Raw genomic sequence first — 52,217 nt, forward strand, 5'->3', positions numbered from 1 at the left:
GCACCGATGCCACGCGTGTCGCCTCCTACAACCCCTGGGTTTCGCTTGCCTGGATGGTTACCGGCAAGACAGTTGGCGGCATGCAGCTTTATCCGCGTGCAAACTGCCTGGACCGCGAAACGGCCCTCAGGATGTGGACAGAAAAGGTGACCTGGTTCTCCAACGAGGAAGGCAAGAAGGGCCGCATAGAAAAGGGCCAATTCGCCGATCTCGTCGTGCCGGACAAGGACTTCTTCTCCTGCGCCGAGGACGAGATCTCCTTCCTGACATCCGATCTCACCATGGTCGGCGGTAAGGTCGTCTATGGCGCCGGCGACTTCAGGACACTCGACGAAAGCGATGTGCCGCCAGCCATGCCCGACTGGTCGCCGGTCCGAAAGTTTGGCGGTTATGCCGCCTGGGGTGAACCTGATGGCGCTGGCCGCCATTCGCTGCGCCGCACCGCGATCGCTTCGTGCGGCTGCGCCAGCGACTGCAGTGTCCACGGCCATGACCATGCGGGCGCTTGGACGTCGAAACTGCCGATATCAGATCTCAAGGGCTTCTTTGGCGCGCTTGGATGCTCTTGCTGGGCCGTCTGAGCCCGACCACGACCATTTTGCCGCTAGCGTGGGCAGCGCATCACCGCTGCCCCTTCCCCATCTTCTACTTAATTGCAGATTTCGCAATTAATTCGAAATTATTGATGCAATTGTTGGCGGCAATCATTCCAGCCAATATCGCTCCATCAGCCGCGCAGAGCGGCCGTTTCTTATGACCGGCCACATTAAAAGGAGCAGAGATGACTGACCATGCATCATTCAAAAAAGAGCGGAGCGCACTCGCAGCAGTCGTCACCGCTCCCACCACACGCACGGTTGCGCTACTTGCGCTTTGCGCGGCCTATATTCAGGGGCCGTTTTTCAAGATCGCAGATTTCAATGGCGCAATCGCCGAGATGGAACATTTCGGCCTGCAACCCGCACCTTTCTTTGCATTGGCCGTGATCGCGATCGAGCTCATTGCTTCCGCAATGGTCGTCTCAGGCTTTCTCCGTTGGGCAGGCGCGTTGGCGTTGTCCGGCTTTACACTTCTCGCAACCCTTGTGGCGCTGCGCTTCTGGGAATTCGCCCCCGGCATGGAGCGAATGATGGCAACGAATGCCTTCTTCGAACATCTGGGCCTGGCTGGCGCCTTCGTTCTCGTCGCTGCCGTCGATCTCACCAAAGGAGCAGACAAATGAGCACCGCAAAGTCCGCGAGGGGCAGCTTTGCCCCCCTCGCCCAACCTGTCTTCGCAGTACTTTGGGCCGCCACCGTGCTTGGCAACACCGGAAGTTTCATGCGCGACGTCGCAAGTTCCTGGCTGATGACCGACCTCTCGGCCTCGCCTGCCGCGGTGGCGCTGGTCCAGGCGGCCGGCACGCTGCCAATCTTCCTTCTGGCCATTCCGGCCGGCGTTTTGACCGACATTCTCGATCGCCGCAAATTCCTGATCGCCGTGCAATTCCTGCTCGCCTCCGTCAGCATAACGCTGATGGTCCTGGCACACACCGGAATGCTCTCGGTCAGCGCCCTGATCGGGCTGACCTTCCTCGGCGGTATTGGTGCTGCGCTGATGGGGCCCACCTGGCAGGCGATCGTGCCGGAACTGGTGAAGCGGGAGGATGTGAAGAGCGCCGTCGCCCTCAATTCGCTCGGCATCAACATTGCCCGTTCGATCGGGCCAGCTGCCGGTGGCCTGCTTCTGGCAGCCTTTGGGGCCGGCGTTACCTATGGCGCCGACGTCGCGAGCTATTTCGTCGTCATCGCCGCCCTCCTCTGGTGGCCACGAGCGAAGAATGCTGATGACGCGCTCGCAGAAGGTTTCCTTGGCGCCTTCCGTGCCGGTCTTCGTTATACCCGCGCCAGCCGTCCGTTGCATGTCGTGCTTCTGCGCGCGGCGATCTTCTTCGCCTTCGCCAGCGCGGTCTGGGCACTGCTGCCGCTCGTCGCTCGGCAATTGCTTGGCGGAGACGCCGGCTTCTACGGAATTTTGCTTGGAGCGGTCGGCGCCGGTGCCATCGGCGGCGCGCTCGTCATGCCGAAGTTGCGTGAACGCTTCGACGCGGATGGACTGCTTCTCGGCGCCGCCGTCATCACGGCTCTCGTCATGGCAGCGCTATCGCTTGCCCCGCCGCAATGGCTCGCCATCATCATCCTGCTCTTCCTCGGCGGCGCATGGATCACCGCGCTGACGACCCTCAACGGCGCCGCCCAGGCAATCCTTCCCAACTGGGTGCGAGGCCGTGGTCTTGCCGTCTATCTTACCGTCTTCAACGGCGCGATGACGGCAGGCAGCATCGGCTGGGGCGCAGTCGGTGAGGCTGCCGGCGTACCCGGTACGCTGCTGATCGGTGCTGCAGGCCTGTTGGTCGCCGGTCTCATCATGCACCGCATCAAACTGCCGGCCGGCGATGCTGATCTCGTGGCTTCAAACCATTGGCCCGAACCGCTGGTCGCAGAACCGGTCGCCCATGACCGTGGCCCAGTTCTGATCCTCATCGAGTACCAGGTGGAAAAACATCACCGCGCTGCGTTCATGCGTGCAATCGATGAACTGTCCCAGGAACGTCGCCGCGATGGCGCCTACGGCTGGGGCATCACGGAGGATTCGGCCGATCCTCAAAAGATCGTCGAATGGTTCATGGTGGAATCCTGGGCCGAGCATCTGCGCCAGCACAAGCGTGTGTCCCAAGCTGACGCTGACCTGCAAGGCAAGGTTATGACCTATCACTCAGGCCCGGAAAGGCCAGTCGTCCGCCATTTCCTGACGATCAATCGTCCGGGGGCTGCCTGACTAGTCCTTATGGGCGGCGTGAGTAGTCGCCGCCCATAATTTCATTTTTCGCAATTAAATCTGAATTATTGATGCAATTGTTGGTAGCGATGTTTTCCGACAATAACTGTCCAGCAGACACCCCTCGCGCACCAAAACCGATGGGAACCCAGGAGCCGACATGACCGATAACTTCCTCCCGCTCACCCGCCGTGCTGCCCTCATCACTGGAGCTGGCGTCGCTGCATCCCTTGCAATTCCCACCTCTTTCACCCTTGCAGCCAACGCTGCATCCACCAGGCACCCCACTGAAGGAATCAAAAACATGAGCTCTGTAACCACCAAGGACGGCGTCGAGATCTTCTACAAGGACTGGGGTCCGAAGGACGCACAGCCGATCATGTTCCACCACGGCTGGCCGCTGTCGTCCGACGATTGGGATGCACAGATGCTGTACTTCCTCGCCAACGGGTATCGCGTCGTCGCACATGACCGCCGCGGTCACGGCCGTTCGGCCCAGGTTTCCGAGGGCCACGACATGGACCATTACGCCGCCGATGCGTTTGCAGTCGTCGAGCACCTGAACCTGAAGAATGTCGTGCATATCGGTCATTCGACAGGCGGCGGTGAAGTCGCTCGTTATGTCGCCAAGCATGGTCAAAAGGCAGGTAGGGTCGCCAAGGCGGTTCTCGTCTCCGCCGTTCCACCGCTCATGGTCAAGACCGCCTCAAACCCCGAAGGCCTTCCAATTGAGGTGTTCGACGGCTTCCGTTCGGCACTCGCCGCCAACCGCGCGCAGTTCTTCCGCGATGTTCCGGCCGGCCCATTTTATGGCTTCAACCGAGAAGGTACGAAAGTCCAGGAAGGCGTGATTCAAAATTGGTGGCGTCAGGGCATGATGGGCGGCGCCAAGGCTCACTATGACGGCATCAAAGCCTTCTCCGAAACCGATCAGACAGAAGATCTGATGGAAATCACTGTGCCGACTCTCGTCCTGCACGGTGAGGACGATCAGATTGTTCCGATCGCCAATTCGGCACTCAAGTCCGCCAAGCTTTTGAAGAACGCTTCGCTCAAGACTTACCCAGGTTTTTCGCACGGGATGCTGACGGTTAACGCTGATGTCTTGAACGCAGATCTCCTCGCCTTCATCAAGGCGTGAAGCAGATGCATGGGGTGCGGCGCAAAATCGCCGCATCCGTCTTCTGCAATCGATAGATGCCAAAATGATCATGCCCTGCGACAGACCTTGTACACTTGTCGGGGCAACATACCCGCTGTCCAGCGCCTACGAGCGATCTCGTTCATCAGCACTCCTTGGGCGAAGGCGTCTACGCGTCAAACAGAGACGAGGGTAACTGAACAGTGAACCGGCTTGGTCTTGCTAGTCGGATTGCGACGGCTTCTCGCAAAAGCGCGAAACGCAGTTCCAAAGCCGTCGTCTCCGGCGATCTTGGCAACTGGCTAAGTTCAACAGCGAAGAGGTCAAACTCCCTGCCCAACGCGGTTTCGTCAAAAGATACGTTCACGTGCTCATAACCATCGTTTGTTTGAAGACTCACTCGTCCTCCGGCTTACCGCCAGCAACAAGACCGTGCCTAAGCCTCGTGCTAGCATGGTAAATATCCAATAAACCGGCTCGCCGAGCGGGATCATAAATTGGGACAATCGAGCCGTAAACGCAAAGAATCAGGGGCCGAGATTGGCAAGGCCAGATCTCTGCATATGTCTGTCGAGGCAATGGAGAGCGGCGTCCAGCGCACTCGCGCTCACTTCACGCCCCAATTGAAAACTAAAACGCCAACGATAGCGGGGTCCACGGAACAACCGTGGCTAAAACAGGAACTCGCCAACAGAGAGCTTTCTGAGAGCTATGGCAACCTTGGCGACGAGCATCTCCTTGTTTGGGCCGTGATCCGGATAGCGGGTCATGTTGTCGCCGCTATGCATGAAGACGTACCCACCTCGTCCTGTCGCTGTCGGGTACTGCCACATCCAGTCCGCGGGCTTTGGATCTTCCTGCGAGCCAATATCTGTCATCCAAATTGCTCCGGGTGGCGGATCGCTCCATCCGCGCACGTACTGTCCAAAGACACCCTGCCACCCATCGAAGCCATCGCCAAGATCGGAGAAAATTCCGAACCTATCGTCGCGCACCCGAACCTTGATGTTGGTAAACGGCCTTGGCGGAACAGCCCTGAACGGCGCCATAAATGGCAACCATGGCTGACACGGTTCGGCGCAAATGATCAGATTTCCGCCTTGCGATAGAAATGCCAGAAAGTCCTCAGCCCGGCTTTTCAGGAACAACTCATCGTGGCTGCTTGGAATGTAAAGTATGTCCGTCTTTTCCAGCAATTCGGGGCTGAGCTGATCATAAGGCGCAAAGAGGGTATCGAAGCCGGACAATTTGAGGCTTTCTTCGAGACCTTGCGGGTGCCACTCCGACGGATAATGCGAACATTGCAAATAGGTAAAGCGGCTTATCGCGGGCCGCTTGATTCCGAGTTCCTCGTTCAGCCAGGGATAAAAAGACCTCAGGAAGCGTGTGGTTGCTGGCATAAACCGCTGGCCATTGTGCGAATGCGGGTCGAGTGTTGCAAGCAACAACCTCCCCCTGCCCGGGCGCGAAGGAAAGTCGAGAAACAGGCTGCCGCTTCCATCGTCGATCTCGACGATGGAGCGGGCGCCTTCAGGAACATTGTATGAGCCACCCCAGTGCCAACTCATATGTGACAGTGGCATTCGCGCTGTAATCGGATGGTGCGGCTCGGATAGCCTGATCTCGAGCTTTTCGCCTTTCGTCCACCATAGCCAGTCGCGGCAGTTTCCGGGTGTCCACTCGAGACCCGCAATGTCTAGCCAATCTGCATTTCCCTGCAGGCAAACGACAAGAAAGCCGCCGTCTTGGAGATACGCGTTCAACTGCTGGGCATAGGGCCGCAGTGCGGCAGTGTCCATCGCATCCGGCACAACAACGGCTGCATAGGCCGAAAGCTCCGTCAGAGGCAGGTCGTGAATATAAATGAGATCATCGATATAGTGACGGAAATCCTGGAAACTTCGCAGTTGCCAGCTGTTGCCCCAGTGGAGATAGGCGATACCTTTGCCCGGCGCTGTTGCTTCAACCATCGAGGCGGGCTCCGTCGTGACGGAAAAGAGGTGCAAAAGTGTGTTTGCCAAGCCCGCCAAAATCCGCGCGAGCGATTGGAAGATCATACAGGCGCGTAAGGTTTTCGGGACTGAGTGCATCCTCGGTCGGACCTGAGACATAGCTCGTGCCGCTGGTCATCAAAAGGACGTCGCTGGCGATCTCCACTGCATGCTGAGGCGTGTGTGTGGAGAAGATGATTGTCATGCCATGTGCATCGCTCAAATAGCCGAGCAATCCGAGCACCTTGTCCTGGTTTTTATAATCAAGTGCCGCGCAGGGTTCGTCGAGCACCAGCAGCTCGCATTCTGAAGTCAGCGCCTGCGCAATCATCACCAGTTGGCGCTGGCCGCCGCTCAGCGTATTGAAGGTCTGCTGTTCCAGATGCTCGATACCAAGCATCTGGAAATAGTGCCGCACGACCTCATAGTCCCGCCTCCCAGGCGCCCTAAACAGGCCGAGATGACGCGCCCTGCCCATCAAGGCGATATCGAGAGCTGAATAGGAGAATGGCACATCGAATAGCTGAGGTACGAAGCCGACCCGCCCGTCGATTGAGAGCCGTCCCGATTTCGGCATTATGACGCCAATCAGCGTATTAATCAGGGTTGTCTTGCCGACGCCGTTGGCGCCGAGTATCGCCAGGATCCGCCCCCGTTCCAGACGCAGGCCATAGTGCCTCAGAACGGTCTTGCCGCCACGCTCAACGGTGAGGTCGTTTGCCTCAATCACTCGCCCAGCCCCCTTTTGCGTGTAGTCGGCGCAGGATCACCGCAAAAACCGGGACGCCGATCAGAGCAGTAATGATGCCGAGTGGGATCTCAGCCGTGGTCACCGTTCGGGCCAAGTTGTCGACCATCAGAACATAGATCGCACCAATAGTGCCGGACACGGGCAACAGCCTCTGGTGGTCGGCGCCGACCAGAGCGCGAGCAACATGTGGGATGACGAGACCGACCCACCCGATGATGCCCGAGGTTGCTACCACCCCTGCCGAAATAAGGGCGGACGCGACGAGGATGATCCATTGCACCAGCACAACCTTCGTGCCCAGAGCCCTGGCCTTTTCCTCGCCGAGCGACATGATGTTGATCTGGAAGCGCAGCAGATAGATTGCAACGGCGGACGGCACCACTGCCACGGATACCAGCAGGACATCAAAATAGTTGCTGGACGCAATACTGCCCATCAGCCAGTAGGTAATGGCAGGCAGCTTTTGAAAGGGATCCGCAAGCAGTTTGGCAATGGAAATTGCAGCCGAAAAAAAAGCCGATATGACAACTCCCGCCAGAACCAGCGTCAGCATGCTTGTGCGCCCGCGCACCGTCGACAACAGCTTGACGAGAAGAACACTTCCTATCCCGAACAGGAAGGCCATGATCAGCAAAAGGTGGCCCTGAAGGCCCAGGAGAATCGCCAGGGTTCCGCCGAAGCCCGCGCCCGATGTAACGCCAATGATGCCCGGATCCACAAGCGGATTGCGAAAAAGCCCTTGCAGAGCTGCACCCGAAACTGACAGACCAAAACCGATAATGACCGCCGCCATGATCCGCGGCAGGCGGACCTGCTCGACCACGACCTCCTGCACCGGCTCCCAATAAGGCGCAATCAACGGGTGCACATTATCGACCAGGATATAGGTTACGTCCCGAACAGACAGGTCGTAGCGACCGATGGTTACAGAATAAAGTATCGCAAGGACGAGCAGGCAGATCAGTGCCGGAAGGACGCAAGCTGAGACAACACTCCGTCCGACAGGGCGAGTAGTCGGGGCCTTAGCCAAAGAGTTCGACATACCTTGAAGCCGGTCCATTGCTTTCTGACTCAAGTATTGCCTTCATCTGAGCGTCAGTCAGTTCGGCGCCGTAGATCAGCCTGTAGGTAGCCGCGATCTGCTTCTTGAATTCCGGCGCGAATTCGGCACCGTGGGCGATGGCAGCCAACCATTCTGACGTGAGGAAGATTTCCGGTGCATCCGGCGTGCGGGCAAAGACGGGCTGTTTGTAGACCCGCTTTTGCTTGACCGCCTTGAGGCTAGCAAGCACCGGGTTGTCGAAGATATCCTGAGGCTTGAGGTCCGCATAAGCCGGAATAATGATGATCTCGGGGTTCCACACCAGCAACTGCTCGAAATCGACCGTGCGCCACCATTCGCCGGTCTTGTCAGCCGCCGGATTGGTCACGCCGCTCAGCGAAAGATCCTGCGAGCCGTTGGCGATGACCTGGATCTGATCAGCCACCTTGTCGATATGGAGAACTGAGGGAAGTGCTGCCGTGTTCAGCTTTGCGACCTTGTCGCTAAGCGCCTTCAAGGTGTCGGACTGGGCCTTCAGTATTGCCTGGGCGCGGTCATTGCGACCGGTCATGTAGCCGGTGATCGTGAGGTAATCGAGCCGGTCCTGCTCCGTGCAGCACTGCCAGCCGACGACGGTAAGGCCGACCCTTTCGAGAGGTTCAATGATCTTCGCGTCATGCGTCCACTGGATCACCACGTCCGGCTTCTCAGCGAGGATCGCCTCGACATTAGGTACAAAGCCGTCTTTGGCGGCACTTGCATTGATCTTTGCCATTTCCGGCAGCATCTCAGCGTAGATGCCACTGGTGAAATAGCGCACCAGCGAGTCCTTGTTCATGCCAACGATGTTATCCGCCTTCTCATCGATCGCGCGATAGATGATGGGTGCAGAGCGAACGATCGTGACAACGCGTTCCGGTGGCGCCTTAAAGGTGATCACCTTTCCGCGGTGGTCTAGAAATGAGGTTTCTGCATAAAGCGTTGTCGGCAAAAAAAGTGACAGTACGAGCGCGGAAATGGTTTTTAGGCGGCCGACCATTGATCCCTCCCTGGCGGCGCCTTTACGCGTTGATGGCGTCGCCGACCTGTGAACAGCAATTCATGACTCTGTAAATCAAGTTAATGGTTCGTGTCCAGAACAAGTTCGGAACAAATTGCATGGCTGACCGACGGCCGTTGGGCAGAGGCTGTGCTCAGGTCCGAGTAAATGGCTCCAGGGCTCAACCGTGCCTGGAAAACACCATGAGAAGAGACCGGTCGACCTCAATTTTCGGCGATTAGCAGACGCAAATCTCAGGGATTTACGACTTCACTCTGGCTCGGAATGCGGTAGGTGTTCAAAAATAGCATTTTCACAATGAGTAGCATTTTCAAGCCATCGCAACCTGTATGCTATTCAGGCATATTGATTCGCGCGCGACGTTGCGACAATGTGCTCGCGTAGCGGGAAGATTGCGTTTTGAAAGGACAGAATGGCGTTTGTTCTGAAGACCTTTGGCCGATTGCAACTTATCGATGAAGACGGGAACACGGTCGCGTTTCCCGAAAAAGGTCTATTGCTTTTCGCATATTTGCTGACGTCCGATCAGGGATCGGCGGATCGGGCGACCATCGCACGATTTCTATGGGGTGATGCTGACGAGGAGGTTGCGCGCTCTGCTTTGCGAAAGGCCATCTCGCGGATCATGGCTCGCCAGAATGAACTCGGTCTCGCCGCTCTTTCGTCCAGGGACGGGTTCATTTCTATAGACCAGGACGCGTTGCCTTCAGATCTTCTGTTGAACGAGTCTGAGGGAGAAGCCGAGCCATTCGTCCATCTTAATCATCTCGTGAGGCTCTTGGCCCGCCCGTTCCTCGGAACTGCAACATGCCAAAGTCGCGAGTTTCGAAGATGGTCCTCCGAACGCGAGGCTCATCACGCCGAACTTCTCAAAGAGGCACTCAGAAAGGCGTCTATCTCGTCGGAAGCGCCCATTCACTCGGAACTCCTGAGGCGCGCAGCTACTTCCCTGTCACGGCTGGATCCGCAAAACCCCGATACGACCCGGTTTGTATTGAAACTCCTGAATGCTGAAGAAGAGGTTGCATCGCTTAGAACGCATGAAGAGCAGCGCCGCAGTTCAATCGCAACTGGAGGAGCGCGCCTAACCCAGGAGCACGGAGCCGAGAGGCTCCAGCCACAGCCAGCTGCGCCCCGTCAGCCAGTGTCGGCCTTTCCTTCCACTATCGAGGAGCTCGCGATTGCTGTTCCTCGCCTTGCGCTGCTTCCCCCAAGCAATCACTCAACGCGCCCGGACGCCGGGCTCCTCGCAGCATCGCTGGTTGAAGATATCACGATTGGCTTTTGTGCGTTCGATAGTGTGCAGGTTGTCGCTCCATACTCGGCGGCTCAGGTTGGCCACGACCCGAAGGCACAGACAGCCTTTTTTGAACGCCATCGCGTCAACTATGTCCTCGACACTCGGATCAGCGGAGACGGGGATGACGTGTCACTCTTTGCCCAGTTGATCTACTTCGACCAGAACCAGGTTATTTGGGCGGAGCGATTCAGTCTCGACCATTTGTCTCTTGCAAAAGACAGACGGGTTGTTTCGCGGCAACTCGCTCTCTCCATATCCGGCGAAATCGAACGTTATGAAGCCCTGCGGGAGGATCTCAATCCGGTTGCCTACCATCGATACCTGATTGGCAGGCGCCATCTCGTTAGATTGACGCTTCCTAACCTGCGGCGAGCCCGTGCGGAGATGAAGGCTGCACTAAACGCGAGCCCGCACTTTGCGCCGGCGCTCAGTTCAATGGCCCGCACCTACTCCAAGGAGTGGTTGTTGACCGCGCGAGGCGATGTCGAGCTTTTGAAGATGGCTGAAGGCCTGGCGGTCCAAGCCAGCAAGGCGCGACCCGAATTTGCCGATGGCTTCCGAGAGTTGGGTGTCGCGAAACTTCTGCAGGGTGAGTTCGATGCAAGCGCCGAAGCCATGGAGGTCGCGGAAAACTGCGCTCCCCATTATGCCGACGTCATCGCCGATTATGCGGACACGCTCGTCCATTGCTCGCTTCCGGCCATGGCGCTGCAGAAGATCGAGCGGGCGATCGAGCTCAACCCACTCAGCCCAGACACCTATCTCTGGACAGCCGCGGGTGCGAATTATGCGCTCGGCGAGTTTGAAGCATGTCTCGACTACATCGGACAGATGGTCGATTCCAGTTTGGCCGACAGGCTTTCCGCCGCGAGCTGGGCCATGTTGGACCGTCCGGAAAGGGCGCGAGCCTTCGTGCGAAGGTTTCGGGAAGCCAATCCGGATTTCAACGTCGACAGGTGGCTGTCTGCGGTTCCAAGTAAGGAGCAATGGCATAAGGACCTTTATCGAGAGGGTCTGAAGAAGGCAGGATTCTAACCACAACCACGGAAGGGGTAGAAGCATGGCAAGAGTTGTTGTTATTGGCATCGAGGGCGAGGATGAACTCTGGGTTGCCGATCTGGATGCAAAGACTGTGCACTCACTTCCGGCCCCCAAGACGGGTTCGCTGAAGGTGGTAACCGATCTTCGGGCAACAGGCTCGACCGTGACGAAGGGCGTAGACCTGGCCGTCACGGTCAAGTCCACGGAGGCCGCATTCTCCGGTCACTACGACGGCTAACCGAGGCCGATTGCAAAAAATTGGTTGATGCCGAAAGCGCTTGAAAGAATAGAGCGCCATCACAGTTGATTGAACGCCGATGGGCCTTTTGGGGCTCGATGCGATCGCTGGATGTTGCGTCATCAATAGCTGCAAAGGTCCCGCCGAGCTCTCGTTCATCGAGCGTCGTGATCTGCGACCAAACGCTTTTCACATCCGTTTCGCTCGGCATAGCCGGGCGGAGCGCGTTGCTATTGACAGAAGCACGACAAACCAAGAGCCATTGTCCTGGAGACCAAGCCCCCTCGGCTGCGGCCGGCTTCATGCTACAAGCGGCTCGTTGGCCACAACGCAACCGGATTTACGCCGGCCTTTGCGCGTAGTTGCGAACCAGATCGATAAACAGGCGGAGCTTGGTCGGAACGTGACGTCTGCCGGAATAATAGAGGCATAGTGCCGGCTCGTTCGGCATCCAGTCTTGAAGCACCCTGATCAGACGGCTTGCTTCAACGTGGCGCGCGACCGTCTGCTCCGCGAGATAGGCGAGGCCCATTCCATCCAGCGCAGCATCAAGCATCAATCCGCTGTCGTCGAGGACAAGGCGACCAGGCACATCCAGCGCACAACGCTCGTGATCGCGAACAAATTCCCAGTGATAGATGCGTCCACTGCCCATGCGGGCACGGATACATTCATGAGCCAACAGATCAGTTGGAACAATCGGCACATCGCGCCCCTTGAAATAGGCAGGCGATCCGACAACGATCTGACGCACATTCGGGATGATCGGGATCGCGATCATGTCAGCTGGCACCAGATCGAAGAGACGTATCCCGGCATCGAACCCCTGTCCAACGACATCGACCAACGCCGACTCGGTGACGACTTCTACCTGTATCCGCGGATAGCGCTGCAGGTACTCTCGTATCGGCTCCATGACGAAGCGTGCCGCGCCCAGCGCCATGTTAAGCCTCAGAACCCCTGAAGGTTCTCCGACGTGTTCGCCGGCATTTTCGATCGCACCGTCAATCGCTGCCAGCGCCGGGGCGATTTCCTCCAGAAATTTCTCGCCTGCCGCGGTGAGTACGACGCTTCGCGTCGTTCGATTGAAGAGACGGACATTCAGCCGTTCTTCAAGTGCTGCGATCGCATGGCTAAGCCCCGAGGAGGACACGCCGAGCTCGCGTGCAGCGGCACGAAAGCCGCCCCGCCTGGCAACCTTAACCACCGCCTCCAGTTCGATGAGAGTGGCCTTGGTCATTGCGCAATATCCCAGATCAGCTTCGCCATTATTCGCCGTCATATCAGATCAGCGGCTCTAGTCCATCGCAATGGAGGGGCAAGGGATGTCTGACTGGACGCTGCTTCCTGGGGCTCAGCCCGACGCAGCATGCAAAATCTGCCCAATCGCTCGTGATTGCGCGACATAGCTCATCAGCCCGTGCACGATTACGAGACTTATCAGATCAGGGAAGACGTCGCATATCTCGCTAAACGAAAGGAGATAAAATGCGAGATATTGACAAGATTTACGTCGATGGAGCGTTCGTCACACCACACGGAACGGAGCAATTCGACCTTTTCAATCCGGCAACCGAAGAAAAGATCGGAACCGTCCGTCTGGGCAACGCCGAAGATGTTCGGGTGGCTGTGGCCGCAGCAAAACGCGCATTTCCCGTCATGGCTTCCACTTCGAAAGCAGAGCGGATCGCCATGCTGCATCGTCTTAGCGACGCTGTCAGATTGAAGGCCGGCGATCTCATTGCAGCCATGACCGAGGAGTACGGCGCGCCGGCCTATTTCACGGGATTCTCGGCGCAGAACACGGCATCGATTTTCGATGTCATGGCAGCAACCGTCGAGACCTACGAGTTCGACAGGACGGCCGGTTCCAGCGTAGTGAGAATGCTGCCGCTCGGCGTCGTGGGCGCAATAACGCCCTGGAACAGCAATTTCGGCTTCATTGCTACGAAGCTCGCCCATGCGATCGGCTCTGGATCGAGCATCGTGATCAAGCCCGCAGAGCAAAGTGCTATCCAGACCCAGCTTCTTGTGGAGTGCATTCATGATGCGGGCCTCCCAAGCGGTCTTCTGAATGTCGTGAACGGCACCGGTCCCGTAGTCGGCGCAGAACTCACCACGAATCCGGATGTCGCGATGATCACGTTCACCGGCTCGACGCCGGCGGCAAAGATCATCCAGCGGGCGGCCCTAGACACGATGAAGCGCCTGGTCCTGGAACTCGGAGGAAAGAGCCCAACGATCATTCTGGACGATGCCGATCTCGACACCGCAATCCCGACGGCACTGATGACCGGCTTTGCAAATAGCGGCCAGGCCTGTGTGGCCGGGACACGCATCCTGGTTCCCAATTCCCGTCGTGACGAGATTTTCCAGCGACTGAAGTCCGAGGCCGAACGCCTGAAGGTCGGCGTCCCTACGGACCCGCAGGTGCGGATTGGTCCGCTTGCGAACGCGAAACATTGGGAGCGGGTCCAGTCCTATATCCAGCTAGGTCAGCAGGAAGGTGCAACACTCCTGACCGGCGGCGAGGGGCGCCCCGGCGGGCTCGATAAGGGCTGGTTTACGCGACCGACGATCTTCACGGGCGTGTCAAACGATATGCGCATTGCCCGCGAGGAGATTTTCGGGCCAGTGCTGGGTGTCATCACCTATGATGATGATGATGATGCCGTCAAAATTGCCAATGACTCCGAGTTCGGGCTTCAGGCCTATGTCCTTTCGTCGGATGTTGCTCGAGCGACACGGATCGCCGAGCAGCTGATTGCCGGGCGTGTTGTGATCAACGGTGCGCCCCATGATCCCTACGCACCATTCGGGGGCTTCAAGCAATCCGGCATCGGACGCGAGATCGGTGCCTACGGCCTGGACGCGTATCTCGAACCGCGGGCCATTCTAAAGCCAACCGCGTAACGACTGTATCGCCTCCAAAATGAAAGTAGAGAACATGCCGAAGACCTGGATCATCACCGGCAGCGCGCGCGGCCTTGGCCGCTCGGTCCTCACCGCCGCCCTGGAGAACGGGGACAATGTGCTTGCAACCGCACGCGACGTGACGCGCCTCGAAGATCTGAAAGATCAATATGGGAAACGTCTTGCGCTTTTTGCACTCGATGTCACGGATGTAGACAACGCGGGCGAAGCTGCCGCCGCTGCGATCGACAGTTTCGGATGCATAGATGCACTTGTGAACAACGCAGGGTACGGTCATTTCGAAGCGTTCGAACAGAAGTCGGCTGGAAACTTTCGTGCCGAAGTGGAAACCAATCTGTTCGGTGTCGTCAACATGACGCGTGCTGTCTTGCCTTTCATGCGCAGACAGAAATCGGGACACATCTTCAACATCTCGTCTGTCGGAGGGCGGATCGGAACTCCGGGTCTGTCGGCTTATCAAACCGCAAAATGGGCAGTCGGCGGGTTCACCGAGGTTCTGCGCAATGAGGTCTCTCCCCTCAACATCAAAGTCATGGCACTCGAACCGGGCGGGATGCGGACAGATTGGGCCAAGACAGCCGGCCACGCCTCTGCGAGCGCCGTAATGCCAGACTACGCCGAGACGGTTGGCGCAACAATCGAGATGATCAGGGCCTATGCCGGCAACGAGGTGGGCGACCCGGCACGTATCGCACAGTTGATCATCGCACTGGCCAAGCGCAATGACGTACCCGCCCATCTGGTTCTGGGAACCGATGCCCTGGCGTCGTTTGATGAGGCGGAGGCAGCGCGCCGCTTATCCCATGAGGCGTGGCTCGACATCAGCGTGGCAACGGTGTTCGATGGGCCCGACAGTGAGACACTCACCGCGTTTCTGCCAATCGCAAGCACCGACTAATGTCGATCCGCGGCCGTCCCAGTTCGAGCGGACCGTTCGCCGCTGGCCGATTGCTGACGAGAGCTCCATCACAATGGACTGCCATTCACGTTCAGCGAGAATGGCGAGGGCTCCTCAGGGCCCTAGGCGGAACTTCGCTTGACGATTTCGAAGCCGATCTTGATCATTGGCTCGACTGCCTCGCCGGATAGCTTTCTCAGTATGGATCTCGCCGCCTGCGTGCCAATCATGCGGCGGTCGATGCGGACGGTCGTTAGAGGTGGATGGGTGTGAGGCGCGAAGTCGAAGTCTCCGAAGCCCACGATCGCAACATCCTCGGGAATCCTGCAGCCCCGTGCAATGGCTTCTGTCAACGCCCCATGGGCCACAACGTCAGAACTTCCAAACACCGCAAGCGATCCGCCCCCGCGATCCAGCAATTGCGCCATGGCTTGGCGCCCGTCGCGAAACGTGGAGGGAGAGTTCATCTCCAGGTCAGGCAGCTCCACCGGGGCGACGTCCATTAGCCGGTTGACAAAGCCGTCCCTGCGCTGAACGGCGCGCGGATCGTTGGCACCGATCTGGGCATAGCGATCATAACCCTTGGCCAGAAGGAATTCCGCGACCAGGGCGCCTACATCAAAGTGTGAGAAGCCGACGGCCGTATCGAGTGGAGAAGGGGTCTGATCCCAGATTTCGACGATCGGCAGCCCTGCCCCCGTCAACATTGCCCTCGTCTCCTTGAGATGCGTGATGCCTGTCAGAATGATACCGTCAGGCCTTCGAGCGAGGATTGCGCGGGTGAGCTCGAGCTCTCGCTGTTGGTCATAGCCGGACAGACCCAACAGAAGTTGGTAGCCTTCTGCGACAAGCTCTGCGTTCAAGCCCTCGATCGCCTCGGCGAAGATGGTGCTCGATACCGATGGCACGATCGCTGCAACAAGCCGTGTTCTGCGCGACGCCAAACCGCCAGCGAGGAGATTTGGTACATAGCCCGTCCGGGCGATGACACGCTCGATCGCTTCGAGCGTTCGCGGCTTGACCAGCTTGGGTGTATTGATCGCACGCGAAACTGTAACGGGCGAGACGCCCGCAAGCTTGGCTATGTCAGCCAGGGTCACGGGGCTCGATTGGTCCGACCTGCCTTTCTTGTCCTGCTCGCCCATAACCCCTCCGCTTTAAAATGATTTACGCTTTCATTTTGAAGCTTGGCAAGTCCATTCATTGATAAAAATATGCAGCTTTCTTTAACTATCTGAAAATGTGTGAGTTATTTTAAAACATAAACCCTTGCGGTGGATAGGTCCGATGCATAAAATGGAAGCGCTTTCATTCTTCGATTGAGGAGTCGGGGAATGGGCTTTCAGTCGGGCGCATTGACGCCAAATGGGAGGAGGAATTCATGCATTTGAGACGTTTCATCACATTCGCGGCCATGGCCGCATCGATCTGTGCGGTGGCGACGACTGCGGGTCACGCCCAGGACTATCCCTCAAAGACCGTGACAGTCATTGTTCCCTTTGCCGCTGGCGGCAACACCGATACCTTTGGTCGCCTCGTCGCCGAGCAACTGGACAGCCGGCTCGCCCAACGCTTCATCGTTGAAAACAAGCCTGGTGCCGGCGGAAACGTTGGACTGGGTGATCTCGCCCGCGCCGCACCAGATGGCTATACGATCGGCATGGGGACTGTCAGCTCCAACGCAATCAACCAGACCCTTTTCAAGACTCTGCCCTATGACAAGGAAAAGGGATTTGCTCCATTGTCCCTGATCGCCAGGATGCCGAACGTGCTGGTGGTCAATCCTGAAAAGCTGCCGGTCAATTCCGTCCAGGAGTTGATCGATCTTCTCAAGAAGGAGCCGGGCAAGCACACTTATGCCTCGTCGGGCGTCGGCACGTCCATCCACCTTGCAGGCGAACTTCTTGCCACCAAGACCGGCGTCAAGATCACCCATGTTCCCTACAAGGGGAGCAGCCAGGCGATCATGGACGTGGTGGCAGGTCATGTCGATTTCATGTTCGACAACATTCCGACGGCCGCACAGCAGGTGAAGGCCGGGAAACTGCGCGCGCTCGCAGTGACGAGCCTCGACAGGGCCTCGCTGCTGCCCGACGTTCCGACCATGGACAGCGTCATTCCCGGCTTCGAGGCGACATCCTGGCACGGTATCTTTGCGCCGCCTGGCACGCCGCCTGAAATCGTCGACAAGCTGAGCACGGAAGTTCAGGCCATTCTCCACGACCCTGCGATGAAGGCGAAGATCGAAGGCATGGGTGCAACGCCTGTTGGTAACACGTCCGAGGAATTCGCCACGTTCATAAAGGGCGAAACCGATAAATGGGCCGAAGTCATCAAAGCAGCAAACGTTCCGCTCCAATGACACCCCGCCCGCCGGTCGGCTCGATGGGCCGGCCGGTCGATCCTGATCTGTGGGATTTTACAGCCATGCTAAAGATTGGAAATAGCCGAGACTTTGTCGGTGGCGTTGCGATGATTATCGTCAGCCTCCTTTTCATCTGGTTCGGTCAGGAACTTGATATCGGAAGCTCCTTCCAGATGGGACCGGGCTACTTTCCGTTAGTGCTGAGCCTTCTGCTGATCGCCATCGGGGTGTTGATCATCCTGCAGTCGATGGTCGCGGCCGCCGAAAACGAGGCCGCCGCGGAGGGAGCCAACTGGAAGGCATATGGTCTCATCACACTCGCCCCTGTTTTCTTCGGGTTGGTCTTGCCGAGCCTGGGGCTTGCCCCGAGCATGTTCCTGATGATCGTCGCAGTCAGCTTCGCCAGCAAATATGCGCGTTGGCGTCACTCAATAGCGCTCGGCCTTTTCCTCGCGATCTGTTCCTCCGTACTTTTCACGCGGCTCCTGTCGCTTCCAGTGAGCACCTTCGGGCCATGGATCCCCTTCCTCGGCGATGCCGGGTAGCGCTGACAGACACCACCCGCCTGGAGTTTGCAATGGATATCTTTTCCGACCTGTGGCTGGGAGCCGCAACCGCTTTCCAGCCCGTGAATCTGGCTTACTGCTTCATCGGCTGCCTGCTCGGCACGGCCATCGGCGTGCTCCCGGGGCTTGGCCCAACGGCGACGATCGCCATGTTGTTACCGCTCACTTTCGGTCTGCAGCCGGAAACGGCGCTGATCATGCTGGCTGGCATTTTTTACGGTGCGCAATATGGCGGCTCGACGACAGCAATCCTGATCAACCTGCCGGGCGAAAGCTCGTCGGTTGTCACTGCGATTGACGGCTACCAGATGGCCCGCAAAGGGCGGGCCGGGACGGCATTGGCAACGGCAGCCCTCGGGTCATTCTTTGCCGGGACTGTTGCAACCGTACTTCTCGCCGTCGCAGCTCCGCCGCTTGCCGCGATCGCGCTGAAGTTCGGGCCGGCCGAGTATTTCTCATTGATGGTACTAGGACTTGTCGCATCGGTTGCGCTTGCCAGCGGCTCGCTGCTGAAAGCATTCGCAATGATCGTCGTCGGTCTGCTGGTGGGATCGATCGGCACGGACGTCGAGAGCGGAACACCCCGTTACGTCTTCGGCATGCCGGAACTCTATGACGGACTGAATTTCGTTGCCGTTAGCATGGGCATATTCGGCATCTGCGAGATCCTACGCAATCTCGAGAACGAGCACGAGCGATCTGTCGGCGTCAAGAAGGTCACGGGCCTGATGCTGAACCGCGATGATCTGAGGCGCATCGGGGGCCCGGTGCTGCGCGGAACGGCACTCGGCTCGTTGCTCGGCGTGCTGCCGGGTGGCGGTGCCATGCTCGCCTCCTTCGCCGCCTACGCAGTGGAGAAACGTGTCTCGCCAAACCATGCGGAATTCGGCAAGGGAGCGATTGAGGGGGTGGCCGCACCGGAATCAGCCAACAATGCCGGCGCGCAGACCTCCTTCATCCCGATGCTGACGCTCGGCATTCCCGGCAATCCGGTAATGGCGTTGATGGTCGGCGCCATGATCATCCAGGGCATCACGCCAGGTCCCAACGTCATTTCCGATGAGCCGGCGCTATTTTGGGGCATGATCGTGTCCATGTGGTCCGGGAACCTGATGCTCGTCATCCTCAACCTGCCCTTGATCGGGCTCTGGGTCCGCATGCTGACCATCCCCTATCACCTGCTGTTCCCGGCAATTATTGGCTTCTGCTGCATCGGCGCCTTCAGCATTAACAACAGTGTCTTCGATGTCTTCGTCATGGCTGGCTTCAGCGTTTTCGGTTTCGCGCTTTCCAAGCTGCGCTTCGAGCCAGCACCGCTGCTGCTAGGCTTCATCCTCGGACCGATGCTGGAGGAGAATCTCAGGCGCGCCATGCTGATCAGCCAGGGCGACCCAACGATCTTCGTGCGGAGCCCACTCAGCCTGATACTGCTGGTGGCCGCAGTCATCGTCCTTTCGCTTGTTCTCGCGCCCGCAATCAGTCGCAAACGCGACGAAGCCTTCACAGAATGACCCGATGCAAGCCTATTCGACGAAAGGAAAAACAAGGCAATGACAACAGATTTGCGTTTGGCCCTGACAGGCATATCCGGCATTCTCGTAACGCCCTATGGCAGTGATGGCGAGATCAACCCTGCGCGACAGGAAGCCATCGTGGACAGGGCCGTCATCGCCGGTGTGCACGTTCTCGTCGCCAACGGCAACACCGGCGAGTTTTATGCCCTGACGATCGACGAGGCTGAGACTATGGTGCACTCCTGCGCTGAACATGTCAGCGGGCGTGTGCCTCTGCTGGCAGGTGTAGGGCGAGGCGTGCGCGACGCATGCCGCCTGGCAAGATCCTCACGGCAGGCCGGCGCCTCGGCGCTGATGGTTCACCAGCCACCGGATCCATTCTGCGCTCCGCGAGGTTTGGTCGACTATGTGCGTGCGGTTTGCGATGCCGCGGACGGTCTGCCTGTCGTGCTTTATCTGCGAAACGATGCCATCGGCATCAAGGCGATTAGGGATCTTTGCGCACTGCCATCGGTCATCGGCGTCAAATGGGCAACACCCAACCCGCTGAAACTGGCCGAGGCGATAAGCGCCACCGATCCAGGCATCGTCTGGGTCGGCGGGCTGGCTGAAGTCTGGGCGCCTGCGTTTTATGCGGTCGGCGCACGCGGCTTCACGTCAGGCCTCATCAACCTCTGGCCGCAACGATCGGTCGCCATCCATGCAGCGCTGGAAGCAGGGGATTATCATAAGGCCAATCGCCTGATCGCGGGTATGAGGGCATTCGAGGAAATCCGCGCGGAAGAATTGAATGGTGCCAATGTAACAGGCGTGAAGGCCGCGCTGACCGCTCTCGGCCATGACTGCGGCGCCACCCGCCCGCCTTCGTCCTGGCCGCTCAGCGATGCACAGGAAACGGCTTTGCGAGCGTTCATCGCATCAAACGAAATCCGCTTCTGAATGAAGCCAAGGCGGTCATAGGAAACTGGAGATACCCATGAAACAACGGAAAACCTACGAGCAACTTCGATCGGCCCGCTGGATGGTCCCGGACGATCAACGTTCCTTCGGCCATCGTTCACGGACTATGCAGATGGGTTACGATCCGATGGACTGGGAAGGCCGGCCGATCATTGCAATCCTCAACACGTGGTCGGATGCCCAGCCCTGTCACATGCATTTCAAGGACCGGGTGGAGTGGGTAAAACGTGGCGTGTTGCAGGCCGGCGGCTTTCCGATGGAACTACCGGCACTGTCGCTATCGGAGAATTTCGTCAAACCGACGACAATGCTCTATCGAAACATGCTGGCAATGGAGACCGAGGAACTGCTGCGCTCGCACCCGGTCGATGGTGCTGTGCTGATGGGTGGCTGCGACAAGACCACGCCGGGACTAATCATGGGCGCGATCAGCGCAGGCCTACCTTTCGTCTTCCTGCCCGCCGGGCCAATGCTGCGCGGCAATTATGCCGGCAAGTATCTTGGCTCCGGCACCGACGGTTTCAAGTACTGGGATGAACGCCGCGCCGGAACGATTTCAAAGGAGGAGTGGCAGGGCATCGAAGGCGGGATCGCCCGTTCCTACGGCCACTGCATGACCATGGGGACAGCCAGCACCATGACGGCCATTGCGGAAGCCATGGGGCTGACTTTGCCGGGGGCTTCCTCCATCCCAGCGGCAGATGCCGGGCATCAGCGCATGTCCACTCAGTGCGGCCGACGGATCGTCGATATGGTATGGGAGGACCTCACCCCGGACCACATCATCACGGGCGTGGCTGTGGAAAATGCCGTTACCGTCGCTATGGCCACAGGCTGTTCCACCAATGCGATCATCCATGTCATTGCCATGGCACGCCGCGCCGGTATCGAGCTGCAGCTTGATGACCTCGACCGGATCGGCCGGACCACGCCAGTGATTGCCAATATCCGGCCATCCGGCACCTCGTATCTGATGGAGGATTTCTACTACGCAGGTGGTCTGCGCGCTCTGATGAAGCAACTCGGCGACAAGCTCGACGGCTCTGCCATAACCGTCACCGGCAGATCATTGACCGAGGGCCTTGAAGACGTGAAAATCTGGAACGAGGACGTGATCCGGCCATTGTCGAACCCGGTCTATCACGAGGGCTCGCTGGCGGTATTGAAGGGGAACCTTTGCCCAGACGGCGCCGTGATCAAGCCAGCCGCCTGTGATCCCAAGTTCCATCGGCACAGGGGACCAGCGCTGGTCGCCGACAGTTATGCCGAACTCAAGAAGATCATTGACGATCCTGATTACCCCCTGACGCCAGAAACTGTGCTCGTGCTGCGCAACGCCGGCCCCCAGGGCGGGCCGGGCATGCCGGAATGGGGCATGATCCCAATGCCGAAGGCACTGTTGAAGCTCGGACTTCGCGACATGATGCGGATCTCTGATGCCCGCATGTCGGGAACATCCTTCGGCGCCTGCGTGCTGCATGTCGCACCGGAAGCCTACATAGGCGGACCGCTCGCATTGCTGAGGACCGGGGATATCGTCGAGATGGACATCCCCGCACGCAGCCTCAACATGGTTGTGCCGGACGATGAGCTGGAGACCCGGCGGGCCGCCTGGACGTCGCCTCCGCCGCGTTATGGCCGCGGGTACGGCCTGATGTTTTCCAAACATGTCGAGCAGGCCGACAAAGGCTGCGACTTCGACTTCCTCAAAACGGACTTCGGCCCGAGCGTCGATGAACCGGCGATCAACTAACCAGATCCGGAGACTATCATGTCCGACTTCACTTTATCCCAAGAGACACGCGCCAGGTTGATGAAGGTTTCGACCGCGTCAGTAGCAACCACCCTTTATAAACGTGGCCTGCGCAACCAGTTCATCCAGAATGTCCACCCGGTTTCCTGGAAGGGTGTCAACATGGTCGGGCAGGCTTTCACTCTGCGCTACATCCCTGCACGAGAGGACCGCAATCCGATTACCGTGTTCCGTAATCCTGACCATCCGCAGCGGGTGGCGGTGGAGACCTGCCCACCCGGCCATGTGCTCGTCATGGACAGCCGCAAGGATCCGCGGGCGGCCTCCGCCGGATCGATCCTGGTGACCCGACTTGCCGTACGCGGCTGCGCCGGCGTTGTTTCCGACGGCGGTTTTCGCGATGCTGAGGGCATTGGCAAACTGGATATGCCAGCCTATCACCAACGGGCGTCAGCGCCAACGAACCTGACACTGCACGAGGCACTGGATATCAACGTTCCGATATCATGCGGCGATGCGCCAGTGTTTCCCGGAGATGTTATGCTCGGCGATGGTGACGGCGTGATGGTGATCCCGGCACACCTAGTCGATGAGATCGCCGAGGAATGCGCGGGTATGGAAGCTTTTGAGGATTTCGTGCTGAAGCAGGTCCTCGACGGTGCCGCCATCATCGGTCTTTATCCGCCAACCACCGAGAAGGCTCAAGCCGACTATGCCGAATGGCGAGACAAGACCGGACGCTGAAGAAACCATCGTAAAACGTGGTCCCGGTCCGAAAGAGGCCTAGCACATGCCCGCGCCATATCGTTCAGACGCGAACGGTTTTCGACGACTCTGCGACATGATGAATCGCAAACTTGCGCCGAGCAGGAGAAAGAAGGCGTGCGGAGGAATACAGAAAGTTTACTTCTGAAATCAAATTTGTATTCATTGAGACATTGCCACACCCTAAGCTGCTTTAACTATCACTTAAGTATTAACTTTAAAACATCGCGTAGATGCGCTAGAGTAGTACTTGGAAATAAAAGGGGGGCGGCATGGCGATTTCCGTTGCATTCGTTGACGATCATCCAATACTACTCGAGGGTCTGGTCAGCCTGTATTCAAACAAGCAAGACTTGGACATTGTCGGCAAAGGTGAAAACGCGGTTGACGCGTTGAAGCTAGTTGAGGAGCTCGACCCGGATGTCATCGTGGTCGATCTCAGCATGCCCGGCGATGCGCTTTCCGCAATTGAGATCATCTTGCAACGCTACCAGCGCACCCGGATTATCGTATTCACGGCGAGTTCCAGTATCGAGTCGGCAATCCAGGTGTTGGGCCTTGGCGTTTCCGGATATGTACTGAAGGGCAGTACTGCGTCCGATCTACATGAGGCCATCCGTACGGTCTATGCGGGCAATACGTTCATTACGCCTGGTTTTGCAACCAAGGTCATCATGTCGATGAAGACGGAGGCCCTGCGTCGCAAGTCGCAAGTCAATCTAAGACTAAGTGCGCGCGAGGAGCAGATTGTCGGTTATCTCATGCGCGGAAGCACAAATCGGGAGATCGCGCACTGTCTCGACATCAGCGAGAAGACGGTGAAGCACTACATGACCGTTCTGATGCAGAAGCTCGATGCTCGTAACCGGCTGGAAGTTGTCCTGGCCGCCCAGAAGCTAAGCGTGACCCAGGAAGCAAGCGTGCAGAGAGCATACAACTGACGGGGCAGCAGGCCCTACGCAACGAGGCGTCGGCTCAAGAGCACCTGGCGACGCTCCCACCACACAAGAGCGAGGCTGGAGGCTACGATAAGCACAGCGCCAGCCACAACATTTGCTTTGGGGACCTCTGACCAGATGAGGTAGCCATAGAGAAATGCCCAGACAAGACCGCTATATTCCATGGGCGCAAGCGTGGAAGCCGGGGCGTGACGGAAACCTTCGTAAAGCAGGTACTGGCCGAGTGCAGCCACAAGGCCGAGGCCGATCATCAAGGCCCAGCCCAAAGCATCCGGCGTTTTCCAAAGCCATGGCAACATGGCAGCGCAGGCCAGCACAAATAGAAAGCTTGTTGCCATCATCTGGTTCAGCGTGCTTTCGGTGCGGCTGACAAGGCGGACAAGGACGGTGCTCCAGGCCCAACAGAAACCAGCAAAGATGACCATTGCTGCCGGTAAAAGGTTCGGAGCCTCCGTTGGGTTTGCCGCCAAGAGTACGCCGATGAAGCCTCCGATACAGGCAAGCCAGCGCATACGGCCAACATTTTCCTTCAGGATCAGGATTGACAAAAATACGACCATAATGGGGGCGGAGAAGTACATGGTGGTAATTTCGGCAAGCCCCAGGTGTCGGGCGGCTGAATAGAAGGCCATCCACGCCGAGATCATCAGCCCTGCACGCAACAACAAGGATTTCCTGTGTGGGCTTTTTAGTATCGAGGGATGCCTTAGCCGACGGACCATGATGCCGGAGACGACAGCGATCACGATGCTTCGCACAAAAAGGATTTGGGGGACGGCGTAGTCAGCGACGAGCCACTTGACCATGGCGTCCTGCAGGGCAAAAAGCGAATAGCCGGAACATGCAAGGGCAATTCCGACGAGCGGGCTTGACGGGTGGTTGTCAGTTCTGGAGAGCATTTGCCTGCGGCGGGATTACTTCTTTCGGACGATGCCTATCAAGGCGTGCGTCGTTAGACAATTGCAAGATTTCAATATTGCAAATCAGCTTTGGCCTACGCGTCGCACTCCTGGTTATGCACATGTGGCAGTGTGCCACCGTTTGGACCTGTTTTTCCGTCACGACTGCCGTGTATCATGTGGTGCGTACCAGCCATGCAAGGGAGCGCATGATGAACGACGGAAGGTCGCGGCTTTACATTGTCGCCTCGTGGGCACTCTGGCCCGCTCTTTTTGCCGCAGGGCTGGTGGGAGCAGGTTGGGCCTTCCATACCCATAGCCCCCTGCTGTGGTTCAACGTGATCTATCTGTCGATCGTTGCGCTTATCGCTGCCCTCGAGCGCTTGATGCCCTACGAGCTTGAGTGGCTGAAACATGATGGCGAAACATTCAACGACATCGCACACACACTCCTGACCAAGGGAGGTGTCCAGATAGCCGCAGCCGTTGGGGCATCTGCGCCAATGGCAATCGCGACCGTCGTACAGCCGACATTTACACCACTGACTGCAGTTTGGCCGCAGCACTGGCCCATGGTCTTGCAAGTCGTGATCGGATTGGTCATTGCCGAATTCGGCCTCTACGTTGCACATCGGGCTGCGCACGAAATCCTGGCACTATGGCGCTTTCACGCCCTGCATCACAGTGTCGAGCGGTTGTGGGTCGTCAATACCGGCCGCTTTCATGTCGTCGATTCGCTGTTCAAGATCGGCTTAAGCCAAATACCGCTATATCTCCTCGGAGCGCCGCTGCCCGTCTTTTTATGGATAAGCGCGGTAACCGCCTTTATTGGCCTGCTGACCCACTGCAACATTGACGTCAGAACAGGCCCACTCGATTGGATATTCAGTACGCCACGGCTTCACCGCTGGCACCATTCCAAGGTGCTAGCCGAGGGAAACACAAATTATGGCGAGAACCTTGTGCTCTGGGATCAGATATTCGGGACTTACCTAAATCCCGCGCGAAGGCCGCCGGTCGAGATCGGCATCAGCGGTCGGATTGCCGAAGGTTTTCTGGCCCAACTCGTCCAGCCGTTTTCGACCAGGGGCATTAGGCAGATACTGGGGCGTCGTGAGCCGCAGGCAGCTGCTCCCCTGAACAGCTCACAAGCGGATACAAGCACGGAGTTGGAAGCTTGCCCCGACGCGCCCTCGGCCGGAAGACACTGACGGCGCCCAGCATTCGCTGCGCGCCGTCTATATTTGGCTTTTGCTGCTTGCAGTGTCGGTGGCGGCTGCGAGCTGTCGCCGCCTACCTTGCCTCAGCCTGGAAAAGATCGTTCAGCTTGTAGGCAACCTCCGTGCGGTTCGTTGCCTTTAGCTTCTTCATGATGTTTCGGATATGAACCTTGACGGTGCTTTCGCGAAGGTTGAGCTCATAGGCGATTATCTTGTTTGCCTTGCCCTTGCGTAGCGCCTGCACAACTTCGGCCTGTCTCATCGTAAACATACGCGACAACTCACTCGGCCGTTGCTGCTGGCTCTTTTCAACTGATACAGCTGCCATGGACTTGAACGTGCTACCTGCAACGATGAAGGTGCCGCCTGCAACTGCCAGAGCAATCGCCTCGACACAAACCTCGATCCCAACAGATGTTGGAATGAACCCTCGAGCACCGTATTCGAGAACCTTCAACGTTTGGCTGAGGTCGTCACCGTCGCCTAAAATGACCACCGGAGCTGGCGCGACTTCCGATGTGATATTCGCAATTTCCTCGGAAAGCGCAGCGTCACTGCCCTTGCGACCTGCAATGTTGAGAAGGACCGCGCCAACGGGCTGGAGACCGTCATTCTTTCGCTGCCACTCCTCGATGGAGCCGACAGCAATTGCAGTCATGCCGAGACCGTTGGTTCTCATTGTGGTGGCAAGGCATTCACGTTCAAGCGTTCTGGCGTCGATAATCAGCAAGCACTGGTCATCGCTCTCCGTTCTGCCAGAACGATCCACCATCTTAGCTACAGAAAGCACTGTTGTCGGCCGAAGCTTGTTCAGTGCTATTTTTCCGCTTTCAAATTCTGAAGGTACGTAATTCATACTAGCCTCATACCCCTATGGTGCCGTAGTAAGCTCGCATTAAGTAATTACAATACTTCGCGCTGCCCCGTTACGCTGTGTTTTTCCCCTAGCGACATGCTAACAAAGTAGACGCCCCGCATTTGTCAAATGACAATATTGATTATCTGCCGCATTTCTACTTTATTAAGAAAGTACTCTCGCGGATGCTAATAAGCAATACAAAAATATTTCGAAGAGTTAATACAGCATAGTTAGATAAATAATGAATATACCTATTTCGGCGCAAAACTGGAATAACGTTGCCACTAAGTGCAACAGACGCGGATCTTTTAACCACGAATGTCATTTACAGTAGCACAGAATTCCTGATAACACTTTTGTCAGAAGTCTATTTTTGGTTAAATTACGCCCGAAGATCGCATTCTTAATACTGCATTGCCGGCGGTTGTGCCTGTAAGTCCAACTTTATCGGTGCGGTTATCGAAAGTATAAATGGCCTATTGTACCGCTTTATTTGGTATTGTCGGACTGGTGATCCTCTAAGACGCCAATCAAACTTTGGCTCTCTCACCTCATCGACCAGCGATCGCACGATCCTCGCTTCGAGCGGAAATCAGCCGGGGAAACCAGTTCGACGCAGATTTCCCTGCTTTCCTTCATCAGATGATACCCCAAGCACGGTAGCGCCCTCGCCCGGTGATCTCGCGGATCCCGATATCGTTCAGAAGATTAAGGGCGCCCCGACTTGTCACTTGCAGCTGGCGTGCCACCATGGCTGTCGAGACCATCGGTCTTGACAGCACGAAGTCGGCAAGCTGCGGCAGGCTGCTGCTTGAACGGCGGCTTTTGAAACGAATCTCCATCTGCGTTCGGGCCAGCGAAAGACGGTCCATCTCCTTCATGCCGGCAACCGCACTCTCCCCCATTGCTTCCAGAAACGCCTGCAGTCGCGTCAACCGATCGCGCGCGCGGCGCCGCTCGTGGCGGATCGTCTTCAGACCAGCATAAAAGGCAAACAGATGCGATGTAACCTTTCCCCGCGCGCGCAGATAACTTGCAGCCAGGAGGCCCCCGAGCCAATGCTGCCGCCGAAGCGGCTCGATCCTCTCCCACGCTTCGAAAATCAGCGCCGCGCCCAGTGTCGCTGGAAGTTCATCCGCAATGACGAGCGTCTTGCGCCACATGCGCAGCCGTGCTGCCTCATCCCATTCCTCGTCATCAAAAAGGCCAAGGGGATCGTCGGCTCGTTTTTCCTTTTTGGGCTCGGACACCTCGATCAGATCCGGCTTGCCTGAGTGGCCATGGCTCTCCAGCAGCCGCCGCGATCTGTCTAGAATAGCATCGATCTCGGCCAGTTCAGCGGCAAGGATGGCATCTTCCTCGTCTTCCGCATTCTCATCGACCAATGCTTTTGTACCATTGACCTCGAGGTGAGCCCCCTCCCCGTCTATGCCGCCGGACAACACCGCCAATCCCGACGAGCTAAGTGCCCAACCAGGCGCCGAGGTCCAAACCCTGCGTCGTGTCCGCAAGATGGAATGGGCGATCGTTAGTTCATGACTTGGGGTTCGCGTGTCCATGTGGGCATCATGCAAGACAAGGTCTTCGACATGCACAAGTTCGCCGGCGACCCACAAGGCACCCACGGCATCAAAGAAATGCCTACGCTCGGCAAAGCCGTCTGCAACGGCGGCTCGTGCCGCCCTCTCATCCAGCCTCGCCAATCCGTCTTCAGCCTGCACGATGGCGGGCATCAGGCTTAACAGCAATGGACTGTCGATTTCGTATCGCATTGTCAGCTATTTTGATTTTCTTGTAACGGAAACCAAATCACCCTTAACTTCCGTCATGAATGGCATGCTTTGCTGGCGTAGGCAAATCCCCATTGGCCAACCACGCATGCCAAGGAACTGCTTTCGGTCGATAGTTTACTTTCCAGCCGTGAACGCGTCATAGAGGTCGTCCAGGCGGCTTGAAATGTACTCGCCAAAATCCGCCGCATCGCCGGTCTTCAGTGCAATGGTGAACGTGTCTCCGGCGCTGCGAATACGTCCCTTGATGTCGCTGGCTTGCTTCGGGGTCCAGTCATATTCTCTGGCCTCCAGCTTGCCTGGCCGCTTTGCCAACTCGGCCGCAATAAGTTCGAAACGACCATCGCTTCCTTCGCTTGCAAACGCGTCCGAAGCTAGCAAACCACGTAGCCTGGATGTTGTTGTACGGGTCCAGTTCTGCGCAAGTGCAATCCATTTACGGCGTCCTGCATTCGGCGCGGCACCGATTGCCACGATCACATCCATTGGAAGGGCCTTGGCAACCGAGATCAGCTTCGACAACTCGGTCTTGTCGGTCGAAAGCGCCTTCATGATGACCGGTCGCTCGAAGCCCTTGCTTTCGAGATTAAAGGCGAAGACTGCTCGCTCGATGTAGGAAAGGTTGCGCCGCGCGGAATTCTCGAGACCTTGAGCGATGACGACGTCGACGTCATCGAGTTGCCGGACGATTGCCTGCACCTTGCGCCCAAGCAACCGCAGTGCGTGAAGACGCCGGTGTCCGTACACCACCTGATAGCGGGTATCGTCCTGCGGATGCCGTCGAACGAGAATAGGGACTTCCTGCCCGTTCTGTTCGATCGACTGCACGAGTTCGTCTGCGAGATCGTGCGGCGGTACGTCCAGCCGGTCTTTGATGAACGAGCTGTCGACCTGCTCCGGATCGAGCTCGACGACTCTCTCCCCCGAAAGCAGAGCCTCTTGCATCGCCCTGCTTTCTTCCTCCATTCGCCCGAGCGTCAGCGCCATCGAGCGAACGGGGCCCGCAGGGCCGCGAAGCGGCGTCTCCTCCTCAAGGTTGGCCGCGGCCAACTCTTGTGCAGTATCGTCGAACAGTCCCTTCAATCGATCGCGTCTGCTCATGTTCGGCCCCATGCCTTGTGAATTCCCGCGAGCACCTCGCCATTTGCAGCGTTGACCGATTCCAACGCACGGTCATAGGTCGAACGCCGAACCTGGCCCTTTTCAATCTCGTAGAGAGACTGCTTCGTCAGCCCGGCATCGGCAATCGCCGTCGATTTCAAAATGGTCGCAGTCAACACGTCGTCGCCGAAAAGGTTGCGCAGCAAAGCAACGATTTGTGATTGGGGCGCATCGAAAGGCTCGTGGCGTGTGACGACATACTTGATGAAGTCATGTTGCAGATCTCCTCCGGCCTTGCGCACCACAGACAACAGATCCGACGTCATCAGCAAGAATTGAGACATCGAAGCAACGTCGACCATTTGCGGATGGATCGTGATCAAGAGCGATGTTGCCGCACAGACGGCGCCAAGCGTCAGATAGCCGAGCTGCGGCGGGCAATCGATGACGACGACATCGTAGTTGGCCTCGACCTCTGATATGGCCACACCGACACGACGAAAGAATACCTCCCCCGATCGCTGACGATCGCTTAGGGCGCGAGGCGTTTCATGCTCGAATTCCATAAGCTCGAGATTGCCTGGCACAAGATCGAGCCCGTCGAAATAGGTCTTGCGCACTACCTCGGTCAGCGAGCGACGGTTCTCGTCATACCGGATCGCCCCGTAGAGCGTATCACCGTCAGCAAGATCGAACTCCGGCTGGACGCCGAGCATGGAGGACAGCGACGCTTGCGGATCGAGATCGATTGCGAGCACTCGGTAACCGTTCAAGGCGAGATACTGCGCAAGATAGAGCGTTGTCGTTGTCTTGGCCGAACCACCTTTGAAATTCGTGACCGCCACCGTTTGAAGCTTCTCGCCGGGTCGTCGGCGAGGAAGGTAGGAAAGCGAATCTTTCGGTTTGATCCGAGCCATGTGATGGCGAAGCTCGTTGATCTGCCCCAGGGTGTAGGACCGCCGGCCATTGAGTGATACGTCCGGCTGCGGGCCCTTGCCATCGAGCGAGAGCTGCCGCAGGTATCCGTCCGAGACCCCGACCATCTGTGCGGCTTCGCCTGAAGTGAACGTGCGCAACGTCTTCTGGGATAGCGGAGGAAAGAGTTTCTCGCGAAGAAGCTTCAGCTGCCGTGAAAGCTGGCTGGCATGCCGTTCGATGCGGACGTCGGTCGACGATACGCTAATGTTGTCCAAAACACCCGATCCTTATCAATGCGCTTTTCTATCAACATCGCGCTAAAAAGCGTATCGAAGATGCCATGATTCGCGAATCGCGACAAGAATCTCCGGATTTGCAGCTTCGACAAAGTTGGCCGCGGCCAACTCTGATTTGGGCCCTTGCGAAGTTGGCCGGGCTGCGCCAGAACCGGACGAAGCTGATCAAGGAAATGTCATGCCCCATATTCACGTCATCGGAATAGGAACCGGAAATCCCGAACATATGACGATCCAGGCAATCAACGCAATGAATCGCGCGGACGTCATTTTCATTCCGATCAAAGGCGACGAAAAAGAGGGACTTGCGGCCGTCCGCCGCGAGATTTGTAGCCGGTACCTCACAAACGGCAAGACCGCCGTCGTTGAATTTGCTGTGCCGAAGCGGGCCACCGCCGACAGGACCTATGTCGAAAGTGTTGATCAATGGCATGCCACGATTGCTTCCACCTATGTCACCCTGATCGCGGACCTTCCAGAAGATGGCACAGGCGCCTTTCTGGTATGGGGTGACCCCAGCCTCTATGACAGCACCATCCGCATTCTTGATCGCGCCCGCAAGGCGAGCCATCTCCCCTTCGAGTTCAGTGTCATCCCCGGCATTACCAGCGTCCAGGCGCTTGCCGCGAGCCACCGCATTCCGATCAATCTCGTTGGAAAGCCTATTGAAATTACGACAGGCAGGCGACTAGCAGAGCGAGGTAATCAAGCCGAGAGCACGGTTGTCATGCTCGATGGAGAGCTTGCATTCTCAAAGATTGACGACCCCGATGCAGAGATCTTCTGGGGCGCCTATCTCGGAACAGCCGATGAAATAACCCGCTGCGGTCGACTGGCAGATGTCGCCGACGAGATTATCAAGACACGAGAGGAGGCGCGTGCGCGCCACGGATGGATCATGGATATCTACTTGCTGCGCAAGGGCCATGACTTCGACGATCTTTGATCTCGATCAACGTTTTGCGCTGATTGCCCCGATCATGTAAGGACGTGAGCGAAAGGGAGCTGCTGGCGATGGCACTTGGCGAGAAGACCTCATTCGACAGCTGGAATGAGCCACCCTCCTCCGGAATGCGTCGCGGTGCATGTCCAACGCTCGTGGCGCCGATGCAAACCGGTGACGGACTGCTTGCGCGACTCAGACCGGATGGCGGTATCCTTTCGGCAAAGCAGTTCATTCAGTTGACTGACGCAGCACAGCGTCACGGAAACGGCATAGTTGAAGTCACCTCGCGTGGCAGCCTGCAGATTCGCGGCCTTCGAACCGAAACGTTCAAAGGTCTCGCAGCTGATCTTGCTGCGGCCGGTATCTCGGTGCCATCAGGGCCGTCCATCGAGCTGTCGCCGCTGCATGGTCTCTGTGCGAACGAGATCGGTGATCCTGCCGAAGTCGAAGCACTGCTGCGCGCCAATTTCGCAGCCGAGCTCCTTTCCCCGAACCTGGCACCAAAGCTTTCAATCCTCATCGATGGCGGAGGTATCTGCGGGATTGACGAAGTCAGTGGCGATATAAGGGTCACCGCCATTGACCACGGCGTCTGGCAAGTCGCAATCAATGGCAACCGACAAAGCGCACAGACGCTTGCGACGGGATGCGCTACCGTCGCTGTCGCAGCAGTGGGTCGTCTGCTTCACCTCCTGCTATCGCTCGGTCGGCATACTCGTTGCCGCGCAATCGAGCAGGAGAGTCTACTCTCTGCTTTCCCACTGATGGATATGGTCAAAAAGACGAAGGCATCTGGCGATCGAGATCCACCGGTCGGCACGCTTGCCCTGAAAAATGGCTCGGTCGCTCTTTGCCTCAGGCTACGTTTCGGTCAGATCCGCGCAAAGGAGCTTGTCCCTTTCCTCCGCTTTGCGAACGATCTGGGGGCAACCGAAGTCAGGCCCGGGCCTGGCCGAGCGTTCTTTCTCGTCGGTCTGACGCCCCAATCGGCGCTGGCGCTTTCCAAGATCGCGCCTGAGTATGGGCTGTCGGCAGATCAAGATGATCCTTCAATGCATATTGCAGCGTGTGCCGGCGCCGGCGCCTGCGCGTCCGCACACTATCATACCAAAACTCGCGCCGAGCGAACGGTCGAAACGGCCCCGGAACTTCTGGATGGCTCAATGGTCGTGCACTTCTCCGGCTGCGCCAAGGGTTGCGCCCATCCGCACCGTGGCCTTTCGATCGTCGGCGCTCTTGACGGCTATCAACTCATCCTGGACGGACAAGCGCGGGATATTCCTGACGCACAGATTGCTGGCGGCGACATCGATTCCGCTATAGAGAGGCTCGCTCGCCTCGTCAAAAACGAGAGACAAGCGGGCGAATCGGCTGCAGCCTGTCTTAGACGGGTCGGCAAAGCCGACATCATAAAGGCGCTGCGACAAGGATAGAAATGCCCGAGTACGAATACATTCACAGCGGGGACGCCATTTACGAGCGATCCTTTGCGATCATACGCAACGAAGCCGATCTTTCGCGGTTTTCGGCCGAAGAGGCAGATATTGCAGTGCGCATGATCCATGCGTGCGGTCTGGTCGAAGCCGCGGAGCATTTCGTATTCTCGCCCGGTTTTGTTAGCGCTGCGCGCGCAGCCTTGCACGACGGGGCACCGATCTTCTGTGACGCCGAAATGGTTGCTCACGGCGTGACACGGACCCGCCTGCCCGCGCATAACGACGTCCTTTGCACGCTTCATGATGCGCGCACGGCAGACCTTGCCAGACAAACCACCAACACGCGCTCAGCGGCAGCGCTTCACCTGTGGCTCGATCGGCTTGCCGGCAGCGTTGTCGCCATCGGCAATGCGCCAACGGCGCTCTTCCATCTGCTCGAATTACTGCGGGACGGCGCGCCGAAGCCTGCGGCCATCATCGGCATGCCGGTCGGTTTCGTTGGTGCAGCGGAATCGAAGGACGCACTGGCAGAAAACTCTTATGGCGTGCCGTTTGCGATTGTACGTGGTCGTCTCGGTGGTAGTGCGATGACCGCGGCTGCGGTGAATGCTCTGGCGAGGCCCGGGCTATGAGCAGTCCTGGCCGTCTCATCGGCGTCGGCACAGGCCCCGGCGACCCGGAACTTTTGACCGTCAAAGCTGTCAAAGCGATCGAAACAGCAGATGTTGTCGCGTATTTTGCCAAGCGGGGCAGGGCAGGCAACGGCAGGGCGATCGTTGCCCACCTCCTAAACGACGAGAAGACGCTGCTTCCACTCTACTATCCGGTAACGACCGAGATCGAAAAAGCGGATGCTGCCTATCGCACCCAGATCACCGCCTTTTACGATCAATCGGCCGACGCGGTCGCCGACCATCTGGAGAGCGGCCGCACCGTTGCCGTTCTGAGCGAAGGGGACCCGTTGTTCTATGGGTCCTACATGCACCTGCATGTGCGATTGGCGACGCGCTATTCGACTGAAGTGATCCCCGGCATCAGTGCCATGTCCGGATGTTGGTCGCTCGCCGGTATTCCGATTGTGCAGGGCGATGACGTCCTTTCCGTACTGCCTGGTACGATGGCGGAGGGTGAGCTCGAAAGACGACTGTCAGATACGCAAGCCGCGGTGATTATGAAGGTTGGGCGCAACCTTGCGAAGATCCGCCGCGCCCTTCAGGCATCGGGCCGCCTTGCCGAAGCGGTCTATGTAGAGCGGGGCACGATGGCCAATGGTGCGATGACCAAGCTTACTGATCGACCTGGAGACGACGCGCCGTACTTTTCACTCATTCTCGTACCCGGGTGGGAGGCTCGCCGATGACCGGCAAGCTCTTCGTGATTGGAACGGGCCCAGGCAATCCGGACCAGATGACGCCGGAAGCCCGCACTGCGGTTTCAGAGGCAACGGAGTTCTATGGGTATGGACCCTACCTCGATCGGCTCGAACTGAGGGTCGATCAACGTCGACTGGCTTCTGACAACCGCGAAGAACTTGATCGCGCGTCGACGGCGCTACGGGCTGCGGCGAGCGGTGCGACAGTGTGTGTCGTGTCCGGTGGAGATCCCGGCGTCTTTGCAATGGCAGCAGCTGTTTGCGAGGCAATCGACAACGGTCCTGAGGAATGGCGTGCGGTTGACCTGACCGTGCTGCCGGGGATTACCGCGATGCTGGCCGTGGCCGCTCGCGTCGGCGCACCACTTGGACACGATTTTTGCACCATATCTCTGTCTGACAACCTAAAACCTTGGAATATAATAGAAAACCGCCTCTTGTGCGCGGCCAGGGCAGGTTTCGTCATCGCGCTTTACAACCCGATTAGCAAGGCGAGACCCTGGCAATTGGGAACCGCATTTGACTTGTTGCGATCAGAGCTTCCTTTTGCCACGCCGGTCATTTTCGGCAGGGCGGCCGGGCGTCCCGACGAGCGTATCACGGTTCAGCAGCTCGGCGAGGCAGACGCGGCGATTGCGGACATGGCGACCTGCGTAATCATTGGTTCATCTGAGACGAAGATCATCGCCCGGGACACCTTGTCCGACCTCGTCTATACGCCGCGGTTCATCTCAGGAGGAAACAGGTGATCGATCGCCGCCAGCATTGCCTCGATCGTGGGGACCGTATGCAAGGCGGCCGCTTGTGCGCGAGCAATCATGATCACCTCGATACCGAGCCGGCGCGCCGCCTCGATCTTCGCATAAGTCGCAAAACCACCGCTGTTCTTGGTTACCACGGCGTCGATACGGTGAGTGCGAAGCAGCGACGTTTCACTATCGACATTGTAGGGACCGCGATCAAGAATGAGGCGAACGTCGGGGAGGGCGAGCGGCGGCTCGACAGGTTCGACACTTCGCACGAGATAGAAATGCTGAGGGGCGGCTTCGGCACGATGGGCCCCCAGACGACCAATCGCCAGGAAGGCTCTGCGTGGAGACACGCCAAGCCTCTCGATTGCTTCGGGAACCGTCTCGACATCGGTCCAACAATCGCCCGGCTCAGGCGCCCACTGAGGTCTGCGCAATGCGAGCCCCGGAATCCCGACCGCATAGGAAGCTTCGCTGGCGTTCCTGGAAATACGCTCCGCGAAGGGGTGAGTTGCGTCGATCAGAAGGTTGAAGCTACCTTCCTTCAAGAAAGCGGCCAACCTTTCCGCGCCGCCAAAACCACCGCTACGCGTAGGGACCGGCTGTCCGGACGGTTGCTGCGTTCGGCCGGCAAGCGACAAAAGGACATCGAAGCGTTGAAGATCAGCAAGCCGCTGCGCCAGGACACGGGCCTCACCTGTCCCCCCCAACATCAGGATACGGATTTTGTCCATGTCTGATATGCCTTCCGCTTCAAGCCGTCGCTGGCTGACTATTATCGGGATAGGTGAAGATGGTCCAGAAGGACTAGGCGACGAAGCAAAGCGACTGATTGCAGCTGCACCTGTTGTCTTCGGCGGTAAACGGCACCATGAGTTGGCTGCGGCACTCATCACGGGTGAAACGCGATCATGGGAAAGCCCACTGGAGAATTCACTCGACGCTATTGTTGCGCTCCGTGGCACGCCGGTGGTTATCCTGGGTTCAGGCGATCCGTTCCTCTATGGTATTGGAGCGACCCTTTCCCGAAAGATTGGCGTGGAGGAAACTTTAGTCATACCCGCGCCATCCTCGTTCAGTCTCGCTGCTTCACGCCTCGGATGGCCGTTGCAGGAGATTACCACCATATCGCTCCACGGCCGGCCCCTGGATCTGATCCGACCACATTTGCATCACGGCCGGCGGATTATTGCGTTGACCTCCGACGCCAGCACCCCACAGCAGCTTGCGGAGCTTCTGCAGGCCTTTGGGTTTGGTCGGTCGCGGCTGCATATCCTCGAAGCGCTGGGCGGCAAGCGGGAACGCCTGCGCCATAGTCAAGCCGATGAATTCGATCTTACCGATATCGACCCCCTGAACGTCTGCGCCATTGATGTCGTGGCAGGGGAGGGGGCAAGGATACTTGCATTCACACCGGGTCTCGATGATGCGCTTTTTGAGAATGATGGTCAGATCACCAAGCGCGAAGTCCGTGCAGTGACGCTTTCAGCATTGAGCCCTCGCTATGGCGAACTGCTTTTTGACATTGGCGCCGGCTCCGGCTCAATTGGCATCGAATGGATGCTTGCCGACCCTTCCTTACGCGCAATCGCCATAGAGAGATCGAGCGAGCGGGCGGCAAGGATTGCCAGGAATGCAGTCGCCTTCGGCGTCCCGGGACTTGCTGTCATCGAGAGACAAGCCCCCGAAGCGCTCGCAAATCTTCCTGAACCGGATGCGATCTTCGTCGGTGGCGGCGGCAGCGAACCAGGGCTAATCCCCACGGCGATTGGGGCCCTGAAGCGAGGAGGGCGCCTTGTGGCGAATGCCGTAACGCTCGAGATGGAGGCGCTACTGCTCTCGCTTTACCGTCAACACGGCGGCACGCTGACACGAATTGAGATCGCGCGCGCAGCGCCGATCGGGGGTATGAGCGGGTGGCGATCGGCAATGCCTGTTGTGCAATGGTGCTGGATAAAGAAGTGAGACGAAATAGATGACAACGGTGCATTTCATCGGAGCAGGACCGGGTGCTGCTGACCTGATTACAGTGCGCGGAAGCAAGTTGATCGAAAGCTCCTCGGTGTGCCTGTATGCGGGCTCGATCGTTTCGCCGGACCTGTTGCAATACTGCCCGCCAGGCGCGCGAATCGTCGATACCGCGCCGATGTCGTTGGACGAGATCGAGGCAGAATATTTGCGCGCGGCAGCCGCCGGTGATGATGTCGCGCGATTGCACTCAGGCGACCTATCCGTCTGGAGTGCGGTTGCCGAACAGATCCGGCGGCTTGAAAAGCATGGTATCAATTATACGATGACGCCAGGCGTGCCTGCCTTTGCGGCAGCTGCGGCGGCCCTCGGGCGGGAGCTGACCATTCCGGCTGTTGCGCAGAGCCTGGTGCTGACGCGCGTTTCGGGCCGCGCGTCGCCGATGCCGAACGGCGAGACGCTGGCAAGGTTCGGCGCTACCGGCTCGACGTTGGCCATCCATCTGGCCATCCATGCGCTAGCGCAGGTCGTGGCCGAATTGACACCTCTTTACGGCGCAGACTGCCCGGTTGCCATCGTCGCCAAGGCATCCTGGCCGGAAGAGCTGATCGTCCGGGGCACGCTTGGCGACATTGAGGAAAAGCTTTCAGCCGCGCCCATTGAACGCACGGCGATCATCTTCGTCGGATCGTCGCTCGCAGCCACCGATTTTCGCGAGAGCTCCTTGTACGACGCGGCCTATCAGCGTCGTTTCCGTGGCCGCGAGTAGGGGAGGGGCGCGCGCGCCCCTGACACTGTGCCCGAGCGGTGGCGCGGCCAGCCGCGGCACCCTTTTCAACACCAAGGCTCTGATGGCCGACGGCCGAACCCAGTTATCGGCGAGCTATGCTGCCATAGCTTCGATCGCCAGCTGCTCAGCTATTTGCCATCACGGATAGGCCGTTGCTCCATCGGGTTTGCGGGTGATCTTCCGTTCCCAGTGGATGTAATCTTCCGTCTGCAATGCCTTCTCGTCGATCTCCAGGCCCCAGCCAGGCCGATCCGGGCGAAGCTCCATATGACCATCGACCGGCATGTAGGGGTCAGCGGCCCAGGGCGCATGCGCATGCGGCTTGAATTCGAGCACCTTGAAGTTCGGCTGGGCGGCACAGAAATGGATATTGACCGCCGTCGCCAGCGGCCCCATTGGATTGTGCGGCGCAACCGTCACATAATGTGCTTCGGCGATGGCGGCGATCCGACGCATTTCAGTGACCCCGCCAACGACACAGATGTCAGGTTGGATGATGTCTGCGCCCCGCGCCGAAAGAAGCGACAGGAACTCGAAGCGGGAGTAGAGGGATTCCCCGGTCGCCAACGGAACGGTCACCTTCGATTTCAGTTCGGCCCAAGCGGGGATATGCTCGGGCCGGATCGGTTCCTCGTAGAAAAGTGGATCGTTCGGAGCGATGGCTGCGGCAAGCTGGACCGCCTGGTAGGGCTCGAAGATCTTGGCGTGTGCATCAAAGGCATACTCGAAATGCGACGGCGTAATTTCGCGGATCTTGCCGAACCAGTCGCCGGTTTCCCTGACAAGCTCACCCCAGCGTCCGGCATGCAGATCGCGCCGGTATGGGCTGAGCTTGAAAGCGGTGTAGCCGTACTTTTCGTTGAGTTCGAGCGACTGGTCGCGGGCCGCTTCCGGATCCGGCGCGGTATAGACGCCGCAGTAGACCTTTACCCGGTCGCGCACATTGCCGCCGAGCAGCATGTAAACCGGCAGACCGGCGGCTTTGCCGGCGATGTCCCATAGTGCGTGATCGATCGCCGAGATGGCGGCAAGGCCAAGCGCTCCAGGCGGGAAGCGGCATTGCTGGTTGAGCTTCAACACCAGGAACTCCACGCGCCGCGGATCCTCGCCCTCGATCTGAGGGAAGAGATAGTCGAAGAGCGGTGGCAGCGCCCAGTCCGGGCCGTGATTGTAACACTCACCCCAGCCGGCAATCCCTTCGCTGGTCTCGATTTTCAAAAGCAGGCGCGGGCGATCGTCAACACGCTGCATGTAGGTTTTGAAGCCAGTGATATGCATAAAACTATTCCTTAGGCCGCGCGGCTCTTTTCGGCGACATTGTCGACGATTGCGCGCAGATCGGCGCGCTCGGTTTCCGTCAGGCTTTCGACGCCGGGAACGCGCACCGGGCCGACATCGGTTCCGAGCATGCCAAGCGCCTCCTTCACGACAGTGACGTTGGCACCGTTCAGATACTTGGTGCGCAGAGCCTCGAAACCGGCAATGTCATCGATGAGGGCGCGGGCAGCGGCGTAATCGCCCTTTTCCAGTGCTTGATGGATGGCATGCGAACGGGTCGGGAAGACGTTGACCAACCCGGAGGTAAAGCCGCGTGCACCCATAGCGTAGAAGGCAGGCGCCCAACCTTCGGCAAGGCCACAGACCCAGATCGCCGGCGCGTCCTTCGTCGCGCGGATCACCTCTGCAAGAAGCATGAGATTTCCCGAGGCAAACTTGATACCAGCGATGTTCGGGTGAAGAGCGAGCTTTCGAAAATCGGCAACCGAAAAGGTGTCGCTTCGCACATAGGCTATGACGGGAACCGTGCTAGCGTCCGCGAGCTCCAGAAAATACTTGGCCTGGAAACTCGGGCCTGCGAAAGGATCCATCGGGTGGTGTCCCATGATGGCATCGGCACCCTCTGCGATTGCGTCGCGGGCAAGCGCCTTTGCTTCCGTCAACGAACGACCGACCGCGGCGCTGACGAGCGACTTGCCATTGGCAGCCTTGATGGTTGCGGCATGGACTGCGCGCACTTCGTCCATGGTCAGCGTAAAGAATTCACCGGTGTTGCCAGCCGCCATCAGATTGTGAACCCGCGCATTGGCGAGGCGGGTGATAAGAGCCGAAAGCTTTGCAGTGTCGACGCTCCCATCCGCTGCATAAGGGGTAACGGGCACGCCCGATATGCCCGTCAGGGCTTTGCGGATTTTCTCCATTGCCTCGGTCACGTCAAATATCCTCTTTCTTCTTGAACACGATGTTGAGGTAAGTCTCGCCGGAACGGACGACATGGTCGCGCATCACGCGTTCGGCCTTATCGCTGTCATTCGATATGATGGCGGCTGCAATTGCAGCGTGCTCGGCCAAAGCCCTGCCGCGCTCGAGCGGATCGGAATGGATAACGCGACGGATGCTGCCGTCGTAAAATTGCTGTCGCTCGATCATGCGCGAGAGATATTGGCAGCGCGAGGCGATGTGGATTTGCTCGTGGAACGTCTCGTTCAACGAAATGAGATCGTCGGCGACGCCGTCTTCGGTCGCTTTGCCCATCATCGCGACGATTTCTTCCAGCCTCTGGATTTCCTGTCTTTCGATGCGCTTGGCGGCCAGATGCGCGATCATCGATTCCAGCGCGGCGCGTGCCAGGATCATCTCCTCGGCCCAACTCGCATTGAAGCGGATCAGCACGCCGCGACGCGGAAGCGTCTCCACCAAGCCCTCCGTCTCGAGCTGGCGTAGCGCCTCCTTGATAGGGGTGGTGCTGACGCCCAACTGCTCGGCAAGCTGTCGCTCGTTGACACGCTCGTCAGGGGCAAAGCGGCCAGAAAGGATGGCCGTCCTCAAGGTTTTGTGCACGTGATCGCGAAGCGTGCTCAGGAACCGCGGGTCGATCTTCTCGATGCGGTCTGCGCCAGGCTCTTTCGACGCCTCTTTTTGCATGTCCCGAAATTCCCCCGTTGACGACAAAATCGTTTTGTGAGATCTGATATACCAGATTTCAGATCGATGTCGATATGAAAAATTCGCGCTTGAGGCGAGGTCCGGCGCGCTCGGGAGGAGATACGACGATGAAAAGACGCAGTTTTCTGATGGCATCAGCCATCATGGCATCTACCTTTGCCATGCCGATTGCGGTCGAGGCGGCGACGCCCAAGGATCAGCTGGTAATTGCAACCAACATGTCTTCGATGCGTGGGCTTGATCCGAATGAGCTTAGCCAGCTGGAGTCGGCCGAAATTGTCGCGAACCTGTACGAGCGACTGATCGTCCTTTCCGCTGACGACATTACCAAGCCGCAGCCAGGGATCGCCGAGAGCTGGACGGTATCGGACGATGGCAAGACTTTCACCTTCAAGATCAGGTCCGGCGTTACCTTCCATTCGGGAAACCCGCTGACTGCGAAGGACGTCGAATGGTCGCTGCGCCGGCTGGTCAAGCTCGGGCTGGCACCTTCCGTCGATCTTCGCCAGTGGGGCATCACCGACAAGAATGTCGACGACCTGATCAAGGCGACGGAAGATGCAACCTTGGTGCTTCAGACACCCGAAGTCTGGAACCCTAATCTCATCCTTTTTTCGCTTGCGAGTTTTTCGACGTCGATCCTCGACAGCGAGCTTCTCGCCAAGAACGAGAAGAACGGTGACATGGGTCGCGAATTCCTGCAGACAAATGACGCGGGCTCGGGCCCGTATTCGCTTAGAACCTGGCGCGTCAACGACCTTTTGATTTCCGACGCCTTCAAGGACTACTGGCAAGGTGCTCCGAAGATGCGCCGTGTCATCCTGCGCCATATGCCGGAGTCCTCCGGTCAGAGACTGCAGCTTGAAGCCGGCGATGTCGATGTCGCAACGCGTCTTTCCTCCACAGACCTCGCTGCGATCGAGGCGGGCGGCAAGGCGGAAATCCAGAAGACTCCGGGCTTTGGTTTCTACTACCTGGCGCTCAACCAGAAGGACGAAATTCTATCCAATCCGAAGGTTCGCGAAGCCTTCCGATACCTCATCGATTATGACGGTCTCGCCAGCACAGTAATGAAATACTACGGTATCAAGCAGCAGACGATCATTCCGGGCGGCCTACCGGGTGCCATGAGCAACAATCCCTACAAGCTCGACGTCGACAAGGCCAAACAGCTCCTGGCAGAGGCTGGCTATCCGAACGGCTTTTCCAAGGTTTACTACGCTACACCGGTCACGCCGGAGTATGAAGTGGCGCAGTCGTTGCAGGCCAATGCAGCCAAGGCTGGCATCAAACTTGACCTTCAGGGCGGCGACCACATCGGCAAATTCCGCAACCGCGAGTTCGAGATCTTCTCAGCACGCACCGGCGAGCGGCTACCGGATCCCCATGCCGTCTTGGCGTCCTACGCAACGAACCCGAACAATGCTGACGACGCAAAGCTTTCGGGCCTCATCGCCTGGCGATCGGCATGGGAGGTTCCAAAGGACATTCAGGACATGGTGATAGCGGCCGCGCATGAGACCGATCAGCAAAAACGCGCTGACCTCTATGCGAAAATCAATAAGGCCTACCTGGAAGCATCGCCAGCGCTCATCACCTCGTTCCAGCGCACGGACGCAAAGGCGGTGCGCAAGGAAATCAAGGGCTATGTCGGCCATTCGACCTGGCTGACGCGTTGGGACACTGTCTCGAAGGGTGAGTAGGCCCTTCTGATCGAGGAGAAGAACGTGAGTATCTCACAGACATCGCCAACCGCGTCGGGAGGCGCCAAGGCAGCCCTTGGTGCCCTGCGCAAGGTGACGGCATCTTTTGCCGTCATCCTTACGACGCTGCTCGGCCTGCTCGTGATTACCTTCGTCGTTGGTAGAATGGTACCGGCCGACCCGGTGATCGCCGTGATCGGAGATCAGGCCGACCACGAGACCTATGAACGCGTCTACAAGGAAATGGGGCTCGATCAGCCGCTTTACATGCAGTTTGCGACTTATCTTGGCAATGTCGCACACCTCGATTTCGGCCAATCGCATGTCACGAAGAACCCGGTTGCAAGCGATCTTGCCCGCGTCTTCCCCGCAACGCTTGAACTTGCGACGCTGGCGACAATCATCGGCGCCGGCTTCGGCATTCCGCTTGGCATCATTTCCGCAGTCAGGAAGGGTACATGGGTCGATCATCTCGCCCGCATTGTGGGTCTACTTGGCCATTCGACACCGATTTTCTGGTTAGGCACGATCGTCATCCTCGTCTTCTATGCCAAGTTCGGGCTTATTCCAGGAAGCGGCCGCCTCGATGTCTATAACGAGGGTCTGGTCGAAGGGCCGACCAATTCTATCCTCGTCGATGCGATCCTTGCTGGCGAATGGGATGTCTTCTGGGACGCCTTGCTGCATGTCGCGGCTCCCGCGCTGATCCTCGGCTATGCCGCTATGGCCTATCTCAGCCGCATGAGCCGTAGCTTTATGCTGGAGCAGTTGCGCCAGGAATATGTGCTGACGGCCAAGGCCAAGGGTCTCGGCCAAAGCGCGATCATCTGGCGTCATGCCTTCCGCAATATCCGCGTACAGCTGTTGACGATCGTTGCCCTTGCCTATTGCGGATTGCTTGACGGCACGGTTCTGATCGAGACCGTTTTCGCGTGGCCCGGGCTTGGACAGTATCTAACCTCGGCCCTGTTCTTCGCCGACATGAATGCCGTGCTTGGGAGCGTACTGCTCATCGGCATCATCTCCATTGCCATCAATCTTCTGTCGGATCTGACCTATCGGTTCCTTGATCCGCGCACCCGGTGACATCATGGCGACACGTTATTTCAATGATCTCCACAATTGGCTGATCAACGAGGAATTCTCCTCGATGCGCCAGGCGCGTCTTCACAAGGCCTATGTCCTGTGGCTGAACCTGATCGCCAATCCGTTGGCCTTCGCTGGCTTCCTGGTCGTCGTCGCTTTGGTTCTGGTTGCGATCTTTGCGCCGCTTCTCGCCAACCATGATCCTATTCTCCAGGACCTGACCATGGCGCTGAAGCCCCCGTCGCCGGCTAACTGGTTCGGCACCGACGAATTCGGCCGCGACGTCTATTCTCGCCTCGTATACGGTGCCCGCACGACGCTCTATATCAGCGTTCTGGTGACTGTCATTGTAGCCCCGATTGGCTTCGCCATCGGAGCCACAGCCGGCTATCTCGGCGGCTGGGTAGACGTTGTGCTGATGCGCATCACCGATATCTTCCTGTCCTTCCCGAGCCTCGTTCTCGCGCTTGCCTTCTCCGCAGCCCTTGGCCCGGGGATCGAGAATGCCGTCATTGCGATCGCGCTAACGGTCTGGCCGCCGATCGCACGCCTGGCGCGCGCCGAAACGTTGACCTTCCGTGCCGCCGACTTCGTTGTTGCTGCAGAGCTGCAGGGGGCGGGAATGGGGCGCATCCTTTTTCGCCACATCGTTCCGCTTTGTGCGCCCTCGATCATCATCCGCCTGACACTTAACATGTCGAGTGTGATCCTGACGGCAGCCGGCCTCGGTTTCCTTGGTCTCGGTGCGCAGCCACCAATGCCCGAATGGGGTGCGATGGCCGCATCTGGTCGCCAATACCTTCTGGATGCCTGGTGGCTGACGACAGTACCCGGCATTGCCATTCTTCTGGTCAGTCTCGCCTTCAATCTGCTTGGCGACGGACTGCGCGACATTATGGATCCTCGCAATGCCTGAGCAATCAAATCCGATCCTCTCGGTCAAGAACATGTCAGTGCAGTTTCCGACGCTGTCAGGTGTCGTGAGCGCGGTGAAAAATCTCTCATTCGAAGTGGGCCGCGAAAAGGTTGGCATCATCGGCGAATCCGGATCTGGCAAGAGCACGACGGGGCGCGCAATCATGCGCCTGCAGCCAGCCACTGCCCGCGTTGTCGCCGATGAGATGCGCTTCGAAGATGTCGATCTCCTGGCCGCCAGCGAGACCGAGATGCGCGCGATCCGCGGACGCCGGATCTCGATGATCCTGCAGGATCCGAAATACTCGCTGAACCCCGTCATGACGGTCGGCGAGCAGATCGCCGAAACCGTCATCCTCCATGAACGGCTTGGAAAGAAGGCCGCACGTGAGCGCACGCTTGCGATGCTGGAGCGCGTCAATATCCGTGATCCACAGCGGGTCTTCAATCTCTACCCGCACGAGGTGTCAGGCGGCATGGGTCAACGCATCATGATCTCGATGATGCTGATCTCCTCGCCCTCACTGATCATTGCCGATGAGCCGACCTCGGCGCTTGACGTGACGGTGCGCCAGCAGGTGTTGTCGATCCTTGACGACCTGATCAGTGAGCGCAATATCGGGCTGGTCTTTATCTCGCACGATCTCAATCTGGTGAAGAGCTTCTGTGATCGGGTCATCATCATGTATGCGGGCAGGATCGTCGAGACCATCGAAGCTTCGAGGCTCGACGAAGCAACGCACCCCTACACGCGAGGTCTGCTGGAGGCGCTGCCAAGCCTTGATCATCCGCGGGATCGGCTGGAAGTTTTGAAACGTCAGGCAAGCTGGGCGGAGGCGTGACATGTCCATCATATCGGTCAATGATCTAGCCGTGTCGTTCGGCAGCGGTAGCGATTTCAAGCAAGTGGTCAAAAGCGTCGCCTTTAATGTCGAACCGGGGGAGACCTTTGGTCTTGTCGGTGAAAGCGGCTGCGGAAAGTCGACTGTTCTCGGCGCGCTCGCTGGTCGCATAAAGGGCTGGAGCGGTTCGGTGTCGATAGACGGCGAAACGGTAGGGCCGAAACGGTCCCGCTCCCAGCTTGCCAAGCAACAGATGGTGTTTCAGGATCCATTCGGGTCGTTACATCCCCGTCACACGATCGGTCGAACGCTCCTCGAACCCTTGGAAATCCACGGCCTTGACCAAAGGCAAGAGCGTGTCGAGCAAGTGCTCCGCGACGTTGGTCTGCCACCAGCGTTTCGACACCGTTTTCCGCATCAGCTCTCTGGCGGCCAGCGCCAGCGCGTCGCAATCGCCCGGGCCCTGATTCTCAAGCCACGCATCTTGCTCCTCGACGAACCGACCTCGGCGCTGGACGTTTCGATCCAGGCCGAAATTCTCAATCTCCTGAAAGACCTACGGGTGAGGGAGAAGCTCACCTATGTTCTCGTCAGCCATGACATGGCGGTCATCGCCCACCTGTGCAATCGCGTCGCCGTGATGCAGGATGGCGTGTTTGTCGAGGTGGCAAGCCGCGAGCAACTTCTGAGCGGAAGTGTTGAACATCCCTACACAAGCACCCTGCTGGACGGCAGCAGGGGATATGTTTCCACCCGCAAGTTGGCGAGCTGAGGCACTACTCCAGACTAGCCGTGGCAGAACCTGGCCGCTGCAGGCACCGACTGTTACACAGTCGATGCCTGCCGACCAATCTTGGCGATCTGAATGACGTTCAAGCCGCGGTCAGATGGAGAATTAGATAACAAGGCAGCCATTTCTGCTCCGCTCCCGCCTGCCACCGAATTGACGCGAACGTCATCCGGGTGACTAATGAGGCCAGTTCATCGAACCGCCACGACTGGAGGACGCGATGCTGCTCAAGGGTGAACGGACATTCGTCGTACGCGACATGGGAGGTTTCGTTGTACATCTCAACATGCCGGGTTGGCTGAAACCGAGACCGACCGATCATGGCCATGGCGCGCTGGCGATGGTCGTCGAGTCCATACTCGTTCCAGGGCGTGCGGTTGCGCTGCATGAGCATCGGAACGACGAGATCATTTCGTGGGTGCCGAACGGCGTCATGCGTCACAATGACAGGACCACGGGAAAGCTGGTTACCGACAAAGACCATCTGATGGTGATGAACGCCGGGCGCAGCTTCTGGCATTCCGAAGAGACGTTGCCATCAGATCCGCCTCTAAGGATGCTGCAAATCATAGTAAGACCGTATGCGCTCGATCTCGAGCCGAGAATACAGTTCGGCAAACTTTCATCGGCTGTTCGAAACAACTGGCGGCACTTGTTCGGCCCCGAAGGGGGAGAGGCTTTGTTCGAAGTGCGCAATGCCATTGACGCCTTCGATATCAAGCTCAGTGCAGGCGCGCGGGTCAGGTTCCCACTCTTGGAAGGTCGCGACGTCTACTTTTACGTATTCAGCGGCGCCGCTGTTGTCGAGGGCCAGACTTTCATGGAAGGAGAGCAGGGACTATCAGTCTTGCATGGACCTCTGGTCGCCGAGGCGAGTGAAGAAAGTGTGATCGTCGCATTTCTGATCGATCCGAACGCTCCCGTGACACGAGCAGGGACCGTGGGTGACCACAGAAAGATCCCGTCCGCCCTCACTATCCGCCTCTACCTGAAATGGAGGAAGCTCCGAGCAAGTTGGAAGCGTCGCCCTGCAACCATTTTGGCTTCGGCGGTTCTCCCTTAAGAAAAAGACAGATCCGGTGACGCGATTCAAACCTGATCATCGCAAACCAAGCTCGCAGCGGCAGGTGTGGAACGAGGCTCGCGTTAAAGTCGCACGATAGCGGCAAGCGTAGAAAACCATGGCTCGTTGCGTTAGCCCCATGACTCTTCACGCTCTAAAGTCATTCTTGCTCCGTCGCCGCCACCTCACTCCTCCCTGAATGCCTTCATCATCTGGTCCGTGAATGGTTTGAGGATGTACGACATTGCGGTTCGTTCTTCGGTCTGGACGAAGACCTCGACGGGCATTCCGGGGATGAGCTTGTTGTCCTTGAGGAGGTCCTTGTCGGCGAGTGATAGGGATGCGAGGTAGTAGGGCTGTCCGGTTGCGCGGTCCTGCGTGGTTGCGGCGGCGACGACCTCGACCTTGCCGTGGAGTTCGGGCGTGGTGCGCTGGTTAAAGGCGGTGAAGCGCATGCGGGCCGGCTGGCCGGGAGCGACGCGGTCGATGTCGACGGGGGGAATGCGGACCTCGACGATGAGGTCGCCGCTCTTTGGCACGACCGACATGACGGTGGCGCCTGAGGTGATGATGCCGCCGATGGTGTGGACCTGCAGGTCATAGACGAAGCCGTCGACGGGGGCGCGCACCTCCATGCGGGTGAGACGGTCGCGGGCGGCGATCTCGCGCTCGTTGAGCTCGGCGATCTTGGCCACCAGGCTGACGATCTCGGTCTGCGCCTCCTTGCGGGTGGTCTGGTCGATGGAGATCAGCTTCATGTTGAGCTCGCTGATCTCGCCCTCGGCCTCGGCGACGCGGGCGATGAGCTCGCCGCGGCTGCCTTCGATGCGGGCCCGCTGGCGCAACAGGTCGCGCTTCTGCGAGATCGGCACCAGCTTGTTGGCCAGCAGCTTCTCGGTCTTGGCAAGCTCCTGCTCGACGATCTCGGCCTCGCTGTCGTTGGAGCGGCTCTGCGCCTCGAAGCCGCGCACCTGCTCATCGAGCTGGACGATCTGCAGCCGCAGCTGCTCCTTCTGGTTGGCGACCATGCGGCGGTTTTCCTCAAACAGCTTGGTCTCGCCCGCCACCACCGAAGAGGCAAGGTCGAGCGCCTCGAAGCCGACGCCGTCGGCCGCATCACGCTCGGCCACCAGCCTGGCATGGGCGGCAGTCAGCTGCTGCAGCTGCGCCTTGACGATCGACAGCTCGACGCGGGTCTGGGTGTCGTCGAGGACGAGAAGGACGTCGCCTTTCTTCACGGCGGTGCCGTTGTCGACACGGATCTCCGCAATGATGCCGCCGTCACGGTGCTGGATGGTCTTGACCTGCTCGGAGACGGTCACCTGGCCATGGGTGATGACGGCGCCCGACAGCTTCGCCTGGGCTGCCCAGCCGCCGACGCCGAAGACCAGCGTACCGGCCAGGATCGAGGAGACGACGATGCGCGAGGTGATGCCGAACTGCCGGGCGTTGTGTCGAGCCTTGTCCGTGTCGCCCTTGATCTTGTCACTGCGCTTGTCGTTGGTGGTGGTGATCATTGCCGTGTTCCCCTGAAGTCTTGTGGCCGTGTCCGTGTCGTCGTGGTCTGCTGTCGCTGTCTTGCTGGCGTGGTCTTTCTGGCATTGCCGGGAGGGGCCGGAAGGCCTCCCCGGGGAGAGGCCGGAAGGCCTCCCCTGGGTGTCGTCAGGCCTGTCCCATCGGATGGCTGTCGATCGTCACCTGGCTCGGATCGATGGCGGCCAGGATGAAGTCCTGCGCGGTCAGCTCGTGATGGCCGCGCAACAGGATCTGCAGGTCATCGTCATGCTCGAGGTCGACGACGGTGCGCACCACGGTGCGGGTGTCGTCGCCGAAGGCCTCGTAGTAGAAGGTGATCGAGCCGATCTGCGGCGTGTCGCCATCCATCTGCAGGCCGGCGAAGGTGAGCGTGCCGTACTGGCCAAGCGCGGAAAGATCGAGCCGGTCGCCGACGCCGAAGTCGACGATCTCGTCACAGCCGCTGCCATCATTCTGCAAACTGACGACCGACTGGAAGACGAAGACATCGGACCCTTCGCCGCCGACCAACACGTTGACCGTGGCCGAGGCGACGAGGATGTCGTCGCCGGAGCCGCCATTGGCATTCTCGACATCGAGGAGATCGTCATCGCCGATCTCAGCGCCCGAGGCCACGCCAGCCTCGAGGTCGATGACGACGCCGAGCACGGTGGCGGATGCGTCATAGCAGTCGTTGCCGCTGCTGCCGTAAATCCGGTCGTTGCCGTCGTCATTGTCGTTGCCGTCAGTGCGCGCGAGCACGATGAAGACGTCGTCGCCGCTGCCACCGTCGAGCCGGTCGTCGCCGTCGCCTCCGATCAGGTGGTCGTCGCCACTGCGACCGGCCACCTGATCGTCGCCACCCCCGCCATAAAGAATGTCGGTGCCGCTGCCGCCGGAGAAGCGGTCGTCGCCCCACCCGCCATGGATCGTCTCGAAGCCGCGGATCGTGTCGCGACCGATCTCCTCGCCCTCGGCATAGTCAGCCTCGATGTCGGCAATCACCGCCTGGACCAGCGCCGACAGGTCGAGCGTGTCGCAGCCGTCACCGCCGTCATAGACGTCGTTACCGTCATGGCTGGCAGCATCCAGTCCACTGCTGCTGTCGGTAGCGGGTGCTGGTGCGGCCAGCACGACGACGACATCGTCGCCAGCGCCGCCCGAGACCGTGTCGTCGCCGGCCCCGCCGGTCAGCTGGTTGTCGCAGCCGTCGCCGCTGATCGTGTCGTCATGGGCGCTGCCGATGACGTTCTCGATCTCGGACAGGCTGTCGCTGCCGATATCGGTGCCTGTGGCGGTACCGGCTGCAAGGTCGACATTGACGGCTGCCGTCGCATCGCCGGCGTCATAGGTGTCGCAGCCCTCGCCGCCGACGTAAGTGTCGTTGCCGTCGGAGGTGGAGGTTGATATGTCGGTGGAGGCGACCGCCTGGAACTCCTCGGCAAGCAGGCCAACCTTGAAGGTGTCGTCGCCTTCCTCGCCGAGCGCCACGTCCGTGCCGAGCCCGCCGGTCAGCACGTCATCGCCCTCGCTGCCTTTCAAGAGGTCGTCGCCGGCCCCGCCTTTCACCTGGTCGTCACCGGCGCCGCCGGTCAGCTGGTTGTCGTTGACGTCGCCGCAGATCGTGTCGTCATGGGCGCTGCCGATGACGTTCTCGATCTCGGACAGGCTGTCACTGCCGATGTCGGTGCCGGTGGCAGTACCGGCGGCAAGGTCGACATTGACGGCTGCCGTCGCACCGCCAGCGTCATAGGTGTCGCAGCCCGCGCCGCCGACATAGGTGTCGTTGCCGTCGGAGGTGGGAGTGGACGTCGACGTGCCCGTGGCGGCTGCCGCTTCCTGGCGCAGGTCCTCGGCAAGCAGCCCGACCCGGAAGCTGTCGTCACCGGCGCCGCCGAGCGCCACGTCCTTGCCGAGCCCACCCGTCAGCACGTCATTGCCGTCGCCGCCTTCCAGCAGGTCGTCGCCGGCCTCGCCGGAGAGCTGATCGTTGCCGGCATCCCCCATCAGGTGATCGTTGCCGGCACCGCCGAACAGCCGGTCGTTGCCGGCCTCGCCGATCAGGCTGTCATTGCCCTCGTCGCCGAAGAGATCGTCGTCACCATCGCCGCCGAACAGCACGTCGTTGCCGGCACCGCCAAACAGCCGGTCATTGCCGGCCTCGCCATAGATCAGGTCATGGCCGTCGCCGCCGAAGACGGTATCGTTGCCGGCACCGGCAAACACCACGTCGCGGCCCTCGCGGGCATAGACGAAGTCGTCGCCGGCCTTCAGCGAGATGATGTCGTCCTCGGGCGTGCCAAGCAGCCGGTCGTCGCCGTCGGTGCCGGTAATCTCGTGCGGCGGCGCCTTGACGAGCGACATCGTCGACTGCGTGACGATGCTGCCCTTGCCGTCGCTCACCTGGTAGGTGAAGGTCACAGGGCCGCTCACCCCGCGCGCCGGCGTATAGAGCCAGACGCCGTCGCCATAGGCGGTGATCTCGCCGCTCGAGGCCCGCAGGTTGCGCACGCTCAGCTGATCGCCGTCCGGATCGGACGTCTTGGCCAGGAGATCGTCGAGGAAGATCAGCGTCGACAGGTTGACCATGCCGTTGGCCAGAACATTGCGGCCAAGCGACACCGGCAGCCGGTTGGCGCGGGTCTCGTCGTCATCGTCATCACCACCGCCGCCCTGTTGACCAGGGCCGCCACGGCTTCCCGTCGCAGCCTCGGTCTGCCTGCCATCATCTCCTCCACCATGACCGCCGCCACCGCCATGTCCGCCGCCGCCCTGACGGGCCCGGCCGGTCTCAGGAAAGCGGAAGCTCTCGCCATTGATGCCGACGCGGCCCTCATTGTCATTGGCGTTGAAGGCCCGCAGCACGGTGTCGGCAAGGTTCGGGTTGCGCGGCAGCGGCATGTCCTCGAAGCTCAGCCGCA

General features: G+C 58.8%; 45 protein-coding genes and 1 pseudogene (1 of these 46 only partly in view). 29 read left to right on the top strand and 17 right to left on the bottom strand.

Annotation, left to right across the window (positions count from 1 at the left end):
- The 4 genes and pseudogenes from JNB88_RS23350 to JNB88_RS23365 form a co-directional block, all read left to right on the top strand.
- Positions 1-581 (top strand): annotated as a pseudogene (locus tag JNB88_RS23350) (amidohydrolase); its annotated part reaches 1,231 nt to the left of the window's first position; the annotation flags it as partial.
- A 200-nt stretch (positions 582-781) separates the two neighbouring features.
- Positions 782-1,222, top strand: a complete 441-nt coding sequence (locus JNB88_RS23355; protein WP_220357496.1) for a DoxX family protein — start codon at positions 782-784, stop codon at positions 1,220-1,222.
- Entirely contained in the window at positions 1,219-2,817 is a 1,599-nt protein-coding gene (locus tag JNB88_RS23360) for an MFS transporter (protein WP_037135383.1), read from the top strand. Before JNB88_RS23355 ends, JNB88_RS23360 begins: the two co-directional genes overlap by 4 nt.
- Before the next feature lie 304 nt (positions 2,818-3,121).
- Positions 3,122-3,958, top strand: coding sequence for an alpha/beta fold hydrolase (locus JNB88_RS23365; protein WP_220357534.1), 837 nt, complete (start codon positions 3,122-3,124; stop codon positions 3,956-3,958).
- 671 nt (positions 3,959-4,629) lie between these two features.
- On the opposite strand, the gene JNB88_RS23370 is transcribed toward JNB88_RS23365, so the two are convergent.
- The 4 genes from JNB88_RS23370 to JNB88_RS23385 are packed head-to-tail and all read right to left on the bottom strand — an operon-like array spanning position 4,630 to position 8,781.
- Positions 4,630-5,928 (bottom strand): hypothetical protein, encoded by a 1,299-nt coding sequence (locus JNB88_RS23370; protein ID WP_220357497.1) that lies wholly within the window; start codon positions 5,926-5,928, stop codon positions 4,630-4,632.
- Positions 5,921-6,679, bottom strand: a complete 759-nt coding sequence (locus JNB88_RS23375) for an ABC transporter ATP-binding protein (protein WP_220357498.1) — start codon at positions 6,677-6,679, stop codon at positions 5,921-5,923. Before JNB88_RS23375 ends, JNB88_RS23370 begins: the two co-directional genes overlap by 8 nt.
- The gene (locus tag JNB88_RS23380; protein ID WP_223217302.1) at positions 6,672-7,775 is read right to left on the bottom strand and encodes a FecCD family ABC transporter permease; all 1,104 of its coding nucleotides are present in this window, start codon (positions 7,773-7,775) and stop codon (positions 6,672-6,674) included. Before JNB88_RS23380 ends, JNB88_RS23375 begins: the two co-directional genes overlap by 8 nt.
- Positions 7,723-8,781 (bottom strand): ABC transporter substrate-binding protein, encoded by a 1,059-nt coding sequence (locus JNB88_RS23385; protein ID WP_220357499.1) that lies wholly within the window; start codon positions 8,779-8,781, stop codon positions 7,723-7,725. The genes JNB88_RS23380 and JNB88_RS23385 overlap by 53 nt, the downstream gene beginning before the upstream one ends.
- Before the next feature lie 433 nt (positions 8,782-9,214).
- Between JNB88_RS23385 and JNB88_RS23390 the strand changes: the two genes are divergently transcribed.
- Together JNB88_RS23390 and JNB88_RS23395 are read left to right on the top strand one after the other, a co-directional pair.
- Complete coding sequence (locus tag JNB88_RS23390) at positions 9,215-11,137, top strand: hypothetical protein (RefSeq protein ID WP_220357500.1); 1,923 nt, start codon at positions 9,215-9,217, stop codon at positions 11,135-11,137.
- A 25-nt stretch (positions 11,138-11,162) separates the two neighbouring features.
- The gene (locus JNB88_RS23395) at positions 11,163-11,381 is read left to right on the top strand and encodes a hypothetical protein (protein ID WP_037135377.1); all 219 of its coding nucleotides are present in this window, start codon (positions 11,163-11,165) and stop codon (positions 11,379-11,381) included.
- A gap of 340 nt (positions 11,382-11,721) precedes the next feature.
- Here the strand turns inward: JNB88_RS23395 and JNB88_RS23400 are convergent, their stop codons facing one another.
- A complete protein-coding gene (locus tag JNB88_RS23400) occupies positions 11,722-12,621 on the bottom strand; it encodes a LysR family transcriptional regulator (protein WP_220357501.1) in 900 nt (299 codons plus the stop codon).
- Positions 12,622-12,869: 248 nt separating this feature from the next.
- On the opposite strand from JNB88_RS23400, the gene JNB88_RS23405 reads away from it, so the two are divergent.
- Together JNB88_RS23405 and JNB88_RS23410 are read left to right on the top strand one after the other, a co-directional pair.
- Entirely contained in the window at positions 12,870-14,294 is a 1,425-nt protein-coding gene (locus tag JNB88_RS23405) for an aldehyde dehydrogenase family protein (RefSeq protein WP_220357502.1), read from the top strand.
- A 34-nt stretch (positions 14,295-14,328) separates the two neighbouring features.
- Positions 14,329-15,213 carry an SDR family NAD(P)-dependent oxidoreductase gene (locus JNB88_RS23410; RefSeq protein WP_220357503.1) on the top strand — a complete coding sequence of 295 codons (885 nt, stop codon included), beginning with the start codon at positions 14,329-14,331 and terminating at the stop codon, positions 15,211-15,213.
- 122 nt (positions 15,214-15,335) lie between these two features.
- On the opposite strand, the gene JNB88_RS23415 is transcribed toward JNB88_RS23410, so the two are convergent.
- Positions 15,336-16,358, bottom strand: a complete 1,023-nt coding sequence (locus JNB88_RS23415) for a LacI family DNA-binding transcriptional regulator (protein ID WP_220357504.1) — start codon at positions 16,356-16,358, stop codon at positions 15,336-15,338.
- Positions 16,359-16,594: 236 nt separating this feature from the next.
- On the opposite strand from JNB88_RS23415, the gene JNB88_RS23420 reads away from it, so the two are divergent.
- The 7 genes from JNB88_RS23420 to JNB88_RS23450 all read left to right on the top strand — a co-directional run bounded on the left by JNB88_RS23420 (position 16,595) and on the right by JNB88_RS23450 (position 24,077).
- Entirely contained in the window at positions 16,595-17,575 is a 981-nt protein-coding gene (locus tag JNB88_RS23420; RefSeq protein WP_220357505.1) for a Bug family tripartite tricarboxylate transporter substrate binding protein, read from the top strand.
- Positions 17,572-18,123, top strand: coding sequence for a tripartite tricarboxylate transporter TctB family protein (locus JNB88_RS23425; protein WP_223217303.1), 552 nt, complete (start codon positions 17,572-17,574; stop codon positions 18,121-18,123). Before JNB88_RS23420 ends, JNB88_RS23425 begins: the two co-directional genes overlap by 4 nt.
- 32 nt (positions 18,124-18,155) lie before the next feature.
- A complete protein-coding gene (locus tag JNB88_RS23430; protein ID WP_220357506.1) occupies positions 18,156-19,655 on the top strand; it encodes a tripartite tricarboxylate transporter permease in 1,500 nt (499 codons plus the stop codon).
- A gap of 39 nt (positions 19,656-19,694) precedes the next feature.
- Positions 19,695-20,597, top strand: coding sequence for a dihydrodipicolinate synthase family protein (locus JNB88_RS23435; protein WP_220357507.1), 903 nt, complete (start codon positions 19,695-19,697; stop codon positions 20,595-20,597).
- Positions 20,598-20,634: 37 nt separating this feature from the next.
- Positions 20,635-22,371, top strand: a complete 1,737-nt coding sequence (gene araD / locus JNB88_RS23440) for an L-arabinonate dehydratase (protein WP_220357508.1) — start codon at positions 20,635-20,637, stop codon at positions 22,369-22,371.
- Positions 22,372-22,389: 18 nt separating this feature from the next.
- Positions 22,390-23,115 (top strand): ribonuclease activity regulator RraA, encoded by a 726-nt coding sequence (locus JNB88_RS23445; RefSeq protein WP_220357509.1) that lies wholly within the window; start codon positions 22,390-22,392, stop codon positions 23,113-23,115.
- A 293-nt stretch (positions 23,116-23,408) separates the two neighbouring features.
- The gene (locus tag JNB88_RS23450; RefSeq protein WP_037135362.1) at positions 23,409-24,077 is read left to right on the top strand and encodes a response regulator; all 669 of its coding nucleotides are present in this window, start codon (positions 23,409-23,411) and stop codon (positions 24,075-24,077) included.
- Between the two features lie 14 nt (positions 24,078-24,091).
- Here JNB88_RS23450 and JNB88_RS23455 read toward each other — a convergent pair whose 3' ends face one another.
- The gene (locus JNB88_RS23455) at positions 24,092-24,994 is read right to left on the bottom strand and encodes a DMT family transporter (protein WP_220357510.1); all 903 of its coding nucleotides are present in this window, start codon (positions 24,992-24,994) and stop codon (positions 24,092-24,094) included.
- 212 nt (positions 24,995-25,206) lie between these two features.
- On the opposite strand from JNB88_RS23455, the gene olsE reads away from it, so the two are divergent.
- Positions 25,207-26,205: an ornithine lipid hydroxylase OlsE gene (olsE, locus tag JNB88_RS23460; protein WP_220357511.1), complete on the top strand. Its 999-nt coding sequence runs from the start codon at positions 25,207-25,209 to the stop codon at positions 26,203-26,205.
- A gap of 82 nt (positions 26,206-26,287) precedes the next feature.
- On the opposite strand, the gene JNB88_RS23465 is transcribed toward olsE, so the two are convergent.
- From JNB88_RS23465 to repA, 4 genes are all read right to left on the bottom strand, one after another.
- Positions 26,288-27,070 (bottom strand): helix-turn-helix transcriptional regulator, encoded by a 783-nt coding sequence (locus tag JNB88_RS23465; protein ID WP_220357512.1) that lies wholly within the window; start codon positions 27,068-27,070, stop codon positions 26,288-26,290.
- Positions 27,071-27,711: 641 nt separating this feature from the next.
- Positions 27,712-28,845, bottom strand: a complete 1,134-nt coding sequence (locus JNB88_RS23470) for an RHE_PE00001 family protein (protein WP_220357513.1) — start codon at positions 28,843-28,845, stop codon at positions 27,712-27,714.
- Between the two features lie 135 nt (positions 28,846-28,980).
- Positions 28,981-29,964: a plasmid partitioning protein RepB gene (repB, locus tag JNB88_RS23475; RefSeq protein WP_220357514.1), complete on the bottom strand. Its 984-nt coding sequence runs from the start codon at positions 29,962-29,964 to the stop codon at positions 28,981-28,983.
- Entirely contained in the window at positions 29,961-31,157 is a 1,197-nt protein-coding gene (repA, locus tag JNB88_RS23480) for a plasmid partitioning protein RepA (protein ID WP_220357515.1), read from the bottom strand. Before repA ends, repB begins: the two co-directional genes overlap by 4 nt.
- A 199-nt stretch (positions 31,158-31,356) precedes the next feature.
- Here repA and cobF point away from each other — a divergent pair, with 199 nt between their 5' ends.
- The 5 genes from cobF (at position 31,357) to JNB88_RS23505 (ending at position 35,681) form a co-directional block, all read left to right on the top strand.
- Positions 31,357-32,124, top strand: a complete 768-nt coding sequence (cobF, locus tag JNB88_RS23485; protein ID WP_220357516.1) for a precorrin-6A synthase (deacetylating) — start codon at positions 31,357-31,359, stop codon at positions 32,122-32,124.
- Positions 32,125-32,192: 68 nt separating this feature from the next.
- The gene (cobG, locus tag JNB88_RS23490) at positions 32,193-33,557 is read left to right on the top strand and encodes a precorrin-3B synthase (protein WP_220357537.1); all 1,365 of its coding nucleotides are present in this window, start codon (positions 32,193-32,195) and stop codon (positions 33,555-33,557) included.
- Between the two features lie 2 nt (positions 33,558-33,559).
- The gene (locus tag JNB88_RS23495; protein WP_220357517.1) at positions 33,560-34,192 is read left to right on the top strand and encodes a precorrin-8X methylmutase; all 633 of its coding nucleotides are present in this window, start codon (positions 33,560-33,562) and stop codon (positions 34,190-34,192) included.
- Positions 34,189-34,920 carry a precorrin-2 C(20)-methyltransferase gene (locus tag JNB88_RS23500; protein WP_220357518.1) on the top strand — a complete coding sequence of 244 codons (732 nt, stop codon included), beginning with the start codon at positions 34,189-34,191 and terminating at the stop codon, positions 34,918-34,920. Before JNB88_RS23495 ends, JNB88_RS23500 begins: the two co-directional genes overlap by 4 nt.
- Positions 34,917-35,681 (top strand): precorrin-3B C(17)-methyltransferase, encoded by a 765-nt coding sequence (locus JNB88_RS23505; RefSeq protein WP_220357519.1) that lies wholly within the window; start codon positions 34,917-34,919, stop codon positions 35,679-35,681. Before JNB88_RS23500 ends, JNB88_RS23505 begins: the two co-directional genes overlap by 4 nt.
- On the opposite strand, the gene JNB88_RS23510 is transcribed toward JNB88_RS23505, so the two are convergent.
- Positions 35,645-36,415, bottom strand: coding sequence for a cobalt-precorrin-6A reductase (locus JNB88_RS23510; RefSeq protein WP_220357520.1), 771 nt, complete (start codon positions 36,413-36,415; stop codon positions 35,645-35,647). The two genes, JNB88_RS23505 and JNB88_RS23510, sit on opposite strands and share 37 nt — an antisense overlap.
- On the opposite strand from JNB88_RS23510, the gene cbiE reads away from it, so the two are divergent.
- Positions 36,414-37,646 (top strand): precorrin-6y C5,15-methyltransferase (decarboxylating) subunit CbiE, encoded by a 1,233-nt coding sequence (cbiE, locus tag JNB88_RS23515; RefSeq protein WP_220357521.1) that lies wholly within the window; start codon positions 36,414-36,416, stop codon positions 37,644-37,646. The two genes, JNB88_RS23510 and cbiE, sit on opposite strands and share 2 nt — an antisense overlap.
- A 10-nt stretch (positions 37,647-37,656) precedes the next feature.
- Positions 37,657-38,418: a precorrin-4 C(11)-methyltransferase gene (gene cobM, locus JNB88_RS23520; protein ID WP_220357522.1), complete on the top strand. Its 762-nt coding sequence runs from the start codon at positions 37,657-37,659 to the stop codon at positions 38,416-38,418.
- Positions 38,419-38,577: 159 nt separating this feature from the next.
- Here cobM and JNB88_RS23525 read toward each other — a convergent pair whose 3' ends face one another.
- Genes JNB88_RS23525 through JNB88_RS23535 form a run of 3 tightly spaced genes read right to left on the bottom strand, consistent with a single transcriptional unit; the run spans position 38,578 to position 41,361 of the window.
- Complete coding sequence (locus JNB88_RS23525) at positions 38,578-39,717, bottom strand: mandelate racemase/muconate lactonizing enzyme family protein (RefSeq protein WP_220357523.1); 1,140 nt, start codon at positions 39,715-39,717, stop codon at positions 38,578-38,580.
- Between the two features lie 11 nt (positions 39,718-39,728).
- The gene (locus JNB88_RS23530) at positions 39,729-40,637 is read right to left on the bottom strand and encodes a dihydrodipicolinate synthase family protein (RefSeq protein WP_037135566.1); all 909 of its coding nucleotides are present in this window, start codon (positions 40,635-40,637) and stop codon (positions 39,729-39,731) included.
- Between the two features lie 13 nt (positions 40,638-40,650).
- Positions 40,651-41,361 carry a GntR family transcriptional regulator gene (locus tag JNB88_RS23535; protein WP_037135341.1) on the bottom strand — a complete coding sequence of 237 codons (711 nt, stop codon included), beginning with the start codon at positions 41,359-41,361 and terminating at the stop codon, positions 40,651-40,653.
- A gap of 128 nt (positions 41,362-41,489) precedes the next feature.
- Between JNB88_RS23535 and JNB88_RS23540 the strand changes: the two genes are divergently transcribed.
- The 6 genes from JNB88_RS23540 to JNB88_RS23565 all read left to right on the top strand — a co-directional run bounded on the left by JNB88_RS23540 (position 41,490) and on the right by JNB88_RS23565 (position 47,781).
- Positions 41,490-43,085: an ABC transporter substrate-binding protein gene (locus JNB88_RS23540; RefSeq protein WP_220357524.1), complete on the top strand. Its 1,596-nt coding sequence runs from the start codon at positions 41,490-41,492 to the stop codon at positions 43,083-43,085.
- 24 nt (positions 43,086-43,109) lie between these two features.
- Positions 43,110-44,171, top strand: coding sequence for an ABC transporter permease subunit (locus JNB88_RS23545; RefSeq protein ID WP_037135339.1), 1,062 nt, complete (start codon positions 43,110-43,112; stop codon positions 44,169-44,171).
- 4 nt (positions 44,172-44,175) lie between these two features.
- The gene (locus JNB88_RS23550; protein WP_220357525.1) at positions 44,176-45,087 is read left to right on the top strand and encodes an ABC transporter permease; all 912 of its coding nucleotides are present in this window, start codon (positions 44,176-44,178) and stop codon (positions 45,085-45,087) included.
- Positions 45,080-45,928, top strand: coding sequence for an ABC transporter ATP-binding protein (locus JNB88_RS23555; protein WP_220357526.1), 849 nt, complete (start codon positions 45,080-45,082; stop codon positions 45,926-45,928). The genes JNB88_RS23550 and JNB88_RS23555 overlap by 8 nt, the downstream gene beginning before the upstream one ends.
- A gap of 1 nt (position 45,929) precedes the next feature.
- Positions 45,930-46,700: an ABC transporter ATP-binding protein gene (locus tag JNB88_RS23560; protein ID WP_220357527.1), complete on the top strand. Its 771-nt coding sequence runs from the start codon at positions 45,930-45,932 to the stop codon at positions 46,698-46,700.
- Between the two features lie 238 nt (positions 46,701-46,938).
- Positions 46,939-47,781, top strand: coding sequence for a pirin family protein (locus tag JNB88_RS23565; RefSeq protein ID WP_220357528.1), 843 nt, complete (start codon positions 46,939-46,941; stop codon positions 47,779-47,781).
- A 185-nt stretch (positions 47,782-47,966) separates the two neighbouring features.
- Here JNB88_RS23565 and JNB88_RS23570 read toward each other — a convergent pair whose 3' ends face one another.
- Together JNB88_RS23570 and JNB88_RS34300 are read right to left on the bottom strand one after the other, a co-directional pair.
- The gene (locus tag JNB88_RS23570) at positions 47,967-49,298 is read right to left on the bottom strand and encodes an HlyD family type I secretion periplasmic adaptor subunit (RefSeq protein WP_220357529.1); all 1,332 of its coding nucleotides are present in this window, start codon (positions 49,296-49,298) and stop codon (positions 47,967-47,969) included.
- Between the two features lie 145 nt (positions 49,299-49,443).
- A partial coding sequence (locus JNB88_RS34300; protein WP_220357530.1) for a cadherin-like domain-containing protein occupies positions 49,444-52,217 on the bottom strand: 2,774 nt, incomplete at its 5' end.

Origin of the sequence: Rhizobium cauense, assembly GCF_019511525.1 — a bacterium.
Taxonomy (GTDB): domain Bacteria; phylum Pseudomonadota; class Alphaproteobacteria; order Rhizobiales; family Rhizobiaceae; genus Rhizobium; species Rhizobium cauense.

Excerpts from the sequence above, each read along its gene's own strand:
- JNB88_RS23355 (WP_220357496.1), top strand. The coding sequence starts at position 782 with ATGACTGACCATGCATCATTCAAAAAAGAGCGGAGCGCACTCGCAGCA.
- JNB88_RS23360 (WP_037135383.1), top strand. The coding sequence starts at position 1,219 with ATGAGCACCGCAAAGTCCGCGAGGGGCAGCTTTGCCCCCCTCGCCCAA.
- JNB88_RS23365 (WP_220357534.1), top strand. The coding sequence starts at position 3,122 with ATGAGCTCTGTAACCACCAAGGACGGCGTCGAGATCTTCTACAAGGAC.
- JNB88_RS23370 (WP_220357497.1), bottom strand. The coding sequence starts at position 5,928 with ATGGTTGAAGCAACAGCGCCGGGCAAAGGTATCGCCTATCTCCACTGG.
- JNB88_RS23385 (WP_220357499.1), bottom strand. The coding sequence starts at position 8,781 with ATGGTCGGCCGCCTAAAAACCATTTCCGCGCTCGTACTGTCACTTTTT.
- JNB88_RS23390 (WP_220357500.1), top strand. The coding sequence starts at position 9,215 with ATGGCGTTTGTTCTGAAGACCTTTGGCCGATTGCAACTTATCGATGAA.
- JNB88_RS23395 (WP_037135377.1), top strand. The coding sequence starts at position 11,163 with ATGGCAAGAGTTGTTGTTATTGGCATCGAGGGCGAGGATGAACTCTGG.
- JNB88_RS23400 (WP_220357501.1), bottom strand. The coding sequence starts at position 12,621 with ATGACCAAGGCCACTCTCATCGAACTGGAGGCGGTGGTTAAGGTTGCC.
- JNB88_RS23405 (WP_220357502.1), top strand. The coding sequence starts at position 12,870 with ATGCGAGATATTGACAAGATTTACGTCGATGGAGCGTTCGTCACACCA.
- JNB88_RS23410 (WP_220357503.1), top strand. The coding sequence starts at position 14,329 with ATGCCGAAGACCTGGATCATCACCGGCAGCGCGCGCGGCCTTGGCCGC.
- JNB88_RS23415 (WP_220357504.1), bottom strand. The coding sequence starts at position 16,358 with ATGGGCGAGCAGGACAAGAAAGGCAGGTCGGACCAATCGAGCCCCGTG.
- JNB88_RS23420 (WP_220357505.1), top strand. The coding sequence starts at position 16,595 with ATGCATTTGAGACGTTTCATCACATTCGCGGCCATGGCCGCATCGATC.
- JNB88_RS23425 (WP_223217303.1), top strand. The coding sequence starts at position 17,572 with ATGACACCCCGCCCGCCGGTCGGCTCGATGGGCCGGCCGGTCGATCCT.
- JNB88_RS23430 (WP_220357506.1), top strand. The coding sequence starts at position 18,156 with ATGGATATCTTTTCCGACCTGTGGCTGGGAGCCGCAACCGCTTTCCAG.
- JNB88_RS23435 (WP_220357507.1), top strand. The coding sequence starts at position 19,695 with ATGACAACAGATTTGCGTTTGGCCCTGACAGGCATATCCGGCATTCTC.
- araD (WP_220357508.1), top strand. The coding sequence starts at position 20,635 with ATGAAACAACGGAAAACCTACGAGCAACTTCGATCGGCCCGCTGGATG.
- JNB88_RS23445 (WP_220357509.1), top strand. The coding sequence starts at position 22,390 with ATGTCCGACTTCACTTTATCCCAAGAGACACGCGCCAGGTTGATGAAG.
- JNB88_RS23450 (WP_037135362.1), top strand. The coding sequence starts at position 23,409 with ATGGCGATTTCCGTTGCATTCGTTGACGATCATCCAATACTACTCGAG.
- JNB88_RS23455 (WP_220357510.1), bottom strand. The coding sequence starts at position 24,994 with ATGCTCTCCAGAACTGACAACCACCCGTCAAGCCCGCTCGTCGGAATT.
- olsE (WP_220357511.1), top strand. The coding sequence starts at position 25,207 with ATGAACGACGGAAGGTCGCGGCTTTACATTGTCGCCTCGTGGGCACTC.
- JNB88_RS23465 (WP_220357512.1), bottom strand. The coding sequence starts at position 27,070 with ATGAATTACGTACCTTCAGAATTTGAAAGCGGAAAAATAGCACTGAAC.
- JNB88_RS23470 (WP_220357513.1), bottom strand. The coding sequence starts at position 28,845 with ATGCGATACGAAATCGACAGTCCATTGCTGTTAAGCCTGATGCCCGCC.
- repB (WP_220357514.1), bottom strand. The coding sequence starts at position 29,964 with ATGAGCAGACGCGATCGATTGAAGGGACTGTTCGACGATACTGCACAA.
- cobF (WP_220357516.1), top strand. The coding sequence starts at position 31,357 with ATGCCCCATATTCACGTCATCGGAATAGGAACCGGAAATCCCGAACAT.
- cobG (WP_220357537.1), top strand. The coding sequence starts at position 32,193 with ATGGCACTTGGCGAGAAGACCTCATTCGACAGCTGGAATGAGCCACCC.
- JNB88_RS23495 (WP_220357517.1), top strand. The coding sequence starts at position 33,560 with ATGCCCGAGTACGAATACATTCACAGCGGGGACGCCATTTACGAGCGA.
- JNB88_RS23500 (WP_220357518.1), top strand. The coding sequence starts at position 34,189 with ATGAGCAGTCCTGGCCGTCTCATCGGCGTCGGCACAGGCCCCGGCGAC.
- JNB88_RS23505 (WP_220357519.1), top strand. The coding sequence starts at position 34,917 with ATGACCGGCAAGCTCTTCGTGATTGGAACGGGCCCAGGCAATCCGGAC.
- cbiE (WP_220357521.1), top strand. The coding sequence starts at position 36,414 with ATGTCTGATATGCCTTCCGCTTCAAGCCGTCGCTGGCTGACTATTATC.
- JNB88_RS23510 (WP_220357520.1), bottom strand. The coding sequence starts at position 36,415 with ATGGACAAAATCCGTATCCTGATGTTGGGGGGGACAGGTGAGGCCCGT.
- cobM (WP_220357522.1), top strand. The coding sequence starts at position 37,657 with ATGACAACGGTGCATTTCATCGGAGCAGGACCGGGTGCTGCTGACCTG.
- JNB88_RS23525 (WP_220357523.1), bottom strand. The coding sequence starts at position 39,717 with ATGCATATCACTGGCTTCAAAACCTACATGCAGCGTGTTGACGATCGC.
- JNB88_RS23530 (WP_037135566.1), bottom strand. The coding sequence starts at position 40,637 with ATGGAGAAAATCCGCAAAGCCCTGACGGGCATATCGGGCGTGCCCGTT.
- JNB88_RS23535 (WP_037135341.1), bottom strand. The coding sequence starts at position 41,361 with ATGCAAAAAGAGGCGTCGAAAGAGCCTGGCGCAGACCGCATCGAGAAG.
- JNB88_RS23540 (WP_220357524.1), top strand. The coding sequence starts at position 41,490 with ATGAAAAGACGCAGTTTTCTGATGGCATCAGCCATCATGGCATCTACC.
- JNB88_RS23550 (WP_220357525.1), top strand. The coding sequence starts at position 44,176 with ATGGCGACACGTTATTTCAATGATCTCCACAATTGGCTGATCAACGAG.
- JNB88_RS23555 (WP_220357526.1), top strand. The coding sequence starts at position 45,080 with ATGCCTGAGCAATCAAATCCGATCCTCTCGGTCAAGAACATGTCAGTG.
- JNB88_RS23560 (WP_220357527.1), top strand. The coding sequence starts at position 45,930 with ATGTCCATCATATCGGTCAATGATCTAGCCGTGTCGTTCGGCAGCGGT.
- JNB88_RS23565 (WP_220357528.1), top strand. The coding sequence starts at position 46,939 with ATGCTGCTCAAGGGTGAACGGACATTCGTCGTACGCGACATGGGAGGT.
- JNB88_RS23570 (WP_220357529.1), bottom strand. The coding sequence starts at position 49,298 with ATGATCACCACCACCAACGACAAGCGCAGTGACAAGATCAAGGGCGAC.